Source organism: Collinsella aerofaciens (genome assembly GCF_040910265.1).
GTDB classification, from domain to species: Bacteria; Actinomycetota; Coriobacteriia; order Coriobacteriales; family Coriobacteriaceae; genus Collinsella; species Collinsella aerofaciens_BK.
Genome location: NZ_JBDGAW010000004.1, coordinates 57,672 through 115,342 on the forward strand (window position 1 = coordinate 57,672; position 57,671 = coordinate 115,342).

The window sequence follows — 57,671 nt, forward strand, 5'->3', positions numbered from 1 at the left end:
GACTCGTGGGCGCGGGATACGGCTGCACGCGCCAAGACGAACCGCAGGTGTGACATTGCAGCGTGTGCGTGCGCTCGTGATACGTAAGCGCTGTGGAGCAGTGGTTGCAGGTGGGAACGCAGCCGCACTCGCGACACATCAGGAACGGCGCAAAGCCACGGCGGTTATGCAGCAACACGGCCTTCTCGCGGCGCTCGGCCACACGTTCCAATCCCTCCATCAAGGGTTTTGAGAACATGGAGCGGCTACCGTGCGAAAACTCGCGGCGCAGGTCGGCAATGCGGACCTCGGGCAGCACGGCGTGTCCCGGGCGCTCGGGCATCTCGACGCGCGTCCAAGTGGTGCCGTTATACGTTCCATGGCGGCAGTGGTCGAGGGCCTCGGCAGAAGGCGTGGCCGACCCCAGCACGAGCGGGCAGCGATAGCGGCGCGCCATCTCGGCTGCCACCTCGCGCGCATGGTAGCGCGGACTGGAGCCCTGCTTGTAACTAGTCTCGTGCTCCTCGTCGATGATGATGAGGCCCAAGTCGCTGAGCGGGCAAAAGAGCGCCGAGCGGGCGCCGACCACCACGCGGGCCGCACCGCTGGCGACCATATCCCACTGGTCGAGACGCTCGCCAGCAGAAAGACGCGAATGGAAAACGGCCACCGTCTCGCCAAAGCGCGAGCGGAAGCGGCCGACGGTCTGGGCCGTCAGCGAGATCTCGGGCACCAGCACGCAGGCAGAGCGACCGGCTGCGAGCACGCGCTCGATGGCGGAGAGGTAAACCTCGGTTTTGCCGGAGCCGGTGACGCCGTCGACCAACACCACGTCGCCATGAGCGTCCAGACGGGCGCGCTCAATCTGCGCGAGTGCCTGTTGCTGGCCGTTGGTAAGGGAGACCGGCGCCTTGCCGCTTGCCGAGGACAGCGTGGTCTGCTCGCTGCAGCCACGCCAGGCGCGGCGCTCCTCCACCACCACGACGCCGCGCTTTTCGAGCGCTTTGATGGTCGCCGACATGCTGTTATAGAGAAGATTAAGGTCGCGAGTCGTAACCGGGCCGCACTGCAGCGCCTCGATGAGCTGGCGCTGACGGACCGCGGTCTTGGGCGGCGTATAGTCAAAGCCTTCGGGCGTAAGCATCACCCAACGATTTTGGATAGGCTTGACGGCGGGCCGTTCAACAGTCCACGCATCGTCGTCGCCCTTGACCACATGCGGGCTGCCGCCCGGGGGCAAAAACAGGCGCAGGCACTCGGAAAGCGTCGCGACATACTCGCGGCTCATCCAGCGTGCGATGCGGGCAGCCTCGGCGGTAAAGAGCGGTTTGCTGAGGATGGCCTCGATGGGTTTAATGCGCGCGGGGTCGAGGGCGTTGTTGCCCTGCAGGTCGCCCAGCTCAGGGGCAATGTCGACGACATAGCCCGCGGCGGCACGGTTACCAAAGTGAACCAGGACCGTGGATCCGATCTGGACCTCGTTGGCAAGGGACTCGGGGATGCCGTAAGCAAACGGTTCCGACAGCGCACGGGTGGGGATGTCGAGGACCACGCTCGCGTAGGCGGCAGGGGGCTCGGGCGCAGGCTTAGACTGAGCCGAGGCAGCGGCAGGCTTGGGCTTCACCGGAGCTTCCTCCGGTTCCGGCGAACCAAACAGCGACAGTTGTTGAGCCATACGCCACCTCTAACGAACGGACCTGAAAGGGGTGGGACAAAATAATCAGTAGAGTTTGTCCCATGGCCGATACGAGTGTCGAGCTCGTTGCGTCACTCGAACATGGGACAAACACTACTGATTATTTTGTCCCAGCAACCCACTCATCGGTACAGAAACAAGAGCCCCGCTCGGGGGAACGGGGCTCGGATACATGCGTTTACGCGTCTACTATAGCGCCATCGTGCGGGCGCGGTCGATGCGTGCCAGGCAGTCGTCGCGGCCGACAAGCGCCATGGTCTCGCCCAGCGGGGGGCTCACCATGTTGCCGCAGACGGCGACGCGCACGGCCTGGAACACCACGCGCTTCTTAAGGTCCATCTGCTCGGGCAGCGGCTCAAGCGCGGCGTCGATGGCCTCGGCAGTCCACTTGTCCACGCCCTCGAGCGCGGCCTTGGCGGCATCCAGAATGACGCCCATGCCTTCCTTAGCCAGGCCCTTGTTAACGGATTTCTCGTCATACTCGAGCGTCTCGGCCGTAGCGAAGATGGGAGCGGCGACGGTCACGGCGTCGGCCGGCATCTTGGTGCGCGGCTTAACGATGGCAGCGAGCGCATCGATCCAGTCCTCGCCGTACTCGACATTACCCTCGATGAGACCCGCCTCGTGCAGCTCGGGGACCATGATTTCGTCGGCAAACTGAGCATCGGACATGCCGTTGATGTACTCAGCATTGACCCAATCGAGCTTCTTGGGATCGAAGGTCGCCGGGTTCTTGGAGATGCGGTCGAGCGAGAACTTGCTGGCCAGGACATCACGCGGGATGATCGTGGTCTCGCCGTCGAGCGACCAGCCGAGCAGCGCCAGGTAATTGACGAAGGCGTCGGACAGGTAGCCGGCGTCGCGGTACTCCTCCACCGAGGTGGCGCCGTGGCGCTTGGAGAGCTTCTTACCGTCGGCGCCCAGGATCATGGAGATGTGGGCGAACGTAGGCACGGGCGCGCCGAGGGCCTCGTAGACCATGATCTGACGCGGGGTGTTGGACAGGTGGTCGTCGCCGCGGATGACATGGGTAATCTTCATCATGGCGTCGTCGACGACGGTCGCGAAGTTGTACGTGGGCGTGCCATCGGAGCGGAAGATGACAAAGTCGTCGAGCTCCTTGGCGTCGAAGGTCACCTCGCCGTGGACGGCGTCGTGGATGACGACGTCGCCGCGGTCCTCGGGCACCTTGATGCGCAGGACGTAGGACTCGCCGGCCTCGATGCGGCGGCGGGCCTCCTCGGGATCAAGATCGCGGCAACGACGCTGATAGCCCTGGAAGGGGTCCTTGCGCTCCTGCGCGGCCTTGCGGTCGGCATCGAGCTGCTCCTTGGTGCAGAAGCAGGGATAGGCCTTGCCCTCATCCCAAAGCTTCTGGGCGGCCTGCTTGTACAGGTCCAGGCGCTCGGTCTGGGCATAGGGACCATAGTCGCCGCCCACCTCGGGGCCCTCGTCCCAGTCCAAGCCCAGCCAACGCATGGCGCGCAAAATGATCTGCGTGTTCTCGTCGGTGGAACGGGTGGGATCGGTGTCGTCGATGCGCAGAATGAACGTGCCGCCGTTTGCACGGGCGAAAGCCCAGTTATAGATAGCGGTGCGGGCGCCGCCGATGTGCAGCTTACCCGTCGGTGAGGGTGCAAAGCGGACGCGAACGTCTGATGCCATGGAAATCTCCTCGATTGCAGGATGGATGTCTAACCGCATCAGTATAAAGCATCAAAGCAACCTCCGCACAAAGGGCACCGACCAGTCATTGGGGACTACTCATTGGGGACAGACTTAAATGACCAATCGTTGTAGTCATTGGGGACATTCTTGGTTTAAGACTGGTCATTTAAGTCTGTCCCCAATGAGTAAAGTGCCGCAAGGGTGCGGAAAGGGTGTGAATGTTTGATTTACGCGCTATGATGTGCCCTTGCATAGAGAGCCCAGCGGAATGGTAACGGTCGCCGGGACACGTTTTTGAAAGGACAATCATGTCAGAAGAACTTCGTTCCATCCCACCCCAACACGGGTCCTTTGTATTTACGTCGGAATCGGTGACCGAGGGCCATCCCGATAAGATCGCTGACCAGATCAGCGACGCCGTACTCGACGCAATCCTCGCCAAAGAAATAGAGCTCCAGGAGCAGGGCTATATTGCGCCCAACGGCGTGCCCGCCAACGTGGAGAACGTCCGCTGCGCCTGCGAGACCCTCGTGACCACCGGCACCGTCATCGTTGCCGGCGAGATCCGTACCCAGGCCTACGTCGATGTGCAGGAAATCGCCCGCGGCGTCATCCGCCGCATTGGCTACAACCGCGCCAAGTTCGGTTTTGACTGCGACACCTGCGGCGTCATGAGCCTCATCCACGAGCAGTCACCCGACATCGCCCAGGGCGTCGACGAGTCGTTTGAGACCCAGACCGGCGCCACCACCGACCCGATCGACTTGATCGGCGCCGGCGACCAGGGCATGATGTTCGGTTACGCCTCCAACGAGACCAAGACCTTAATGCCCATGCCGCACTACCTTGCCAGCCGCTTGGCCGAGCGCCTGGCAGCCGTGCGCCACGACGGCACCCTGGCCTATCTGCGCCCCGACGGCAAGACCCAGGTCACCGTGCGTTACGATGATGGCAAGCCCGTCGAGGTCACGACCATCGTCATCTCCACGCAGCACGCCGCCGAGATCGAGGACATGGGCAAGATCAAGGCCGACCTCATCGAGCACGTCATCACCCCGGTCATGGCCGCCGAGAACATGCCGTGGGACAACGCGGAGATCTACGTGAACCCCACCGGTCGCTTTGTCGTGGGCGGCCCCATGGGCGACACGGGCCTCACCGGCCGCAAGATCATCGTCGACACCTACGGCGGCTACGGCCGTCACGGCGGTGGCGCCTTTAGCGGCAAGGACTGCACCAAGGTCGACCGTTCCGCCGCGTATGCCGCGCGCTGGGTCGCTAAGAACGTGGTCGCCGCCGGTCTGGCCGACTGCTGTGAAGTCGAGCTCGCCTACGCCATCGGCGTTTCCAAACCCCTCTCAATCATGGTCGACACCTTCGGTACCGCGCATGTTGCCGAGGACAAGATCGTCGAGGCCGTCGAGAAGACCTTCGACCTGCGCCCGGGCGCAATCATCCGCGACCTGGACCTGCGTCGCCCCATCTACGAAAAGACGGCAGCCTACGGTCACTTCGGCCGCGAAGACGCCGACTTCACCTGGGAGAATACCGACCGAGTCGAAGAACTCAAAGCAGCCTGTGGCCTGTAAATAGGTTCGCAGAGCCCAGACAGCAAAGCATTAGAACCAAAAGAAGTACCGGCCCCAACCGGTACTTCTTTTTTTACACGGTGGTGTGAATATTTCGATGCGCAATGAACAGCACGTCCCCAGCTGATAAATTTTGACATCCAGCCACTCCAACCATGTATCCTAAGTTCTGAGGGCTTTGGTATTTGGTCGGTCGCGAGTTCCGCACGAGCCGGAGGCCACTTAATTTGGCCTCCGTGCGAGCCAGGACTGTAGAGCAGGCGACCAAATACCAAAGCCCTCGGAACGACGGGATAGAACAGGAGCGCATATGGCAGGCAAGCCGCAAACACTAGCTACGACCTCGGCATTCGAGATCTTGGGGCCCGTCATGGTCGGCCCCAGCTCATCGCACACCGCCGGCGCCCTGCGCTGCGCCCAAGTTGCCGCCAGCCTGCTGGAAGGCCGCATCACCAAAGCCACCTTTGGCCTGTGGAACTCCTTCGCCCACACCTACCACGGCCACGGCACCGATCGTGCGCTCGTCGCGGGCATCCTAGGCCTCGACACCGATGACGAGAATATCAAGCAGGCCTTCGACCTCGCTCGCGAGCAGGGCCTCGAATATCACTTTGACATCAAGGGCGACGACGCCTCCATCCACCCCAATACCGTCGACATTGACATGGTAGACGACACGGGCGCCACGGCACAGGTCCGCGGCGAGAGCCTGGGCGGCGGCAAGATGCGCATCAGCCGCATTAACGGCGTCGGCGTCGACATCTCGGGCATGTATTCCACGCTCTTCGTGGCGCACAAGGACGTCCCCGGCGTGCTCGCCGCGCTCACGAACCTGCTCGCCTACGCCCATGTAAACATCGCGTTTTGCCGTACCTACCGCACCGAGGTGGGCGGCCAGGCCTACTCCGTCTTTGAGACCGACGGCGCGCCCGACGACACCGTCGTCCCCATGCTACGCAAGCTCGACAATGTCGATTACGCAACGTTTATCGAGCTCCCCGGTTCTGCCTCGTCGCTCTCTCCCGGCGTCTCGGCCAAGGAGATCTTCGACGACGGTGAGCAGCTGCTCGATGCGTGCGAGGAACTGGGGCTCAGCATCGGCGCCGTTATGGCCGTGCGCGAGGCGCGCCTGACCGGCGAGGCGCACGCCGTCGCCGCCATGCGCCGCGTGCTCGACGTCATGCGCGAGGAGACCACGGCCCCCATCGCCAATCCGCAGCGTTCGCTCGGCGGGCTTATCGGCGGCGAGGCCAAGCTCGTCGAAGCAACCCGCCGCAACGATTTGAGCACGAGCCTGATGGGCACCGTCCAGACCGACGCCGTGGCCCGCGCGATGGCCGTGCTCGAGCGCTCCGCCACGATGGGCGTGATCGTCGCCGCCCCCACGGCAGGCTCCGCGGGTGTCGTGCCCGGCTGCGTGCTGGCGCTCGCCGATCACCTGCAGCTCGATGACGAGCAGGTCATGGACGCACTCTACTGCGCAGCCGCCATCGGCCTCAACCTCACCACGAGCGCCTGCGTCGCCGGCGCCGAGGGCGGCTGCCAAGCCGAGGTCGGAAGCGCCGCCGCCATGGCGGCCGCCGCGCTGGTGCAGATGCTCGGCGGCACGCCCGAGCAGGCGCTCGACGCCAGTTCCATCGCGCTGAGTAACCTGCTGGGCCTCGTTTGTGACCCCGTCGGTGGCCTCGTGGAGGTGCCCTGCCAAAACCGCAACGCCATCGGCGTGGCAGCGGCCTTTAGTTCGGCACAACTCGCCCTCGCAGGCATTAAAAGCTTGGTGCCGTTTGACCAGATGGCACATGTCATGCTATCGGTGGGCCACGCGTTGCCGGCCACGCTGCGCGAGACGGCAAAGGGCGGCATCGCGCAGGCTCCGGCCGCACTTTCAGCCTGTGCAAAATGCGGCGTGTGCGGATAGCGGCAAAGAACGACTCAAAGGTGGGACAAATGTCCCACCTCTTTTGAATGCCACCGTTTCCGTACCACAAACAGCAGGGCAATCGCTATAATGCAAGCCCAGTAAAAACACGATGAGCCGCAAGGCGAAAATCGAAGGATATGCATACGATGTCGCAAAACGATCGAACTCAACTGATTCCCGATCCGCAGCAGCCGAGCAGGCACACCGGCGGCGTTCAGTCGCCGCATCCTATCGCGCCGAGCCACGGTCAGCAGCGTAGTGCAGCAAACGCTTCCCAACACCCGAACCAACAGCGACAGCAGCGTCAACAACGTCAGCAGCGCCAGGCAAACGGCAATGCGCCCAAGCAGCCCCCCACGCACGCTCGAGGCGATCGCGGCCCCGCGCGCAAACCCGCCGAGAACAATAAGTCGGGCAAAAAGACGACGTTATTTGTCGTCCTGGGCCTAATCGTCATTGTCTATATCGTAGGCGTCGTAGCGTTTTCGCAGGTAGCCTACCCCAACACCACCATCGCCGGCGTCGACGTCTCGTTCTCCAACGCTTCGTCTGCCGCCACCAAGGTCAATTCGGCATGGAAGCACTATAAGCTCGCCGTGACAGGCGATGACTTTAGCTGGACCTATCAGCCCGAGTCCGATGAGCCCATCGTCGACGGCGAAGCTGCCGCAAAAGAAATCATCAGCCACAACGAAGCCTTTATATGGCCGGTCCGTCTTGTGGAATCCTTAAGCGGCAAAACCAAAACAACCGCTACCTCCAACGAAGTCGATCTTGATCAAGACGTCGACCTGTCCATGCTTTCCGACACCTTTGACCAAAAGAAGTTTGAGAAGGATCTGGGCGCCGCCATCGACGAGTTTAACGAGGGGCGTTCGGGCACGTTCGAGGCCAATAGCTCCTATGACGAGCAAGCGGGCAAGTTTACCGTCGAGAAGGCGCGCTCCAACGAAAAACTCAACCGCGAGCATGTCATCAAGTATGTCGAGCTCGAGCTTGCCTCACTGGCCGAGTCCGTAGATCTTTCCATGCTCGGCAACGATGCCTATGAGCCACTCAATGGAACGCTGACAGATGATCAGATTCAGGCCGCATGCGATGCCGCCAACAACTTCCTGGGCGTCAACGTGACCCTCAAGCTCAACGGCGAGGATGCCGGCAAGGTTGATGGCAGCTCCGTGTTGCAGTGGATCAGCTTTGCCGATCCCGCCAACCCCACGCTCGATACTTCGCAGATCAGTAGCTGGGCAGCCGAGCTCGCCAACGGCTTTAATACCGTGGGCTCCACTCGCTGGTGGACGCGCGCCGATGGCAAGCAGTGCGCCGTCGAAGGCGGCGACTTTGGTTGGTCCATCGACAGCAGCTCGCTCGCCAAGCAGGTCGAGGACGCCATTAACAACAAGCAGGCCGGCGAGATCGAGATCAAGTACTCCCAGAAGGCCGACACCTTTACCGCAAAGGGAGAGCCCGACTGGAAGGCGTATATCGACGTCGACCTGTCCGAGCAGCACGCGCGCTACTATGACGAGAGCGGAAATATCGTTTGGGAGGCCAACTTTATCTCGGGCAAGCCGGGCGAGGACGCCACGCCCGAGGGCGTCTGGCAGATCAACAGCAACGACGGCGGCAGTACCCTGATCGGAGCCAAGGACCCCGAGACCGGTAAGCCCAAATACGAAAGCCCGGTGAGCTACTGGATGCCGTTCGAGGGCAATATGATCGGCTTCCACGATGCCACCTGGCAAAACGACAAGAGCTTCGATAACGCCGAGTCGTACAAATGGTGCGGCAGCCACGGTTGCATCAACCTGCGCCTGGCAGACGCCAAGGCACTTCACGACTGCATCAAAGTCGGCCTGTGCGTGGTTGTCCACTCGTAGTGCAACGCGCGCATTCCTACAACGTGGAACCGCTGCGACCAATCTAACAGTTCCGAAAGAAACCGTCCTATGCGCCCGCCCCAACCGGTGGGCGCATATAATTATCGAGGTTCTTTCTATAAAGGAGACGCTATGCCGAATGTCCCCACCATTACCCCGGGCCCGGATGATACCGAGCACACGCCCGAAGGTGCCACCGAAACGATTCCTCTGATTACAAACGTGCATGCCGATAAGCAGAACGGACGCGCGAACGATGCGGCCGAGATTTCCGATGAAGAGGCATACGCCAAGCTCAAGGCAAAACGTGCCGAACGTCGGCGCAAAAAGCTGATTCGACGCGGTATTGCCGCCGGCGTCGTGGGTGCCATCGCGCTCATTGCCATTGTCGCAACCCTGGTTATCAATGCGCAGCCACAGGGCGCTAGCGAGCCTGTGACCGACATGGTGACCGAGGGCACGTTTACCACAACGGTCGAGGCGAAAGGCCAGCTCAAACCCATTTCGTCCTCAGTGGTCTCCCCTTCTGTCGACGGCACGGTCGATTCGATCAACGTTCAGCCGGGCCAATCCGTTAACGAGGGCGACGTGCTTATGACCATTAAAAACGACGAGCTCGATCGCAACGTTGCCGAGGCGCAGCGTGCAGTTGCAGCCGCCCAGGAAGACCTCACCAACGCGCAGAAAGCCGCCGCTGCCGCGCAGGCCACCCCAACGACGGACGATGATGGAGCTTCCGCAGCAGCTGGCATCACCGCCGCATCAGCGGACACAAACGCCGTATCGGCCGCACAGCGCAGCCTCGCATCGGCCCAGGCAAACCTCGATCAGGCGAACGCCAAGGCAGCCAGCCGTACGGTCACGGCCCCGAGCTCGGGTAGCATCGTGGAGCTCAACGCCAAGGTGGGCGCCACGGTAACAGGCGGCATGATCATGGGCGAAAGCGATACGAGCGGCGGCAAGCAGTGCATGCAAATCGCCGACCTATCCAAGATGAAGGTGACCGTGCAGGTAGGCGAAAAGGACATCGCCAAGATCGCCGTTGGGCAGAGCGCCAACGTCACGTATCCCGCGTTTCCCGATATCGTGAGCCAGGGCACCGTCACGGCTATCGCATCGGTGGCAAACTCCGACGCCGCCAACGGTGGCGGCGGCAGCGTAACCTTTAACGTCGACATTCTCATTGAGGCGCCCGACGCGCGCCTGAAGCCGGGCATGACGGCCGAGGTATCGGTGGTGACCGAGCAGCTCGACGACGTGGTGATGGTGCCGACGATGGCGCTCATGACCGAAGACGGCGAACACTATTACGTCAACGTGGCAACCGATGACGAGGGCAAGCATACCCGTCGCGTGAAGGTGACCGTCGTGACGCAAAACGACAACGAAGCCGTAGTCGGCAAGACACAGGTAAAGCGCGACGACCAGGGCAACGAGATCAACCCCAACGTGCCGGTTACCAAGCTGCGCGATGGCGACACCCTCGTCATGGACACCGGAGCGGACGCAACGGCTGACGGCGGCTACAGCACGGATTCGGGCAGCATGTCTGACGACGAGGGCATGTAATGCGTCCCGTTATCGACATCCGCAACGTGCACCGCATTTTTGAGAGCGAGGCGGGTTGCGCCCACATCCTGCACAACGTGAGCCTGGCGGTAGAACCCGGCGAGTTCGTCGCCATTACCGGCCCTTCGGGCTCGGGCAAGTCAACGCTCATGAACATCCTGGGCTGCCTGGACAAACCGACGGCGGGCGACTATTACCTGCAAGGGCTCAACGTGGCCGAGCTCGATGATGACGAGCTCACCGAAGTCCGCGCCCTGAGCATTGGCTTTGTCTTTCAGAGCTTCAACCTGCTGCCGCGCCTGTCGGTTATCGAAAACGTCATGCTGCCGCTGGCCTACACCAATGTGCCCCGTAGCCAGCGCGAAATGCGCGCCGTTCACGCGCTGCAGGCTGTCACGCTGCCCGTCGACCACTGGGACCACCGCATATCCGAGCTCTCGGGCGGCCAGATGCAGCGCGTCGCAATCGCGCGCGCCCTCGTCAATGACCCGCCCATCATCCTGGCCGATGAGCCGACGGGAAACCTGGACTCCGCTACCGGAGCGCTTGTGATGGAGACCTTCCATAAGCTCCAGAAGCGCGGCAAAACCATCGTGCTTATCACACACGACCCCGGCATCGCCGCCGAGGCCGACCGTGCCGTGACCATCCGCGACGGTCGCATTCACGATGGCGCGTATATTCCACATGCACCGCGGACCCTGCGCAGCGCCGTGGATAGCCTGCCCATGATTTCCGCCTCCGCCAACCCGCCGAAAGGAGAGATGGCATGAGCGCCCGCGATCTCATCCAGGAAGCCCTTCACTCGCTCGAGGCCAACAAGGGGCGCAGCCTGCTCACCATCCTGGGCATTGTCATCGGCATCGCCTCGGTTATCGCCATGACTTCGCTCATCGGCGGCATCCAAAACAGCCTGGTCAACAGCCTGGGCCTCAATGCGGCACGCATGGTGCAAATCTATTCGTCGCAAGAACTCACAGAGTCGGACATCGAGAAGCTTCAAAAACTGGTGCCGCAGATAGAGCAGATCGGCATTGTCGACAGCGCGTATACCGAGTACAAGACCGGCGATAAAAGCTATACCGTCATGGCACAGGGTGTCGATAGCGACATGCTCGACGCCGTGGGGGCCGGAAAGCTCGTTGCGGGGCGTACCTATTCCCAGGCCGAGTCTCAATCAGGCTCGCGCGTGGCGCTCATCAGCCGCGGCGGCGCCGATCAGCTTTACGGCAACGAACAGGATGCGCTGGGGAAAACCATCAAGGTGTCCAACGGCGAGGTGCAGATTGTCGGCGTGATTGACGGCGGCAGCGACTCCATGGGCTCGCTCACGCTGTATATGCCACGCGAAACCATCTCCGGCCTGTTTGGCGACGAGAATCCTTCATTCCCCAGCGTAACGGCGCTCGCCGCCGAGGGCACAGACATGGATGAGCTCTGCAAGACCATCGAGTCCAAGGTGCGCGCGATGAAGGGCATCGAGGAGGAGGATGAGTACAACAGTGTATCGGCGACCTCCATGAAAAGCGCCATCGATGCACTCAACTCCTTTATGGGCGCGTTTTCGCTCATCATGGGTGCTGTCGCCAGCATCTCGCTGCTTGTCGGCGGTATCGGCATTATGAATATGATGCTTACCAACGTAACGGAGCGCATTCGCGAGATCGGCATCCGCCGCGCTCTGGGCGCCAGTCGTCGTGATATCACCGCGCAGTTTTTGGCCGAGTCCTCGGCGCTGTGCGTCACCGGCGGACTGTTGGGTGTCCTGATTGGCTATCTGCTGGCATGGGGACTCACGTTCTTTGCCGCAAGCTCGGGCATCATGAGCGAGTTTGGAGCTACCGGGACGATCACGCCAAGCTTCTCCATTACGACAGTGTTGATCGCGTTTGCCGTATCGGTCGGCATCGGTGTAATCTTTGGCTTCTACCCCGCTCGCCGCGCAGCAAAGCTCGACCCGGTGGAGTGCCTACGCTACCAGTAAGCCACCACCAACAAGTTGCGGTGAATTAGGGACTGAATATGCTATTTAGCAGCAAAAACAGACACTATTTCACCGCAACTTATTGAAGGGCTACTTGCACCAGTTCCGGGCGTCGTCCTCGAACTATTGGCGGATGACGGTCTTGTACGGTTCGAGCTTGCTCGAGGCGCTCCTCCTCGCGGGCGGGAGGGAACGCAGGCGCGGCGAGCGCCTAGCGCGCGAACTCCCGTAAGAGCGCGTCTTCCACTTCCCGAAGCGAAAGGGCCCCGTCTCCCTCGGCGGGACGGGTGACCACGATGCAGCGCGCTCCCACGTCGCGCGCGGCGGCAAGCTTCTCGGCCGTGCCGCCTACGGTTCCCGAGTCCTTGGTCACAAGCCACTGGGCTCCCACCTGCCGAAGCATCGCCTCGTTGAGCTCGCGGGTGAAGGGCCCCTGCATGCCGATGACGTGCGACGGCGAAAACCCCGCGTCGATGCACTTCGTTATAGCACCGGGCAGCGGGAGCACACGCACGAAGAAGCGCTCCGAGAAATCGGCGACGCGCGTATAGGGAGCAAGCTCCTTGCTCCCCGTCGTGAGAAGCGCGCGACCCGGGTTCTCGGAGAGAAAGCGCGCCGCGCAGGCGATCGACGCGACCGACACGACGCCTTTGGGCAGCGCCTCGACCGGGCGCGTAAGGCGCAGGCATCGTGCACCCACGGCGAGCGAAGCGGCCCGGATGTTGCCGCTTGCGAGCGTAGCGAAGGGGTGCGTGGCGTCGACGACGATGCGCGCGCCGGAAAGCTCACGCTCCATGTCGGCCTCGTCGAGCCTGCCCGCATGCACCTCGATGCCCGGAAGCTCGCCCAAAAGCTCGCCTCCGTACTCGGTTGCCGCGTAAGCACGGGCGGGGATGCCCGCCCCGCTCGCCCATTCGCACAGAAGGCGGCCCTCGGTGGTGCCGGCGAAGATGCGCAGCGCCGGCGCGGATGCGGGCGCCGTCACTTCGGGCCGCCTGGGCGCGTGATCTGGTAGAGCAGCGCGTTCATAATGGCGGCCGCCACGGTCGAGCCGCCCTTGCGACCCCTCGCGACGATGGCCGGCACGCGTCGCACGAGTAGCTCCTCTTTCGCCTCGACCACGTTCACAAACCCGACCGGCACCCCAACGACGAGCGCGGGCGCGATCTTCCCCGCGTCCATGAGCTCGGCGAGACGCAGAAGTGCTGTGGGAGCGTTACCGACGGCCACGATGAGCGGACCCTCGATGCCGCAAGCTTTGTCCATGCTCGCAACGGCGCGAGTCGTGCCCGCGGCGCGCGCAGCCGCGGCGACATCAGGGTCGGCCATATAGCACACGGTCTTGCAGCCGAGCTTCGCGAGCGCGGGCTTGCTTATGCCTGCGAGCGCCATGTTCGTGTCGGTGAGCACCGTGGCCCCTGCGTGCAGTGCGTCGAGCGCACAGTGCGCGGCGTCATGGGTGAACACGAGGGAATCGGCGTACGAGAAGTCAGCAGTGGTGTGGATGACGCGCTTCACGACGGGCTCTTCGAGCGGCGGGAACGTGCGGCCGCCGAGCTCTTCGGTGATGATCTCAAAGCTGCGCCGCTCGATGTCGCCGGGCGCCATCTCCTTGGAATCCATCTAGTACTCCACTCCTTCCCTTGCACATATCCCCTGCTCGTAGGGGTGTTTCTCGCACCGCATCTCGGTTATGTAGTCGGCCTTCTCCACGATCTTGCGGGAAGGCGCGCGCCCGGTGAGCGCTACTTCGACGCCGCGCGCGGACATATCGAGCGCGCGGTCCACGAGCGCCTCGTCGACAAGCCCCTTCGAAAGCGCGTCGAGCGCCTCGTCGAGCACGAGCAGCCCCTCCTGCGCGCCCTCGAGCTCGGCGAGCGCGGAAGCGAGGTTCCCATCGTGCAGCTCGCGCGTCGCGGCAAGTTCTTCCGACGTCATGGACCAGGTAAACTTGTCCGACGCCTTCCCCGCGAACACGGGCACGCCGAAATGCTCGGCGAGCAGGCGCACCTCCCCGCTTTCGCCGTCTTTCAGGAACTGCACGACGACGACGCGGCGGCCTGCGGCGAGCATGCGAAGGGCGAGGCCCATCGCCGCCGTGGTCTTGCCTTTGCCGTCGCCATGATACACGTGGATCATACGCCCTCCTCGATAATGCGGTAGACATACTCCATGTCGAGCGCCCCGCGCACGGAGTCGGCCAGGCGGTCGAACTCGCACGCACGGTGATCGGCCGCGGACGCCGCGCCCGCAGCACCCACGACGCTCTCGGGCAGGCCACGCATGCGCGCGAGCGAGCGCGCGAGGGCGAGCGCCACCCCCGGTTCGTCGAACAGGCCGTGGAGATAGGTTCCAAACACGTTTCCGCAGGCCGCGCCTTCTGGTTTGCCGCCAATCGTGCCCGCAGGGGCGCAGGAGACGATCGTTTCGCCGTCGTGGATCTCGTACCCGCGAGCCGTCATGCCGTTCCACACCGAGAACGCGCCTTGGGCGCCTGTGATGCGCAGCTCCGACTGGGCGAGGCGCTTTTCCTCCCTGAACACCGTACTTGCAGGGATGAGCCCGAGCCCGCGCGCGGTGCCAGCGCCTTCCCTGCCGTGCGGGTCGGAAAGCTCGTCACCCAAAAGCTGGTAGCCTCCGCATATGCCGAGCACCGGCGTGCCCGCACCCGAAAGCGCGCGTACACAGGCTCCGATGCCGCTAGCCGCAAGCCAGCGCGCGTCGTCGAGCGTGGTCTTCGAGCCGGGGAGCACCACTAGGTCGGGTCGGCCCAGATCGGTCGTCGAGGAAACGTAGCGCACGCCTACGCCGGGCACGCGCGAAAGCGGGTCGAAGTCGGTGAAGTTCGACAGATGCGGAAGGCGCACGACGGCGACATCGATGACGCCGCGCGCCTCGCGGGCAGATAGGCGCGGCGCGAGCGAGTCCTCGTCGTCCAGGTCGAGCGTAAGATACGGCACGACCCCCACGACGGGGGCCCCGCACATCTTCTCAAGCGGGGCCAAACCCGGGCGCAGGATTTCTACATCGCCGCGGAACTTATTTACTACAAGCCCCCGCAAAAGCGCGCGGTCCTCGGGCGCAAGGAGCGCGACCGTGCCGTAAAGCTGGGCAAACACCCCGCCTGGGTCGATGTCGCCCGCGAGCAGCACGGGGGAGGACACGGCGCGCGCGAGCCCCATGTTGACGATGTCGTTTTCGGCAAGGTTGATTTCGGCGGGGCTGCCGGCGCCCTCGATAACGATGACGTCGTTTTCCTCCGCGAGCGAATCGAACGCCTCCAAAATCTGCGGCATGAGCGCCTTCTTTCGCGCGAAGTAGTCCCTCGCAGCGAAGGCTCCCTGCTCCTTGCCGGCCACGATGAGCTGGCTTCGGTGGCCGCTTTCGGGCTTGAGCAGAATGGGGTTCATGCGCACGTCGGGCGCGATGCTGCACGCCTCGGCCTGCATGATCTGGGCGCGCCCCATCTCGAGCCCGTCGGCCGTGACACCGCTGTTGAGCGCCATGTTCTGGCTCTTGAAGGGAGCCACGCGCAGGCCGTCCTGCGAAAGCACACGGCACAGCCCCGCCGCAAGCAGGCTCTTCCCCGCGTTCGACATGGTGCCCTGGATCATGATGGGCTTGGCCCTACCCACGGGTATCGACCTCCTTCGTCGAGCCTCGGCCATACGCGCCCGCCATAGCGCCGCTGCAAGAAGCGCAGCCCCGTTCGTCGGGTTCGCCTTCGCCCGATGCGCCTTCCGCCCGAAGCGCGCGGCTGAACGCCATCGCAAGCCGGGCATTCTCCTTGCGCGTGCGCACCGCGACGCGGCACCAGAAACGGGACAGTACCGAAAACGAGTCGCACGTGCGGACCAAAACCCCCTGTTTATACAGGCGCTCGGGGATGTCTTTCGCCGGTGTGCGGACTAAAAGGAAGTTCGCATCCGACGGCACGACGGAAAGCCCGAGCGAGGAGAGCTCGTGGGAAAGCCACGCTCGCTCGCCCGCCAATACATCGCGCGTGCGCGAGACGTATTCGACGTCTTCCAGGGCGGCGATACCCGCGGCCTCGGCGACCGAGGAGACGGGCCACGCCTGCCCCGCCCGGCGAATGCCCTCGAGGAGTTGGGCGTTTCCGCTGATCAGATATCCTAACCGCAACCCCGCCATTCCGTAGAGCTTGGTGAACGCGGAGAGCACGGCCACATGGCGCGAACACGCGGCGCGTGCGGCCACGCTCCTTTCGCGGGCGTCGGGCGCAAATCCGAGGAAGCACTCGTCCACGACGAGCAGCGCGCCCACCTGCTCGCAGCGGCAAGCCGCGGCATCGATCACGCGGGGGTCGACGAGGCGCCCCGTCGGGTTGTTCGGATTGCAGAGGTACGCCACGTCTCCCGGCCCCTCGATCGCGCGGGCGAAGGAGGCGGGCACGTCGAAGTCGTCCGCTTCGGAGAGTGGGAACTCCTGCACGCATGCGCCGTAGTACGATGCCGCCTCCGCATATTCAGAGAACGTCGGCGCACACACGACGATGCGTTTCGGGCGCACCGCCGCGGCGAGCCGCCAGATGATGTCGGACGCGCCCGCGCCGCAGACGATAGTATCTTCGGGAATGCCCTGGGCGCGCGCTAGGGCGCGAACGAGGGCGAGGCTTTCCCTATCGGGGTAGGCGTCGATTCGAGAAAGCGCCTTGCAAGCTGCGGCGACGGCGCGTGGCGAGGGGCCTGCCGGATTCACGTTCACCGAGAAGTCAATGAGGTCGGAGGCGCCCCCTTCGCAAGCGATGCCGAGTGATTGCGCGCTGCCCCCATGCGTACGGGCGCGCAGGATTCCCCCGGCAGCCCGGGGCGCGGCGTGGTCTCCCCTCATGCCATCGCCCCCACGGCGAGCACGACCGCCGCGCGCGCGGCGCCGAAGACGACGAGCGCGCATACGGACGCGGCGAGCATGAGCCTTGTCGCCCGGGCGATGTCACCCCACTCGATTTCGCGGGACGCGTCGCCTATCGTCGGTTTCTCAACGAGCTTGCCGAAATACACCGCGGGTCCTGCCAGGCGCAGCCCGAGCGCGCCCGCGCACGCTGACTCGGTCTGTGCCGCGTTCGGGCTCGCATGGCGACGCCTGTCGCGGCGCCAGATGCGCGCCGCCCCGCGCGCGTCGAGCCCGACGATCGGGCACACGGCGATCATGAGCAGGGCCGATAAGCGCGAGGGAATCCAGTTCACCGCATCGTCGAGGCGCGCCGAGGCACAGCCGAAGTCGATGTAGCGCTCGTTTTTGTAGCCCACCATGCTGTCGAGCGTGTTCACCGCCTTGTACGCCATACCCAAGGGCGCACCCCCGATCATAAGGTAGAAAAGCGGCGCGATGACGCCGTCGCTCGCGTTCTCCGCCACCGTTTCCACGGCGGCGCGCGCGACGCCCTGCTCGTCGAGAACAGACGTGTCGCGTCCCACGATGAGCCCGACGGCTTCGCGCGCCGCGACAAGGCCACCCTTCGAGAACGCGCGGGCCACGGCCAGGCTCTGGCGGCGCAGCTCGCATGCCGCGAGAATCTGATAGCTCGCCCAAGCCTCGGCCACGAAGCGCAAGCCGGGGTGAACCATGCCGCAAAGATGCAGGATTCCCCAGGTCAAAAGCCCACACGCAAGCGGAAGCGCCACAGCGAGCACAAGCCCTGCGGCGCGCGTGCCCGCGGACGTTTGCGGGAATGCGCCCCGCAGGCGGCCTTCGGCCCACGTGATCGCGCGCCCCATGGCGACGACGGGATGGGGAAGCCAGCGCGGGTCGCCGAAGGCAAGGTCGGCCGCGAACCCGGCGGCGACGGCAAGAATCGTCATCACCGGGCATCGCCCCCCGAAGCGGGGCGAACGTCGCGAAGGCAGCGCCCATCCCAGGTGGCAGCCCATGCGCCGCCCGGCTCGGTATGCACGTCGAAGTATCCCATTTTCGGGACAGCTAGCTCGGAGAGCAGCGCTTTCACGGTACCCGCGTGAACGACGAAGACGGCGCGCCCACTCCCCTGGGCGCGCTCCGATTTGCACGCCTCCCGAAACGCCGCGACGACGCGGCGGGTGAAATCGCTCTTGCCCTCGCCATGCGGGCAGCGCGTCTCGCACCAGGAGTCTACCCAGGCGCGGTAGCGCGCATCCTCTTTAAGCTCGGCGGCGCTTCGCCCCTCGAAGTCGCCGAAATCCATCTCGCGCAAACCGGGGCACGCCATAAGCTCCGCGTTCGGGAAGAGGATGCGCGCCGTCTGGTCGGTGCGGGCCATGCCGCTCGTGATAACACGGAACACGTCACGATCGCACGCGAGGTCGCGCAAAGCGCGCTCGCCCGCGCTCGACAGGGACTCGTCGGCGCCCGCCCCACTGTAGCGATGGTCTTCCGTGCCCGCCGTGGCACCATGGCGCACGAAAACGACTTCCAAAGGCGCGCCCGCGCCCTGCGTCCCTCGAGGCGCATCGGCAAGGTTTCCTTTGATAACCTGGGGGATCCCGCACGTCATGCGCACGACGACGTCGGCGCGCGCAGCGAGCGCGCATCCCAGGCGCCCCGCGCGCTCGCGCCATTGGGCGTCTTCCGCACGCATGGGGACGACCCCCGAGCCGACCAAGGGCAGAATCACTGCGTCGAAGCCGATCAGCCGCTCGAGCGCCCGGTCAGCGTCGAGCGCGCGTACGAGTTCCTCAGCACGGTACGCGACACGGCCGGCAAAAGCCGCGGGCACGCCGCCCTCCGCAAGCTGAGCCGCGTCGACGAAATTGTCCGCCGCGAACCCGAGCTTTTCGCGCACGAAAGTCCTCTTCCCCGAATGCGCGCCACCTACCACGAGCATCATAGGAGCATGCCCCCCGTCACCAGCATGGCAAGCATCGCGAGCTCGGCCCATTGCAGAAACCATCCGGCCAAATCCCCCGTCACCCCGCCGAAGCGGGACAGGGCAACATGGCGGTACCACGCGAGCGCCAAAAGCCCCGCCACCGCCATAAGGGCGCCGACGGCCTGAGCGCACGCGACCATCCCTGCAGCCGAAGCCGCAGCGAAAGCGCAAAGCGGCACAACGATCGCCGCGCGCTTCTTCGAAGGCGAGAGCCCCGCGGCCATGCCGTCCGCCCGCGCGGCAGGCCAGCATTCAACGGCGAGCCCCGAAAGCGCGCGGGAGAACACGAGCGAGCACAGAAGCGCAAGGAACGTCCCCGCCGTAAGCGGCAGCGCGGTGAACAGGGAAAACTGCAGAATAAGGTACACGACAACACCGATGACCCCGAAGGCGCCCGCCCGCGGGTCGTGCATGATCTCGAGCTTTCGCTCGCGTGGGGCCCAACTTGCAAGCGCATCGGAGGTGTCGCAGAGCCCGTCTAGGTGGATGCCTCCCGTCACCGCCACAGGCAGCGCCACGAGCACAGCCGCGACGATGGTCGCGGGCACGCCGAACAGGTTCGCCATGTACCCCCACGCCGTCATGAGGAAGCCTTCCGCAACGCCCACCAGGGGAAACGCGGCAAGCGCATGGGTTGATCCGAAATCGGTCCAGGTCGATTTCGGGACGGGGATGCGCGAGAACGTTCCGAACGCCGCGCCGATTGCCTCTGCTATCTTCACCTTGTAGGCCCTTCGCCTTTCATCCACACGGGAATCCCGCACACCACTTCGACTGCGCGGTCGGCCAGCGCCGCCACGCCCGCGTTCACGCGCGCAAGCGCGCGCCTCCATGCCTCGGTCCCCTCATCGTAGCGCATCCCATCGGCGAACACGTCGACGGAGACCACCACCGTATACGCAGCGGCCTGAGCGAGCCGTTCGATGCCTCCGAGCACCTCGCGCGCCGCAGCGTCGGGGTCACGTGGGGACAAGCCGCCTTCCGCGAAAAGCTCGTTCGCAACCAGGTTGCCCACGTCCTCCAAAAGAAGCGTGCAGCCGCGCGGAAGCCCGGACACTGCGGCGCCCACGTCACGCGTGCGCTCGAGGGTGGAAAACCCCTTGCCCTCGCGCAGCGCCCGATGGCGCGCGATGCGGCGGGCGCCCTCTTCCCCGAAGGGCTCCATCGTTGCCAGGTACACGCGGGGTCCGTCGTGCCCGAGGCACAGGGACTCGGCGTAGGCGCTCTTGCCGCTCGCGGCGGCGCCGATGACGAGCGTTACCGTCATTTCCCGGCCTCGAAATGCTCGTAAGCAGCCATGCCAGTCGCCGTGAACGTCTTCCCATCCCGGTACACGCGCAGCGCCGAATCCAGAAGGGGCAGATACGCCATGGCGCCCGCGCCCTCGCCCAAGTGCATGCCTGCGTCGAGGGGTGCCTTTATGCCGAGCTCGCGAAGGAGCTCCTGGCTTGCGGGTTCGCTTGATGTGTGGGTGCCCACGAGGTAACCCAAGGCGTTGGGGCACAGGCGCGCCGCGCACAGGGCCGCCGTGCAGGATATGACCCCGTCGAGGAGCGCCGGCGCCTTCGAGGCCGCGGCCCCCAGGTAGAAACCGCACATCGCCGCGATGTCGAAGCCGCCCACCTTCGAGAGCACGTCGATCGGGTCGGCGGGATCGGGCGAGTTCGCGTCGATAGCGCGCTCGACCACGTCGCGCTTGCGCGCGAGCGAGGCGTCCGAGAGCCCCGCGCCGCGCCCGACGAGACTCCGCGCGTCCGTCCGGAGGAGCACTGCGGCCACCGCCGCCGAGGTGGTCGTGTTGCCGATGCCCATCTCGCCCGCGGCGAGAAGGCGCACGCCGGCGCGGGCAAGCCCGCACGCGACGGCGATTCCGACCTCGATCGCGCGCACGGCCCCATCGCGAGACATAGCGGGGCCGTACGCGATGTTGCCGCTCCCCCGCCGCACGTTCGCGCGCACCATGCGCGCGTCTTCTATGCCCCAGGCCATACCCACGTCGACGGGCACGACCTCGGCACCCGCGAACGCCGCCATGCGGCAGGCGCTCGTGGCCCCCTCGCACATGTTGCGCGCGACGACTCGCGTCACGTCTTGCCCGCTTTGCGACACGCCTTCGGCAACGACCCCGTTGTCGGAGAAGAATACCGCGAGCGCACGGGGAAACTCGACTACCTCGGCGCTCCCCTGAGCTGCGGCGATACACGCGACGGCGTCTTCAAAGTCGCCCAATCCCCCCAAGGGGTGCGCGATGGAGTCCCACGCGGCGTACGCGGCGGCGCGGGCGCACTCGTCTGCGGGCGCAATCCGGGAGAGCGCGGCTTCGAGCACGGCGCCCGGCGCCGACGAGAACGCGCGCTCGACTTCCTCGCGGATGCAGGCAAGCGCGGTTTCGGTTGCTTCAGCCATGCCGTCTCCTCTCTGCGAACGACGCTGCGGCAGACGCGAACGCGCGCGCAACGTCGGGGTTCGCAGGATAGTACACATGCGGGAAGCCCGCAACCAGGGACGGGGTGGTCGTCATGCACGGCCAGCCCTTGTCGCGCCGGGGCTTCTGCGCCCAGAAGTCGCCGCCCGGGCAGGTGGACTGCCAGTAGTGGAACTCGTGCGCGCGGATGCGTGTGCCGCGCGGCCCGTAGAGCCCGTCGCGTTGAGAAGTGAGCTCCACGTACCCGAAATGGGACAGCCTTCCCCCGTTCTCGCTTACGCCCTCAAGGGCGCCCGCAACAGGCCAGCGCCGCCCCTCGCTATCGGCGATTTCGCGCTGCAGATACAGAAACCCACCGCATTCGGCGACCGTCGGCATGCCAGATTCCACCGCGCGCCGCACCGCCTCGCGCATCGGCGCGTTCTCGGAGAGCTGCCGCGCATAGAGCTCCGGGTAGCCGCCCCCCAGATAGAGGGCGCTTGTCCCCCGGGGCAACTCGCTATCACACAGGGGGCTGAAAAAGGCCAGCTCGCAACCCAGGTCCTCGAGCGCGCGCAGGTTCTCCTCGTAGTAAAACGAGAACGCCTCGTCACGCGCGACGGCGACGATGGGCCGCGCTCCCGCGATCGGCTCCAACCGATAAGGTTCCTCGCAGATATCGGGTGCCGTCGCCGCTATTTCAAGCAAGCGGTCGACGTTGACGCTCTTTTCCACCAGCTCGGCCATCTTGTCGATGCGCGCGGAGAGCTGCTTGACTTCGTCGGCGGTCACAAGCCCCAGATGCCGGCTTTCGAGCGAGAACGCCTCGTCGGCGGGAATATTACCCAAAACCGCGACGCCCGTGTGCTTCTCGATCGCAGGCGCCGCGTAGGCGCAGGCAGCGGCGCTCGTCTTGTTCAGCACGACGCCGCGCACGTTCGCACAAGGCAGGAACTCGGCGATGCCGCGGATTACGGCGGCGAGCGATAAAGACGCCCCGCGCCCGTTCACCACTAAAACGACCGGCGTTTCCGTGTCGCGCGCAACCTGGTAGCTGCTCGCGTCGGCCACGCCGGGCGCCATGCCGTCGTAGAAGCCCATGACCCCCTCGAGCACCGCGACATCCGCGCCCGCGGCGCCGCGTGCGAGCAGGGCGCGCAGCGTCGGGGCGTCGGTGAAGAAGCCGTCTAAGTTGCCCGAGCGCGCACCCACGACGCGGCGATGAAAGAGCGGGTCAATGTAGTCGGGGCCGCATTTGAAGGCCGCGCATGCAAGGCCGCGGCGCGCGAACGCGCGCAGGAGCGCGCACGTTACGACCGTCTTGCCGCTCCCACTCGAGGGCGCAGCGACCATGAAGCGCGGGATGGACGTGCTCACCGGGCGCCGCCTTCCCCACCTGCACCACGCGCGCTGACGAGGAACACGGGGTTTTGCGCCTTCATAAGATGGTGCGAGCCTACAGCCTCGGCGCGGGCGGCCGACACCTGGCACGCCTCGAACCCCTTAAAGCGCGAACCCGAGAGGAGCGCGCACGCCTCGGTGAGCGTCTCAACAGTGACGCATGGCACGCACAGGCGAACCTGCGAGTTCTTCTCGAGCGCTGCCTCCACGATGGAGGGAAGCTCGCCCGCGCTCCCGCCGACGAACACAGCGTCGGGAACGGGCAGTTTCGCGAGCGCTTCGGGGGCGACACCGGGGACCGCATGCACGTTGCCGCACCCGAATGCATCCGCGTTCTCTCGGATGAGCCGCACGCCGGCCGCGTTGCGCTCGACCGCCCATACCGACCCCGCTCGCGCGACGAGCGCCGCCTCGATCGACACGCTCCCCGTGCCGGCTCCGACGTCCCACACGGTGTCGGTAGCGGTAAGGCGCAGCTTCGCGAGCGCGACTGCGCGCACCTCCTGCTTGGTCATGGGAACGTCGCCGCGGATGAAGAGCTCGTCGGGAATGCCCGAGGAAGCGTACGGCCAGCGGGAACTCGCGGCGCGGGATGCGAACTCGATAAGCATCACGTTCAAGTCGTCGAACGTCTGACCTGCGATTTCACTTGCGGTCGCGCAGGTGATGCGCTCGTCGGGGTACGACAGGCGCTCGGCCACCGTCACGCGCGCATCCCCGAAGCCCGCCTGCACAAGCTCGCCCGAAAGCCGCGAGGGGTCTTCCCCGCCCGACGTGACGAGAAAGAGCTCACCTGCGCGCTCGGCCTCGGCCACGATGTCGCACGCCACGCCGTGAGCGCTCGCGAAGCGCCAATCCTGCCATGGACGCGCGAGGCGCGCGGCGAGATAAGACGCTGAGCTTATGCCGGGAACGACGCGCACGTCCACCTGCGCGTCGCCGGAGAGCGCCTCCACCAGGCGGCGCGCGCCGCTGAACAGCCCCACATCGCCCGTCATCACGACCACGGCGCGCCGCCACGACGCCGCATCGGTGAGCGCGGCGACGATGTCCGCCGTCTTCACGAGCTCGCATCTCACCACGTCGGGCGGCACGTCGATGCCGGCAAGCGCGCGATGAGCGCCGATGACCACGTCGGCGAAGTCGATAGCGTCGAGCGCCGCGCGCGAGAGCAAGTCGGGGTTTCCGGGCCCCGCCCCGATGATCGTTACCTTTCGCATGGAATCTCCCGATACCCGCGCGGCGTGACCATACGGCCGCCTACGAGCTTCGTGTTCGCGTTGCCGACGAACACGGTGGTGAACATGTCGGCGTCGATCTCCCCCAGCTCAGAGAGCCTACACATGCCCGACTGCTGCCCCTCGCGCCCGATGTTGCGTACCCAGCCGCAGAGCGTGTCGGGGGCCTTCCATTCGAGCATAATCTTCGCCGCGCGTGAGAGCCTGTCGGCGCGCTTTCTGCTGCGCGGGTTGTACAAACAGATGCAGAAGTCGGCGCTCGCCACGGCGGCGAGCCTGCGCTCGATGACCTCCCATGGCGTGAGCAGGTCGGAGAGCGACACGACCGCGAAGTCGTGGGCAAGCGGGGCGCCGAGCACCGCCGACCCGCTCTGAGCCGCGGTGGCCCCGGCGATAACTTCCACGTCTACATCGGGGTAGTCCTCCGCAAGCTCCAGCACGGGGCTCGCCATGCCGTACACGCCCGCGTCACCGCTGCACACGAGCGCCACGGCTTCTCCGCTCTGCGCGCGCGAAAGCGCCAGGCGGCATCGTTCGACCTCGTGCATCATCGGCGTCGCGAGATGCGCCGCGTCGGGCACGGCGGCGAGCGCGAGCTCCACGTATTTCGTGTACCCAACAACGATGTCGGCCGCCTCGAGCGCGCGCCGAGCCGCAATCGTCATGCCGTCGGGGCCGCCCGGGCCGATCCCCACCACGAAGAGCTTTCCCATCACCGCTCCTTAAACGAAAGTTCGATAGATACTTTGGAAAACGCGACGGTCACGCCGCCGTGAGCGAGCTTCGGGAAGATAAGTTTGCCCCCGCCCGCGAGCGCCGCGCGCTCGCACACATTGTCGACCCCCACCGTCGCGCGCACGAAATCAGATGGCGAAACGCTGCCTTCGACCTGCGACAACTCCTCTGCGGAATACGTCGCAAGCGGGATATTGCGCGCGCGGCAGAAGGCGAGCAGACCCTCCTCGTGCGCCTTCACGTCGATCGTCGCCGCCTCGCGCACGGCCGAAGGCGAGATACCCACCTGCCCGCACGCGAGAAGAAACGCCTCCTCGATCGCTTCGGCGCACGCACCGCGACGGCACCCTATGCCCGCAACGATGCAGGGCACGACAAGGCGAAGCGGCTCGGGCGCAGGCGCCTGCGCCCGCACGCCCGCCGGCTTCCCCGTCTCACCGGCGGGCACGACCTCGCCCGTTGTCTCCGCCGCGCGAACGGACGCACCTGCATTCGCGCCAGCGAACGGCGACACGACGATATCGGCCCGAGCGCGGTCGGACGCAATGTCAACCCCCTCAGGAGGCTGTCCCGAAATCGGCATGTCGGAATAGAGCGCCACGCGCCCGCCCGAAAGCAGCCGCGCCGACACTCGCTTGATAGCCTCGGGATTCGAAACGACGAGCCCCGCACAGCGCGCCCACGTATCCACCGCCCACACGCCGCGGACGTCGGTCGCCGTGGTGATGACGGGGATGGCCCCTGCCGCGCGTGCCACAGTTTGCGCAAGCTCGTTCGCACCGCCCAAATGCCCCGACAAAAGCGGGACGGCAAAGCGCCCAGCCTCGTCGATCACCACAACCGCGGAATCGGTTGCCTTCGAGGCGACATGCGGCGCGATCGCCCGCACGGCGATGCCCGCCGCGCCCACGAACAGAAGCGCGTCCGACGCTTCCCACGCGAGCGCCGTCCATGCGCGCAGGTCGGCCTTCCCCTCACCGAACCCGCGCGAAACGGAAACGTACCAGCCAGGGTCATCTTCACCTGTCTGCGCGTAATCGGAAAGCGCGCGTGCGGTGCGCTCCGCCAACGCATACCCCCTCTCAGTGAACGCTATGCAGGAAATCCTCATCTAGCACACCACCATCGTCGAGAAGTAGCTGCCCCGATCGGGCATATCGTCGAGCGAGCGGTACACGCGCTCGCCCGGAAGCCCACAGTCCTCTACGAGCTCGGCACCGTCGAAGGCGCCCTCCTCGCGAAGGATGCGCTTCGTGTCCTCAAGCGAGCGGCGCGCCTTCATGACCACCTTCGTCCCCGGCCAGCCGATTGCGCGGCGCACCCCGCACAGCACGCCTTTACTCATACGTCGCCCCCAATTCCCCGATAACTGCATCGGCGCCCGACGTGCGGAAAAGCTCGCGGCGCTCGGCGTCGAACACGACCGCGGCGATGTCGCATGCGCCCGCCGCGCGACGGCGCAACCTGTCCTCGATTGCCGTAGCGAGCGAGGCGCGCGCAGCGTCCCCCACGCCGGCGGCCTCGATTACCTCGAGTGCCGCCGTGGTCGTGACGGACGTCATGATCTCGCGCACGGTCTTCGCGCCCGCGCCGGCCATGGCCGCGTGCGCGGCCAGAATCTCCGCGCGGCAGTCGGCGGTACGCGAATGGGTGTCCATGATGCCGCCCGCGACCTTCACCAACTTGCCGATGTGTCCCACAAGAAGGACATTGGTAAATCCCTCGCGAATGCAGCAATCAATCGCGTCGCCCACAAAGTTGGAGATGAAGACCACCGGCGCACCGTTTAGGTGGAAATGCCCCGAGATGAACTGCCCGCCGTAGTTGCCGGGCGTGAGCACGACTCCGCGCCGCCCCATAGCCGCATGCTGCCGAATCTCGAGCTCGATGCTGTCACGCAAGGCAGCGAGGCTGCGCGGCTCGACGATGCCCGTCGTTCCCAGGATGGAGATGCCGTCCTCTATCCCCAGGTGCGGGTTGAAGGTCTTTTCGGCATGGGCCACACCCTCGGGTACCGAAATCGTCACAGCAATGTTTCCAGAAAAGCCGTGCGCGGCGCACACCTCACGCACCGCCGAAGTAATCATCGCGCGCGGCGTCGCGTTGATGGCGGCCGCCCCCACCGGCTGCTCGAGCCCGGGCAACGTCACGCGCCCCACGCCCACGCCGCCATCGACGGAAACTTCCGATTCGTGCGCGGGCACGTCCTTGCTGCCCGCAGTACCCGTGCCCGACCCCGCATGTTCCACGCGCGCGTACACGAGCACGCCGTCGGTCACATCGGCGTCGTCGCCTGCATCCTTTCGCACGGCGCACTGGGAGCACCCCTCGCCGATGTATGCATCGACCACATCCGTCTCGACGGGCAGCCCGCCGGGGGTGACGATCGACACGCGGCCGACGGGCTTTCGTGACAAGAGCATCTCGCAGGCCGCCTTCGCCGCGAGCGCGGCGCAACTCCCCGTGGTATAGCCGCAGCGCAGGCGGGTCGTCCCGGTATATATGTAGTGCTCGAAGGCCACGCTAGCTGCTCGCCTTCCGATACCCCGTGGCAAACGAAGGGTCGTAAAGCTTGCTGCGCTCGTACGACTCCGCTTGCGCGCCGTCGTGCGCAAGCCCGCCGCGAGCTCCGAGCACGCGGCCCACCACCACGAGCGCCGTGCGGTCGATGCCCTCTCGCGCGCCCGCATCGGCGAGCGTGCCCACTGTGCATCGCACCACGCGCTCCTCAGGCCAGGTCGCCTTGTACACGAGCGCCGCCGGCTCGTCGGAGCTGCGGCCCGCGGCCAAAAGCTCGGCGGAAAGCTCGGCGAGCATACCCGAGCTCAGGAAGATGACCATAGTCGAGCCGCTTTCCGCCATGGTGCGCATGCCCTCGCCCGCGGGCATGGGGGTGCGCCCGGAAAGCCGCGTGATCACGACCGACTGGCTGATTCCCGGCAGCGTGTATTCCTGGCGAAGCGCCGCCGCGGCACCGCAAAAGCTCGACACGCCGGGCACCACCTCGTAGTCCACGCCGCGCGCGTCGAGTGCGTCCATCTGCTCCTGGATGGCGCCGTATAGGCACGGGTCACCCGTGTGCAGGCGCACCACTTCCTCGCCCCGCGCATCCGCCGCACACATCACGTCGAGCACTTCCTCCAAGGTCATGTGCGCGCTGTCGTAGACGACGCAGGATTCCTTGCAATCGGCGAGCAGCTCGGGGTTCACAAGGCTCCCCGCCCAAACGACCACGTCGGCCGCGCGCAGAAGGCGCGCCCCGCGCAGCGTGATAAGGTCGGCGGCGCCCGAGCCTGCGCCAACGATATGAATCATCCGAGCCTTCCCTTCCCGTTTCTCATCGCAACCGTTTACGCCGCCCTTCGCACAGCGGGCAAAACACGGCGCCCGCAGCGGCAATCGGCGCAAATACGCAGGCAGGAGGCGCAATGCCGCCCGCCCTGGCTTTGACACGTTCACAAGTGCCCACTATCATAGTAAAAGTTTCGGCAACGAGCATATGACAATCGGATAAAAGGAAATGACCGGCGCGGCGCCCGCACAGCCCGCGCTGGCTTGCGAAGGGAACCAGGTGGGAATCCTGGGCAAGGGACATTACTGTATAGGACGCGCGGGCGAACTGCCTCGCGCCCCAAGCCAGACTGCTTCGCCTTTTCCTCACGGCATCGCCGTGGCGTTAGCTCCTTGTGAACCCCGAGGGATGCGCTTTTCTTTCGCTTGTGCCGACAAGCAACTGTCGCCGGGGGACCGGCAAACCGAGGAAAGGAAAAACCATGTCCGACCAGATGTCACGCCGCGGCTTCATGGGCGCCGCAGCAACCGGAGCCGTCGCGCTCGCCGGATTCGCGCTCGCGGGCTGCTCCAGCACCTCCGCGAGTTCCGAGAAATCGAGCGAAAAGGAGAAGGCCGTGAAGCCGGTCATCCTCGTCACGAGCTTCGGCACGAGCTACAACGACTCGCGCCACATCACCATCGGCGCCATCGAAGACGCTATCCGCGAGAAGTACTGGCAGGACTACGACATCCGCCGCGCCTTCACCGCGCAGATCATCATCGACAAGCTGAAGAAGCGCGACGGCATCACGATCGACAACATGACCGAGGCGCTCGACCGCTGCGTGGAAGACGGCGTGAAGGAAATTGTCGTGCAGCCGACGCATCTCATGGCTGGCCTGGAATACGCCGACGTGAAAGACGAGCTCGACAAGTACGCCGACAAGTTCGACAAGATCTCGCTCGGCGACCCGCTGCTCACCTCCGACGACGACTACAAGAAGGTGGCCGCAGCCATTAAGGAGAACATGGCGTCCTTCGACGACGGCAAGACGGCGCTGTGCCTCATGGGCCACGGCACCGAAGCCGATTCCAACGCCGACTATGCCAAGATGCAGGAAGTGTTCAAGAACGAGGGCTTGACGCAGTTCTTCGTCGGCACCGTCGAGGCTGAGCCGACCTGCGAGGATGTTATCGCCGCCGCGAGCGCCGCAGGGTACAAGAAGGCCGTGCTCGCGCCGTTCATGGTGGTCGCGGGCGACCACGCGAACAACGACATGGCAGACGAGACCGACCCCGACAGCTGGGCTGCAAAGTTCATGGCCGCTGGCTTCGAAGTGACGTGCCTGCTCCAGGGTCTGGGACAGAACGCCGCGGTCGACGACATCTACGTCTCGCACGTGGACGACGCCATCGCCAAGCTGTAAACTCGCCGCGCACGGGGGCGCCGGTCGCGTCCCCGTGCAACGGGCATGCGCCTTCCCCGACCGACGGCGCATGCCCGTTGCATTCGCATCCCGCCCGCCCACCGCACGGCGCGGGCGGTCGAAGCGATTGAAAGGAACCCCCTCCATGTTGAAGAAAACCCTCGCCTTCGCCCTGTCGGCGGCGCTTTTCGCGTTCTCGCTCGCCGGCTGCGGCGGAAATTCAATCGACAGCGCAAAGGCAAGCGATGCCGATTCCCAGGAAAAGACCGAACAGGCGGCCGATGCGCCCGAGGGCGCAAGCGCTGCCCCCATCACCGCCGACAAGGTGGCCGACGGCACCTATCCGATCACCGTAGATTCCAGCTCGAACATGTTCAGGATTGTGGACGCCCAGCTCATCGTGGAAAACGGCTCCATGCACTGCGTGATGACGCTTTCCGGCACGGGCTACGGCAAGCTCTTCATGGGCACGGGCGACGAGGCTGCCGCCGCGAGCGAGGCCGACTTCATCCCCTATGTGGAAAACGCGGAAGGCAAGTACACCTACGACGTGCCCGTTGATGCGCTCGACGAGGACACCGCCTGTGCCGCGTGGAGTATTAGAAAAGAGCAGTGGTACGACCGCACGCTTGTGTTCGAATCCGCCGGCGTCGATCTGCGCGCCGACGCACTGAAGTAACGCCATGCGGTCGATTCTTCCCAAGGGGGAAAACAGGAAGCGCCGCAGCATCGCGGCGCGCGCGATCGTCTGCGTTCTCGTCGCCCTGCTCGCGCTTTCCTTCGCGGGGTGCAGTGCGAGCCCGAACACGACCGGTGGCACGGCGGGCTCTCAGGAATACACTGTGAATGTCTCGCTTTCCGGCGGGTCAGGGCGCGCAAGCATCGCCTCACCCACCACAATTGTGAAGGATGGCGACACCTACACCGCGACCATCACCTGGTCGAGTTCGAACTACGACAAGATGACCGTCGACGGCGTGGACTACGCGCCCGTAAACGACGGCGGCAACTCCACGTTCGAGATACCCGTCACGCTCGACGAGGACATCGCCGTGTCGGCCGAGACCGTCGCCATGTCGACGCCGCACACCATCGACTACACGATCCACTTCGACTCATCCACCATGAAGGAGAAATCGGGCGACGAAGCAAGCGGCGGCTCCCCTGCGGGAACGGCTTCAAGCGCCGCAGCCGACTTCCACAACGCCGATTTGGGCTGTGGCTGGGAGCCAACAGGGGCGCTTCAGCTTGAATACGCCGAGCACTTCACTGTCGACGAGTTCGAAGGCGGTCTGCGGCTTATCTGCGTTTCGAATGGGGAACGTTTCCTCGTGGTGCCGCAAGATGCGAAGGTACCTGATGGGTTGAGCTCCGACATCGCGGTCATAAGGCGCCCTGCCGACAAGGTGTACCTCGTGTCGTCGGCGACGATGTGCCTGGTCGACGCGCTCGATGCGAACGACAATATCATCATGTCGGGCACGAAGGCCGACGATTGCTCGGTCGCGGGCTTCAAAAGCGCACTCGAAAGTGGGGCGATCGCCTACGGCGGCAAGTACAGCGCGCCCGACTACGAGCGAATATCGGCCTCGGGCTGCACGCTCGCCATCGAGAACACCATGATCAACCACACGCCCGATGTGAAGGAAAAGCTGCAGAAGCTCGGGCTCGTCGTGCTCACCGAACAGTCGTCGAGCGAGCCCGAAGCACTCGGGCGCGTCGAGTGGATTAAGCTTTTCGGCGTCCTGTTCGACAAGGAAGACGAGGCCGCGCACCTGTTCAACGAGCAGAAGGCCCGCGTCGAGCAAACGTCGGGGCTCGCGTCGTCAGGTAAAACCGTGGCGTATTTCTACATTAACTCGAACGGGGCCGCCGTCACGCGGCGGGCGGGCGACTACGTGGCGCAGATGATCGAACTTGCAGGCGGCAGCTACGCGCTCGATGACGCGCAGGCGTCGTCGACGTCAGGTTCGTCAGTAACGCTCGAAATGGAGCGCTTCTACGCGACGGCGAAGGATGCCGACATCATCGTCTACAACGGCACCATCGACGAGTCAGTTACCACCTTGAACGACTTCGTAGGCAAAAACGCGCTATTGTCGCAGTTCAAAGCCGTGAAGAACGGCAACGTCTGGGTCACAAGCGCCGACATGTACCAGCAGATGACTTCTACCGCCGACATTATCGACGAGCTGCACGGGGCGTTCACCGGCGATGACGCGAGCGACTTCCATTATCTGAGGAAGCTCGGTTAGCGCCATGAGAAGCCGGCTTTCCATGGCATACGACGAATCGGGGCGCGCCGCGCGGTGTCGCGTCGTTACGGTGCTGCTCGCTGTTGCCCTCATCGTGCTCGTCGGGGCCAACCTGTGCATCGGGAGCGTGCTCGTGCCCGCAGACCACATCCCCGGTATCCTTTCGGGCGGCGCGGCCAATTCCATGGAAAGCCAGGTCATCTGGGAGATTCGCCTGCCGCGCGTGCTTTCAGCCGTGCTTCTCGGCGGGGCACTTTCGCTTTCCGGGTTCCTGCTGCAGACGTTTTTCAACAACCCCATCGCCGACCCGTTCATCTTGGGCGTCTCCTCGGGCGCAAAGTTCGTCGTCGCGCTTACGATGATCGTACTTCTAGGCGCGAACCAGGCCATGTCCTCGCCGGCCATGGTGGCCGCAGCGTTTCTGGGCTCGCTTATCACCATCGGCTTCGTGCTCCTCATCGCACGGCGCATAAGTTCCATGGCCATGCTCATCGTGGCGGGCGTCATGGTGGGATACATCTGCTCGGCGGCGACGAACTTCCTCATCGCCTTCGCCGACGACCAGTCCATCGTGAACCTGCACAACTGGTCTTTGGGTAGCTTCTCGGGTTCGAGCTGGGACGACATCGCGGTCATCGCGGTCGTGGTGATCACCGTGAGCGCATGCGTATTCGCGATATCGAAGCCCCTTTCCGCCTTCCAGCTGGGAGAAGCCTACGCGAAAAGCGTCGGCGTGAACGTCGCACGCTTCCGCGTGGTGCTCGTCCTTCTAGCGAGCATGCTCTCCGCCTGCGTGACCGCGTTCGCTGGTCCGGTGTCGTTCGTAGGCATCGCGGTTCCGCATCTCGTGAAGTCGGCGCTAAAGTCGTCGAAGCCCATCCGCGTGATTCCTGCGTGCTTCTTGGGAGGCGCCATCTTCTGCGCGGGCTGCGATTTGATCGCGCGCACGCTGTTCTCTCCCGTCGAGCTTTCCATCAGCGCCGTCACCGCCATCTTCGGCGCTCCGGTGGTTATCGCGCTCATGTTGAAGAAGCGGGTGAGGTAGATGGGGGAATTCGTGCCGCGGCCCAAAACGCTCGGAGGGGACATTCCATGCTTAGACAGTCCTGAGCTCGCACGAAAGCGCCAGAAGGCACTTTCGGCTCGTGCGGAACTGCGCGCGGAACGCCTCCTCCGAGCGGAGCCGAACCTCGAAACTACGGTCGAAACGCAGGCTGACGGAGCGCCGCTTTTCCACATAAGCGACCTGTCGGCGGGCTACGACAAGAAGGTCGTAGTCGAAGGCGTCGATCTGGAGGTTCGCGCGGGCGACGTCGTGGCGCTCATCGGGCCGAACGGCTCGGGCAAGTCGACCATCTTGAAAACCATCACACGCCATCTGGCACCGCTTGCCGGCGCGGTCGAGCTCGACGGGCGGGAGATTTCCCGATGGAAGACGGCGGAGTTCGCAAGGAACCTTGCCGTTATGCTGACAGATCGCCTCCGGACCGAGTTCCTCACCTGCCGCGATATCGTAGAGGCGGGAAGGCATCCCTACACCGGACGAATGGGCACACTCTCGCCCAACGACCATAGTCGGGTCGACGAGGCCATGAAAACCGCACATGTGGAAGAGCTCGCCGAGCGCGACTTCATGCAGATAAGCGACGGGCAACGCCAGCGCGTCATACTCGCACGCGCCATCGCGCAGGATCCGCGTGTGCTCGTGCTCGACGAGCCCACGTCGTATCTCGATATCCGCTACCAGATCGACCTGCTGCGAATACTTCGCCACCTTGCGAAATCGCGGAATGTGGCTGTCATCATGTCCATCCACGAACTCGAGCTCGCGCAGAAAAGCGCCGACAAGGTGATTTGCGTGAAGGACGGCCGGGTCTTCCGCGCCGGCGTACCCGAGGACATATTCACGCGCGAGACGATTGGCGAGCTCTACGGCCTTCAACATGGCACCTTCAACGAGCGCTTCGGCAGCGTGGAAATTGGACGCCCGCACGGCGATGCGCACACGTTCGTCATCGCCGGCGCAGGTACGGGGTCGGCTGTGTTTCGCCAGCTCATCCGGCAGGGCAAGGCGTTCTACACGGGCGTTCTGCACGAAGGGGACATCGACTGCGAGCTAGCGCGCGACCTGGCGGCGGAATGCGTGGCCGAGCGCGCCTTCGAGCCGATCGGGGATAAAACCATAGCCCGCGCCAAAGAGCTCCTCGTCCACTGCGCGCGCCTTATCGTGTGCCCCGCCGCCTTCGGCACCATTAACGCCCGCAACGCAGAGCTCGTCGAGTTCGCACGCTCGCACGGTATCGAGGTCATGCGAGCGTGCGAAGGCGCATCGGAGGATTCCCAATTAGGGTGGAAAGGATAAACTGGACTTTCTTTTAAGGATCCTCAGGCTACAGCTCCTACGCCGGCGAGGTCTACAAGGCGCCGGAGAACCTCGTAAACAGGAATTTCCACGCCGACGAGCCCAACTAGACCTAATCCAAGCGAGATTCCAGACTCGACAGGCCGTTGAGAGTCAGGTCGTTGGCGACCTCAGAGACGCGCTCAATAGGAACCGAGCCGTCAGACAGCGCCCACGTGCGATAGATACCGATGATACCGGACAGCAAAAACGCCAGATAGTAGTCGAACATCTCGTCCTTGAGACCTTGGGGCAGCAGATCGCGCTCGGCAATCTCGTGCTCGAGCGGTGCACGAAGACGAGCCATAAAATCATCGAGCGGAATGTTCTCGATCAGCTGACGATTGAGCACCAAGTTGTTGCACAGCGCCTCGTTAACGGTTTTAAAGAAGGTCGCCGCCGCGCCAAGGGCGCGCTCGTTGGTGTCGCCGTCCATGGAAGCAAGCGTTTTCTCGACCGAGTCGACAATCATCTCCACCACATCGACGGCAATGGCATCGAGCAGGCCGTCAACCGTGCCAAAGTGCACGTAGAAGGTTTTGCGGTCGACATTGGCCTCGCGTGCGATGGCACTCACCGTAATGTCTGCCAGCGGCTTTTCCATGAGCAGGCGCTCGAAAGCGGAAAGGATGGCATTACGGCTGCGAACAATGCGGCGGTCAAGACGCGGTTTGCTGGTTGCCATAGGCGTGTCCCTTCGATATGCGAGCATTCATCAACAGATGAGAGATAATCTACGTAAGAGGATTATCCCCCATACAGCACAAATATGCCCCGCATCATGAAGAACGCACGACTGTCCTACTGCGACTTAGGGTGCTTCTTCTTATTGAGTGCCGACGGAGATACGCGAATACCATCGCCTGTCTGGCGCACATAGGCTTTATGAGCCGGCTTAGCGGTCCCAGAAGCCTTCTGAGCGTGCTTCTTGGGATCAACGGTAACAGCATTCGCGGGGTGCGGCTTAGTGGGCGCAGAGGGCGTCTGAGGCGTGCGGCCGAGCTTGCGCATCACGCGATCCCAGCGCGCATGGATGCTCTCGTTGTGGGCGCTCTTAAGGCCCAGCAGGGGCGCAGCCAAAATGGTCGGCGCAATGAACGTAATGAGGCGCCACAGCAGATAGCCGGCGGTCGAAGCCGACTCAAAGAAATGACCCAAGAACAATGCAAAGCCGCCCTCAGCGCCACCAGTTCCACCGGGCAAGGGAACCGCAGAGCTCAGCAGCTGGACAAAGGCGCTCGCGGCCATGACCGAGAAAAAGTCGACCTCGTGGTGGCCAAAGGCAAGCATCAGGAAATACGGAACCAGATAGAAAAACGCGAGCTGCAGCATGGTGATAAACACGGTGAGCAGCATGGAAGAAAAATGTCCGGCCGAAAGCTTGAACTTCTCGGAGAAGGAGTAGATCTCGCCGTCGACAAACGTGCGCCATCCCTCGATCTTAGTGGCCGAGACACCTATGCGCTCGAGCCAATTGATGATGCAATGGGCGACGCGCGTGACGGTCTTAGGCATGAGCGCGACGGCGAAGATGCCCAGCAAGATGCAGCAGTGCCCACCAAAGCTAAAGACGCACAGCAGCGTCATGTCGCCATAGCGCTCGGCAAAAAACGGCATGCGAGCAAGCAGTAGGATAGCGCCCCAGGCAACGAGGCCAAACTGGTACACGATAAAGCGCGTGAACTGCGTGGCGCCAGCCTCGCCGACATTTTGGCCCGCCTTGGTCAGGCGGTAGATCTGGGCGGGAGTCGAGCCCATCATCATAGGCGTGAGGTTGCCAAAGAAGATGCCACTCGCCTCGACCGAGATCAGGTCGCGAATGCCGACGGGTGAATTGGGGTCGAGCCAGACAGCGATCGCATAGGCCACAATGCCAAAGAACAGATACATGAACATGCAAAGACACGCGACAAAGAGCCATGACGCCTGCACGCTCGACATAGCGGCCCAGAACTGCCCCATCTGCCCGGTTACCACCAGATAGACGATATAACCCACCAGCACGACGCCGATAAAGATGGCGCCGCGGCGTGCGCTCTTATTGTCATCTCCGCCCGAGGCCTCAACCTCGACCTGGGGCTTAGACGTATGCTGAGAGGACTCCGTCATGAGACTCCTTCTAACAGTCAAAATATCTTGGATATTGTACCCGCAAGGACCATAAGCAGAACGCAAAGCTCTGGTTCAAACGGGAATTGCAGACGGTTGTTTGAAAATAAAAAACCCGGCCTTCCATGGGAAGTCCGGGTATCAGATGCGTGGTAGCCCGTACCAGATTCGAACTGGTGATCTCCGCCTTGAGAGGGCGGCGTCCTAAACCGCTAGACGAACGGGCCACATGACATCTGCACTGCCGTGCTGCGAGGAAATATATTACGGGACAAAAAACATCAGCGCAAGAAGAAATTCCAAATTGCCGAAAAATTGTCGGCAGGTTATGGAACACACAGGTAAACTGGGTAGCTAATTCAAGTTGAGATGAACCAAAAGAGCTTCGCGCTCGTTGGGGATGTTGTCCTCGATAACGGCATCGAGGGCAGCGTTGAGTAGTTGGCCTAGCTCAGGCCCCGGCTTCACACCGGCGCGAATCAAGTCGCCGCCATTGATGGCGAGCATCCTGAGTGTATAGGGCTCCCCCGCCTTCAGCAGCTCGTGCGCCAGCGCGCGCATCTCCTCAATCGTCTCAACGTAATAGAAGCACGACGGGGCCTTGCCGAGCGTGTCGGCACGCTTAAGATCCATGAGCTCGTCCATCAAACGCGGCGTGTCGACGCCCTCGCCCGAAAGCGCGCGCATCATATTGAGCAGGCAGGAGCGCTCGGGGCGCAGCGGCTTGTCGTGATATTTGATGAGCAGGCACACGTCGCGCACCAGGTCGTGCGAGAGCGCCAGGCGATCCATAATGACGCGCGCTTTCTTGGCGCCGAGCTCGGGATGACCGTAGAAGTGTCCGCTGCCGGCGTGATCGACCGTGAAACACTCGGGCTTGGACACATCGTGCAAAAACGCCGCCCACATAAGGCTCGACGAGGGCGCGACGCCGTCGCACAGCGCAAGCTCCCCTGCCACCGTCAGCACACGGGCGATATGCTCGTAAACGTTAAATGCATGATAGACACTTCGCTGATCAAAGCCGCGACCCGCTGCCAGCTCAGGCACAGAGGCACAGATGAGCTCGGGGTAGCGCAGCATCGCGTCTCCCCCATGACCGGTCGAAAGAATGCCCTCGAGCTCAATACCCACACGCTCGCGCGCCACGGCGTCGAGCAGCGGCGCGCACTCGGCAAGCGCGCGCTTAGTCTCGGGCTCAATCATAAAGTCCAGGCGGCAGGCAAAGCGCACCGCACGCAACATGCGCAGGGCGTCCTCGTTAAAGCGACGCTTGGGATCGCCGACAGCGCGAATCAGCTTGCGCTCCAAGTCACCCTGGCCGTCGTAGCGGTCGACAAGCCCGCGCTCGGGATGCCAGGCCATAGCGTTGACGGTAAAGTCGCGCCGCGCCAGATCGTCCTCGAGCGAGGCGGCACGCTCCACACTCTGGGGATGGCGACCATCGGTGTAAAAGCCATCCAGACGGTACGTGGTGACCTCGATACGCTCGCCATCGGAAATAGCCGTGATTCCGCCAAATTTAATGCCCGACTCCACAACCGCGATGCCGGCGGCCTCGAGCGCCGCTTTGGACTCCTGCCACAGGCCGCTACAGCACATATCAACATCGTGGCTGGGGCACCCCATCAGGGCGTCGCGCACCCAACCGCCCACGTACCAAGCCTCAAGACCAGCCGCCTCAAGCGCGCGCAGGACGCACAGGGACGCATCGGACGGTTGAGTACCGTTGAGCGAAACATTGCACATGCCTATGGCCTCCTGCACTTGTGAGCGTTAATCGATGGTTCTCAAGAAGTCTAACAAGAAACAAGAAAGCGCGCACACGCAATCGCGTCGTCGATTAGATAAAACAAGACAGCAGACGCCACATACGTTCAGCGCGCAAAAAAACACCCGCCTTGGTAATCCAAAGCGGGTGTTCGGCAACGACGTATCGATGCTGCTAGCAGACCTGGCGAACCTCGATGTGCTTCTTATATTCGTCCACCTTGGCAAAATCGCCCAGACCGGGGCACTCGACCACGTTGGCGCCGGTAGCCATCGACAGACGGAGGGCGTCCTCGACTCGCTCGGGAGCGTCGTGCCATACGGACAGGAAGGCAGCGAGCGAGGAATCGCCGGCGCACACCGTCGACAGCAGCTTGACGTCGAAGGTGCGATTGGCAAACCAGATGTGCTCGCCGTTGGAGAAGTACGCACCGGCGCCACCGAGGGTCAGCAGCACGTTCTTGGCGCCCTTGGCGTGCAGCTCGGCCATAGCGCCCTTGACGGACTCATCGTCGCCACCGCTCACCTTAATGCCAAAGATGTCGAGCAGCTCATCGTCATTGGGCTTGATCAGCAGCGGCTCTATGGCAATGAGGTCTGCCAGCTGATGGCTCGAGATGTCGAGGACGAACTCGGCCCCCTTGGCCTTGACGCGGCGCAGGACCTCGGCCAAGAAGCCCTCGGAAGTGTTGGGAGGCAGCGAGCCGCTGATGACCAGGCAGGTCATGTCATCGAGCGAATCGATGAGCTCAAACATCTCCTGCTCGTTGGCCTCGTTGATGGCGGCACCGGCGTTGACCATGTTGTACTCGGTGTCGGGGCCGGCGTTGAGGAACACATTGACGCGCGTGATGCCGTCGGTCCACACGGGCTTGACGGGCACGCCCAGGGCCTCGGCGCCCTTAACGATAAACTCGCCCGAGAAACCGGCGAAAAAGCCCAGGATCGTGGTGTCGACGCCGTAGTGGTCAAGCGTAAACGAGACGTTGAGGCCCTTGCCGTTGGGCGTGTAGACGGCGTTGCGGGTACGCGTGACGGTGTTGGCAGCAAGACCGTCGCAGGCGATGTTGTAGTCAATGGCGGGATTTGCAGTGAGCGTGTAAATCATGAATGTTCCTTTCACGAAGCAACGTGTTAATGAAAGTATATTCCACGCATCGGTAAAAGGCTAGGACAACTCGGTGAACGGTGTGGAAGCGATGAAGTACGGCGGAACACCTCTCCCCCGTGGCGGAACAAAAAGGCGCCCCAGCCGAAAAACCGGGGCGCCACATGCGCACGAATATGTCGCGTTTCGATTACTGACGATCGAGCTTGCGGACAGCAACGCGCTTGCTGTACTCGTCGACGTGACCGAAGTCGCCGATGCCGACGGACTCAGCAACGTTGGCGCCGGTGGCCATAGCGAGCTTCATGGCCTCCTCGACGTTGTCGCGATCCCTGTACCACTTGTGCAGGAACGCAGCGAGGGTGCAGTCGCCGGCGCAGACGGAAGAAACCAGCTTGATGTTGAACTCACGCTTGGCGTACCAGATGTCCTCGCCGTTGGAGAAGTAAGCGTCGCCGCGGCTACCACGGGTGAGCAGCACGTTCTGAACGCCAGCGTCGTGAGCCATCTTCATGGCAACGCGGACCTCGTCGTCGGTGTCGACCGGCACGCCGAAGATGGCCTTCATCTCGTGATGGTTCGGCTTGATGAGCAGCGGCTTCTTGTGAGCGAGCTCCTTGAGCTTGTCGGAGGACAGGTCCAGGACGACGTCGGCGCCACGAGCCTGAGCGTGCTCCATGACCTGAGCCAGGAAGTCGGGCGTAGCTTTGGGAGGCACGGAGCCGGAAACGATCAGGCACTCGAGATCGCCCGCAGTGTCCAGGATGTTGTAGAGCTCCTCCTGGTGCTGCGGCGTGATCGGAGCACCCGGGTTCAGGATGCCGTACTCGTGCTGGCCATCGTTGACGTAGGTGTTAATGCGCGTGATACCGTCGGTCCAGACCGGGCGGCAGAGGCAACCCAGGTTCATGACCTCCTCAACGATGAACTTGCCCGTGAAGCCAGCAAAGAAGCCGAGTGCGACGGTGTCAACGCCCATCTTCTTAAAGGCGAAGGACACGTCAAGGCCCTTGCCGTTAGCCGTGTAGCTGGCCGAGCCGGTGCGGACGTTCTCATCGGGCTCGAGCGGAGAGCTCGAAACCGTCATGTCGACAGCCGGGTTAGCGGTTAGCGTGTAGAACATTTACAGTACCCCCTGTATATGTGAGGGCCGCGTGGCCGGCCCATTCCAACCACGCGGTTACCTCTGATACCAAATTAGCGAGCTGCGGACTCGAGCAGTGCCTTGACCTCGGCTGCGGTGTTGCAGGCGAGCGCCTTCTCGGCGAGCTCGTCGCACTCGGCCTTGGTCCACTGGCTGATGGTCTTGCGGGCGCGCAGGATAGAAGGAGCGCTCATCGAGAACTCCTCCAGGCCCCAGCTGATCAGCAGCGGCTCGAGCAGCGGATCGGCAGCGGCTTCGCCGCACATACCGACCATGATGCCGGCCTTCACGCCGCTCTCGATGATGTTCTTGAGCGAGCGGAGCACGGCGGGATAGTAAACCTGGTACAGGTTGGAGATGGTGTCGTTACCACGGTCGGCGCACATGGTGTAGCCGATCAGGTCGTTGGTGCCGATGGAGAAGAAGTCGGCGACCTCGGCAAGACGGTCTGCGAGCAGCGAAGCGGCGGGCGTCTCGACCATGATGCCGACCTCGATGTTCTCGTTGAACTTGCGACCCTCTTCGGTCAGCTCGGCCTTGCACTGCTCGACGAGCTCCTTGACAGCCAAGACCTCCTCGACGCAGGTGACGAGCGGGATCATGATCTTGACGTCACCGAAGGCGCTAGCGCGCAGCAGAGCGCGGAGCTGGACCTTGTACTGGTCGGGATTGGCCAGGCAGTAACGCACGGCGCGGAAGCCCATGAAGGGGTTATCTTCCTTGACCATGTGCAGATACGGAATCTCCTTGTCGCCGCCAACATCGAGCGTGCGGATGATGACCGGAGCACCCTTGAGCGCGCTGGCGACCTTACGGTAGGCGTTGAACTGCTCCTCCTCGGAAGGAAGCTCAGCAGCGTCCATGAACAGGAACTCGGAGCGGAACAGACCGATGGCCTCGGCGTCGTGATCGAGCGCGTTGGGCACGTCATCGGGGTTACCGATGTTGCAGGCGATGATCTTCTTGATGCCATCGGCAGTCACGGACGGCTTGCCGCGGAAGGCCTCGAGGGCTGCCTTCTCGGCAGCGAAGGCCTCGGCCTTGGCGGTGTATGCGGCGAGCGTCTCCTCGTCGGGATCGGCCTCAACGATACCCTTGCCACCGTCGACGACAACGGTCATACCGTTGCGCAGCGCGGTGCAGCTATTGGAAACCGAAAGGACAGCCGGGATCTCGAGGGCGCGCGCAATAATCGCGGAGTGCGACGTGCGGCCACCGGTCTCGGTGACGATACCGGCAACGTGGGCCTTATCGATCGTGGCGGTCATGGACGGCGTGAGGTCGTGAACGACAACGACAGTATTCTCGGGCAGGACGGAGAGGTCGACGACCTCCTTGCCCAGCAGCTCGGCCAGAATACCGGTGCGGATGTCGGCGATGTCGGCCGCGCGCAGACGAAACATCTCGTCGTCCATGGACAGGAACATGTTCTCGAACATGGTCGAGGTGTCCATGAGCGCCTGCTCGGCGCAGGTACCGCCGTCAATGGCGGCGTTGATGGCGTCGGTCATGCCCGGGTCCTGAGCCAGGACAATGTGTCCGCTCATGATCTCGGCCTCGGCCTCGCCCACCGTCTCCTTCATGTGGTCGGCCTGAGCCTGGGTCTTCTCGCAGAAGACCGAAAGAGCGGACTGATAGCGCTCCTTCTCTGCTGCCGAATCAGCAACCTCGTGCGGCTCAAACGTCAAGTCGGGATCGACGGCGACCATGACGGTGCCGATACCGATGCCCTCGGAAGCGTTGACTCCCTGATACATTCCCATTCCTCTCTCCGTGTCATGTGATAAAGCGTTTTGCCATATCCATGACAAAAGAGCGCAGCTACCTTACAACAGGTCACTGCGCCCCCAAATATGAACTTAGTTGTTCAACATGCGACCCGTTTGAGTTCTACTCGCCAAGACCGCTCTTGATGAGCTCGATGGCAGCAGCCAGAGCCTCGGCCTCGTCGGCGCCGTCGCACTTGACCTCGACCTCGGTACCGCAGGGGATACCAGCAGCCATGAGGGCCATCGGGGACTTGCCGTTGACCTCCTTCTCGGGAGTGACGACCGTCACGTCACAGGCGTACTTGCCCATGGTGGAGGCGAACAGACCAGCCGGACGCATGTGCAGACCCTGAGGATTAACGAGGGTAGCCTTCTCAGAAACCATAATTGACTCCTTTTTGTGTTTAACCCCTGTCATGCATGTGGCAGGAGTCAGATTCACGACGTTGTTTATATTAACTCACATCAAACGGTTTTTCATTGTGTTTCACACGAATTGTTGGACAGATGTCGTATCCCTGCGCTCGCCCGCCGGGCGGGGCGGTTAAGTTTGTTGCTCTACAGTCCTGCGCAAGACGGAAAGCACATTAAGTGCTTTCCTTTGCGTGCGGAACTCGCGACAAACTTAACCCGCGCCAGCCGGCCCCGGAGACCCTCCCTGCCGTCACTTTGTTCAACCTGTTTTGCGGGCGTGCGCCGCTGCGCGGCTCGCCCGCGTGCTCCTCGGCGGGGTTGGTCTGAGGATTGTTGTTGAAGCTCCACCTTTGGCTGAAATGGAAACGGGGGACGCATCTGCATCCCCCGTTTTTGTTGCGGTTAGTCTAGGTCAATAAATTTGGTGCTTAGGATCTTGCCGTCTTTTACGAGCATTCTGGCCATGGTGGGGCCTCGGGTGCCTCTGGGGTAGCTGGCGCTGCCCGGGTTGAGGACTAAGCAGCGGCCCACTTGGGCTTCTTTGGTTACGTGGGTGTGACCGTTGATGGCTACGTCTACGGATCCCACCGGAAGGTCTTCGCGGTAGTGGGCTACGGCGAATTTGAGGCCTTCGTAGGTAAAGAGCGCAAGACGGTCTACATCGGGGCCGTAGTCGCGGTAGTAATCGTTGTTGCCCAGGACCGCTCGCACGGGGGCGATAGTGCATAGGTGCTCGTAGTCCATCTCGGACGTAAGGTCACCGGCGTGGATAATCAGATCCGCGCCCTTAAGCTCGTCCAGGAGCGCAGGCGATAGATAGCCGTGGGTGTCCGAGATGATGTCGATGCGTTTGGCGCTTGCGCTGTTCATGGGATCCCTTCCGCAAAAACGATTCGGCAGGTGCATACAAAAAGCCCCACGGCTCCGCAGACGATAGGTCTACAGGGCTGCGGGGCCAATATGCTTAGAGGCTCAAGGCCTTCTTGAGCGGGACGACGCGGCGGCGTGAGACCGGCACGCGTTCGTCGACGCCCGTAATGCCCAGCTGGATGGCACCCGAGGGCACCGTCTCGACGTCCGTAACGCACGCCAAGTTGACGATATAGCGGCGGTGAACACGGAAGAAGCCAAAGTCGCAGAGCTTGGCCTCAAACTGCGCCAGCGAGGTCGTCGACAGAAAGCGATCATCGACGGTATAGATGCAGGAGTAATCGTCCTTGGCCATGATAAAGCGAATGTCGTCCACGGGAATGAGCACCTTGCGGCCGCCCTTTTCCACCGGGATACGCTCGATGGTCACCTTGCTGTCCGTAACCGGCTTGGCGCGTTGCATGACCTTCTCGATCGCGCGATCCAAGCGAGCTTCCTCGACCGGCTTCATCAGATAATCGACGGCATCCACGTCGAATGCCTCGACCGCATGGTCACTATACGCAGTCACAAAAACGATCGCCGGCGGGTTCTTGAGCTTATGCAGTGCCTCGGCAAGCTGCAAGCCCGAAGCACCGGGCATCGAGATGTCGAGAAAGACGACATCGACGCGACTTTCCATAAGCATCTCGATAGCGGAGCGAACGCTCGACGCCTCCGTGATCGTGCCGATCTTGCCCGTCTGCTCGAGCAAGAAGCGAAGCTCCGAACGAGCCGGCGCCTCATCATCCACAATCATTGCACGCAGCATAGGGATAAAACCTTTCGTCAACATACTTCGCTGGGCATCCGCCAACCAACGTTAAACCCGTAACCAATTATTTTACTCTTGAATGTCAAAGATACTCTCTGACAAATCAAGATGCAGGAGCACTTTGGTGCCCTTGCCCGGCGCCGATTCAACGCGCGTATAGGAGTGCGGACCATAGAAGCGATGGATGCGCTCCGAAATATTGTGCATGGCCACGCCGGCGCCGCCGCCCTGGGGAGAGCTGGCATCGGGACGGGCAGAGCGCTCGTCAAACAGCCTGGCAGCGGTACCCTGGTCCATGCCCACACCGTTATCGGCCACCGAAATCAGAATCGCATCCTCGCCGTCCTGGTGCACCGACACATCGATCACCAGCGCATCGGCGTCTCCCATACCGTGGCGCACGGCGTTCTCGACAATCGGCTGAATCACAAATGCCGGCACCAGCGTGTCCTCGACGTCCTCGGAGACATCGAAGGTCGCCAGCACGCGGTCCTCGCCAAAGCGCGCCTTCTCAAACGTCAGGTAGCGCTTGGTCTGTGCAACCTCGCGCGAAACCGGAATGAGCGATCCCGAGTTGTCGAGCGTGGCGCGGTAAAACGACGAGAACTCGCGCAGCAGCTCGCGGGCGCGCAGCGGATCGGTGCGCGTAAACGATGCGATGGTGTTGAGCGTGTTGAACAGGAAGTGCGGATTGATCTGCGCCTGCAGCGCACGCACCTCGGCGCGGGCTGTAAGCTCCTTTTGCACCTCGAGCTCATGAATGGCGAGCTGCGTGGACAGGATCTCGGCAAAGCCCGAGGCAAGCGCGTACTGGGTACGGTCGACGGCGCGCGGGGTCTTGTAGTAGAACTTGAGCGTGCCGACGGTACGGTCGCCCACCTTGATGGGCGCGATGATACCCGCCGGGACCTGGTTGTGCGAACCATCCGAGCCCACGACATCCACGACGCGATTAAACGACTGCACGATACCGTGCTCGATGACGTAGCGCGTGGCAAGCGTGTGAATGGGTGAATCGGGCAGCAGCTTTTCCTCAAACTCGCCTGCGCAGGCAAGCACGTTGTCCTCGTCGGTAATGGCGACGGTCATGGCGCGCGTCTCGGGCAGGATGCGCTGGCACACCAAACGCGCTGACTCCTGGGTCAGGCCGCCCTTAATATCCTCGAGCATGGCAGAGGCCACCGAGAGCGTCTCCTCGGTATATTGCGAGCGCACCGAATCGGGGTTGAGCGTCAAAAAGATAAAGATGCACAGAAAGATGCACAGCAGCGCGCATGCGACAACCGTCGCGATGGGCTCGATTCCGGTCGCCAGGGCAAAGACAAAGTACACCAGCACGCAGATGGCGCAGGCGACGGCGATGATGCGAAAAATTGATATTGAACTATCGCGCTGGGCGCGGCGGTCGATCATTCGGCCCCCTCCAGGATACTGATCAGTTGTGCGTCTCGCCAAAGCCCATCCATAATCTTGGGCCAAAAGCTCTGGAAACGCAGGTAGCTTGCGGCGTTTTGTCGCGCATACGCCTTGGCCTCGTCGATACCGTGGCGCCAGATGCGCAGGTAGCCCTCGTGCTCGCGGGTAAACACGCTGCGGACCATGGCGGTCTTGCGCACACGGTCGTCGAGCTCGCGCGAGATCCACGGGCCTGGGTAGGGCATGAGCGATGCCGCCATAACGGGAATGAGCTCCTTCTGGTGCGCGGCGAACGTCAGCTTGGCCCGCTCGTAGTACCAACGGTACACGTCCTGCATAAAGCGCGGCGAGCGCTTTTCGGACTCCGGGGGCAGGTGACGCACAGTCCACTCGTTATCGAACCAGACGTCGTAGCCAAACATGCGCATGTTAAACAGGTAGTCGAGGTCCTCGCCACGGGTGATAAACGGGTCGAAGGCCACACGGGTAAAGGCGCGGGCATGCAGGGCCATCAGGCCACCGCACACGTAGTTGGAACGCGAGATGCGGGTACCCGAAAGCGCCTTTTTCATCCAGCGATTGAACTCGATGCGCTTGGTCCACCAGCGATGACAGATGCCCGCCTTGTCCGTAGGGGCCAGCGGCGATCCATCGCGATCGTAGAAGTAGCCGCTTTTGACCAAGATCGGCAAGCCCTGGCGCGTCTGCTGCCCCAGTGCATACGTCGCACGCTTCATAAAGTCGGCGTCGATGACGGTCTCATCGTCATCCAAAAAGACAACCGCATCGTGCCCCAGCACCGCCGCGCAGGCAAGGCCCATGTTACGGATGGCACCGTAGCCTCGCAGGCTCACGCACTCGCCCGAACCCTTGGGTGCAATCTGCGCCACACGATCGGCAATACGCGATGCCTGAGTATTAGTGACAACGGTGACCTTGAGCGTAGGATGTGCGTTGACGATGTCGTGCACGCGCAACGACACGTCGGCTGTGGCAGAAACCGGGCAAACCACCAGCAAGATAATACGTGGAATGTCGCGCACCTGCTCGAGCGAGGTCAGGCAACGGTCGAGTTCGGGATTGGCGGCGTTGAGTCGCGTCGAATGATCGTAGGTGCCAGGGGCGTTTGCGCGAGCGTCATCGCCCGCCCAATACGTTGGAATCACGACCGTGGCGTTCATGCCTTACCCTCCCTGCAACACAAAAACGGGGCGCCGCCAAACACAGGCGACGCCCCGCGACCTAGCTGACTCCATCATACCCACTTGGGCTAATCATTGTTCGGAAGTCGGAATGTTTATTGCGGATACTTCCAAAAGAGTACCGCGGATAGGCACAATAGCCGCCCGGCACTCGTTTTTCCTCGCTATGCCGGCTGGGCCATGCGAGACAGGCGAACCAGCAGGATAAAGCCCACCACCAGCAGCACGCCGATGGACAGGACGCCCAGCGAGGGGTTGCCGGTCAGCGAGGTGACAACCGACACCAGGAAGGTGCCCATAACGCTTGCATAGCGGCCAAAGATATCAAAGAAGCCGTAGTACTCGTTGGACTTTTCCTTGGGGATGATACGGCCAAAGTAGCTGCGGCTGAGCGCCTGCACACCGCCCTGGAACAGGCCGACGAGGATGGCAAGTACCCAGAACTCGAAGGCGGTCTTTAAGAAGAACGCGGCGAAGAGCACGATACCCATATAGGCGGCGACGGCCACCATGATCATGTTAAGCGTGCCCACGCGGCCGGCGAGCTTGCCGTAGATAATGGCGGACGGGAAAGCCACGAACTGCGTGACGAGCAGCGCCAGCACCAGCTGGGTCGAATCGATGCCCAAGGCCGAACCGTAGCTGGTGGCCATGGAGATGACCGTGTGGACACCGTCGATATAGAAGAAGAAGGCGATCATATAGACCAGCACGGTCTTGTTGTGGGCAATCTCACGCATGGTGTGTCCCACCTCGGAAAACACGCCGCCCACGATGTGACCGATAGTGTCCTCGGGACCGCGCTCGCGACCGTACTTTTGCTTATAGGTGCGAATGAGCGGCAGGGTAAAGATGATCCACCAGGCACCGGTGATGATAAACGACAGGCGCGTGGCGAGCATGGTGGGAATGCCCAAGGCCGGACCGCCCATGATGAGTGCCAGGCAAATGATGAACGGCACGGTGGAGCCGATATAGCCCCAGGCATAGCCCGAGCTGGACACGGCATCCATGCGCTCGTCGGTGGTGATATCGGGCAGCATGGCGTCGTAGAACGTCATGGACGAGTTAAGGCCGATGGTACACAGCACATAGACGGTCAAAAATGCCATGGCCGACATGGGGATGGCCTGTGCCAGGCAAAGCACAAGGCCCGTCAGGAAAAAGCCCATGAAGAACTTGATCTTGTTACCGGCGTAGTCGGCAAGCGCGCCCAGAATGGGCATGAGCATGGCAATGACCAGCGAGGCGATCGTCTGCGCGTTACCCCAGGCGACGACCAGGTCGGCCGAAGAAGCACCGGTGTTGATGGCGTTAAAGTAGATGGGCACCACCGAGGTGTTGAGCAGCACGAGGGCCGAGTTGCCCACATCGTACATAACCCAGTTACGCTCGAGCTTGGTGTATTTCATGGACAGGGCCCCTTCGTATTCGCCCGATATGCAGTTAGTTCATCGTACCCCAATTGTCCAGAAACGCCGGTAAGGATTCGGCAAAGGGGCGCGCGCGAGCCCTACTCCTCGCGGTCGAACTCTTCATCGGTGCCGAGCACACGACCGCTGTAATTGACGTGGTTGGTCACGGCTTCCATATCGCCGGTCTCGATAAAGCGGGCAACCGTGCACTCGTAATCGAGCAGCGCACGGTCAAAGACCTCGGGGAAGCTCTCAGTCGAGACTTCGTCGGTAAAGGGATTCTTCCATGCCAGATGGCCCAGGTTGCCGGTACGCTCGGGCAGCTCGGTCGTCACGCGGTGCGCAAGGCCGTCGAGCAGCGAATAATCGTGCACCAAGCCTTCGACCAGGGCAATTGCACGCGTCTTGGCCGAGCCCGCCGGCTCAATCGTGCGGTAGAGCAGCTGCATGTCCGAGACGGCGGCGCCGTACTCCCCCGCCGGGATATCGATGCCGTACACGCGTCCAGCAACATAGCTCATCAGTACGCCGGCAACGCGATTGATTCGATCGGTGGTGACGATCTCGCCCGCCGGCGGATAGTCATCGACCGTGGCGCCATCGCGCTTGAGCTGCAGCATCAGCACATCCAGGTCGCTTTCGAGTACGGCATGGACCTGGCTGCCCGAGTCCTCCAGATCGAGATCGGACTCCACGATGCCAAACTGCTGCTCGTAGACAAAAGGATGCGCATTGCGGTCGAGCACGTAGTGCGACAGCAGACCCAGCGCAAAGGCGCGACCCAGGTTGGCATCGCGCGGAAGCAGATGAGACACGCCGTCGCGCAGACACGAGAACTGGCGCGACATTCGCGAGCGGTGCATAACCTGCGCCAGCAGCGTACAGTCGGAAACGCGGGGCGTCAGGATGTGGAAGAAAAACGGGTCGGGACCCTGGTTGCCCAGGATAAAGGCGATGCGCTCCTCGTCGGACGTGATGACGCCCTGCGGAAGACGGTCAATGCTTTCCTCGCCAAACAAATGATGGGTGATAAGCGCGGGCATAATGATCCTTTCGATTTCATTCGATGCAATCCATTATGCCCACCGCGCAGTCATGCCAAACCCGCAACGGCAAACGATGGCGCACCGACCCTTACGCAAGCCCCAAATGCGACTTGACCTCGGCGGCGCGACGACGAGACACGGGTACCGTCGAGCTCACGCGGTCGAGCCGAAGCTCCATCAGACCCGTGGAGCCGATCTCGACATTGTGCACGTCTTCCAAATTGACCAGATAGCTGCGATGGACGCGGATAAATCCCTCGGAGCCCAAGCGACGCTCGAGCGAGGAAATCGACTCATTGATCAGGTACGTCCCCTTGGCGCAGACCGCATTGCAAAAGTCGGCGCGCGCCTCAAAGTAGCAGACGTCCGAGACGGGGATGAACACCTTTTTACCCCCGCGGTCCACCGTCAGACGAAAGGGCTGTCGCGGGGCATGGACGACACGACGGACACCCAAAGCGGTCTCGATCTTGTCGAGCGCCTTTGACAGGCGTGCGTCCTCGACCGGCTTGACGACATAGTCGACGGCATCGAGGTTGTAGGCATCGGCGGCATACTCGGCAAACGCCGTCACAAACACCACCACCGGCGGGGTCTTTAGGTTTTGCAGCGTCTCGGCAAGCTCAATTCCCGAGCGCCCGGGCATCGTGATGTCCAAAAACAGCACGTCGGGCTTGTTCGACAGGATCGACTCCACGGCCTCGGTGACATTGCCCGCCTCGGCAATGTTGCCCACACGCGCATCCTTTTCCAACAGATAGCGTAGTTCGGCCCTAATAGGAGGCTCGTCATCAACCACCAGGATGTTCCAGCCCTCGGACATATGCGCTTCCTCTCTTCTCAATACATTTGCGCTACACCGTCAGCGGTGCCGGCTCATGCGGCTCGCCGTTTAGCTCGACGATGACCTGCGTCCCCACGCCCTCTTGGGACTTCACGCGCATGCCGGAATCTTCTCCGTAAAAGAAATGGATGCGCTGAAGCACGTTAAAAAGCGCCAGGCCGCACCCTCGCTTGATGGAGCCGTCGGCGGTAATGCTCTCGGGCTCCTCTCGACGATGCTGCTCAAACAGGTGTGCACAGACTTCTTCGCTCATACCAATGCCGTCGTCTTCGACGATGATCTCCAAACCGTCATCGGTCTCGAAAGCCCTTACATGAATAGAAAGCGGCTCGGTCTCGCGCTGCGCATGCTTGATACAGTTTTCGAGCAGCGGCTGCAAGATAAACGGCGGCACCATGCTGTCACGCACCTCAAAGTCGATATCGACCGAAACGCGCAGACGGCCGTCGCCGTACCGGGCCTGCATAAGATTGATATAACGAATGCCTTGTTCCACCTCGTGCTCGAGCGTGGTGAGCGTATCGGAGTCAGAAAGCGTCTGACGGTAATAATTGGAAAAGTCGATGAGCAGCGACCTGGCCTTGTCGGGCTCGGTTCGCACGAGCGACACAATGGTGCTGATGGTATTGAATAGGAAGTGCGGATCGACCTGCGACTGCAGGGCGCGCAGCTCAACGCGGGCCGTGAGCTCGTCCTGGCGTTCGAGCTCAAAGCTCGCGAGCTGCGTGGAGATGAGATCGGCAAAGCCCGAGGCAAGGGCCGTCTGGCGCATATCGATGCTGCTCAGGCGGGGATAGTACAGCTCGAGCGTGCCCACGCAATGCCCGCGCACGGTAAGCGGTGCGACAATACCGGCGCGCAGGCGGGGAAAGTAGCCGCCCGTCTCGGACGAGGTATCGCGCGAAAACACACTCTGCTCGCCGGACTCGATCACGTTGAGCGTGGTCTGCAGCACGACCGGGGTGCCGGCAGGGCACTTTGCCGAATCCTCGCCCCAGCTCGCCAGCACTTGCTTGCCGTCAGTAAAGCAGATGGCCGAAGCGATGGTCTCGGACAGGATGATCTTAGAGGCGCCCAGGGCAGCTTCGGGCGTAAGGCCGCGCGACGTGTAGGCGAATATTTTTGAAGCGATGGCGAGCGTGCGGTCGGTTGCGCTCGATGTGAGGTCATCGGGAACGACAAAGACGTACGAGAAGAAGAAGCACAGCATGACCAAGCCGGCAATGACGACAACGGCCGGAACGGGATTGGGATTATCAGTTAGATCCCAGATGAGCAGCAGGATAAGCAGCGGAACGACAATACCGAGCAAGATGGCTTGAACCACATGCTGAGCGGTACGAAAGACCTTGGTAGAGTTGTAGCTCTTGCCCAGAATCAGCCTATTGAGATCCACCGTCATCCCCTTCTTACTGACGCACCCATAGCAATAAAGAGGGCCGCAAGCGACCCTCTCCATTGCATTATGCAATCAAATACTGTGTTTTACATCCAGTCGTCGATGAACGGTAGTTTAGGCGCTGTATTTGTTGGCCTCGCCAAAGGTGCCCGCCTCGACGATCCAGCCGTCCTTCATGATGACGTCCATGTTGTCGGTGTTGAGCACGTGGATGTCGGCGGCGACGTCACCGTTGACGACCAGCAGGTCGGCGCACTTTCCGGCCTCGATAGAACCGGTCTCGTCCTCGATGTGGCACATCTTGGCACCGTTGAGGGTGGCGCAGGTGATGGTCTCGACCGGGGTGAAGCCGATCTTGTCGACGAACTCGTACATCTCCTCGATGGAGCAGGTGCCGTACGGGGTGACGAAGGAGAAGGAGTCGGAGCCGATCGTCATGACGACGCCGCGCTTCTTGGCCTCGCGCAGGCAGTCGTAGTTGCGCTGCAGCTCCTTCTCGACCAGGGTGCCCTCGTACTTGTCGTGCAGCTCGGGGACGTAGACGGGCGGATAGGTGGCGTACCAGGTGGGCAGGAAGGCGATCGTCGGGGTGAAGAAGGTGCCCTGCTCGGCCATGAGGTCCATGGTGCGCTCATCGATATCGAAGCCGTGAATCAGCTGCTCGCAGCCAAAGCGAACGGAATCGTAGGCAGCGGCGTGGTTGTTGTAGCAGTGGCTCCACACGGGGATGCCGACCATCTTTGCCTCTTCGACCACAGCCTGGATCTCCTCGGAGCAGTAGTGCTGGTCGCGACCGGAGTCCCAGCGCCAGATGCCGCCACCGGTAGCCCAGATCTTGATGGCATCGGGGTTCTCGCGCAGGCGACGACGGACGGCCTTGCGCAGATCCCAAGGACCGTCGACCTGGTCGCCCCAGGGATGGGATTCCTTGTTGAGCTCCTGGGTGCAGTGGTGGGAGTCACCGTGACCGGCAACGCGGCAGAAACCGAGGCCGGTGGCCAGAACGCGCGGGCCCTTAAAGACGCCCTTGTCGATGCAGTCACGGATCTGGATACCAAAGCGACCGATCTCGCAGACGGTGGTGAGGCCGTGGGTGAGGCAGTCGTAGGCCTGCTTGACAGCGACGGCCTGCTTCTCGAGGAGCGGCTGCATGACCCAATCGGTGTCATCGTCGGTCAGGTTGCCCGAGAAGTGCAGGTGGGTGTCGATCAGGCCGGGAAGGACGGTCTTGCCGGCGGCGTCGATGACCTCAACGCCCTCGGGAAGGTCCTGCATAGCGCCGGCGTACTCGATCTTGCCGTTGTCGTCAACGAGAACGAGGGAGTTCTCGACCGGCTCGGCACCGGTACCGTCGATAAGCTTGCCGCCAACGATTGCATACTTAGTGGACATGGTTCCTCCTTATGGATCCATATATGTGGGCGAGGCCGTGTTGGGTCGCGGCCTCACAAAGCTACCCAAGTGGTGCCGGGTTCGGTGCGCGGGAGAGAGGGCCCCGCGCACCCGATCCGCCCCGGCTAGGCGTTACTTTTTGCGGGAATTGGTGAAAGCCATGAGGGCCAGGCCAATAGCCAACCAGCCGATCACGATGCTCCACTCCACCATGTTGAGGGAGGCGGGAGAGAACGGAATCACGAGCAGGCCGATGATGATGGCGCAGGCAGCGATGGCGAGGCCGATGCCAAACTTGCCGCCGGGCACCTCGTAGGGACGAGGCAGGTCGGGCTCGGTGAAGCGCATGCGCAGGCAGGCGAGGGCGACCATACCGCAGGAGAAGATGAAGGCGAGAGCCGACACGTTGGTCAGGGGGATGAGCATGTTCTTGCCCAGGAACGGACCGATGACGGTGATGACGCCCAGAACGACGCAGGCGAGCTTGGGAGCGCCGGACTTGGGGTCGACCTCGGCGAACTTCTCGGGCAGTTGGCCCTTGCGGCCCATGGCGAGCATGATGCGGCTCGTGGCGCCGTAGAAGGAGTTCATCGGGCCCATGGGTCCAAGCGTGGCGATGACGAGCATGGCCAGGTACAGAAGCATGTTGATGCCCTTGAGGCAGGCAAGCGCGGGAACCGGGCTCTTAACAAACTCATGCCAGTCGAGGATGGTGCCGAACGAGTAGATGCAGACCATGTAGAAGCCGCCGGCGGCCAGCAGGGCCAGGGAGATAATCTTGCCGAACTTGTTCCAGTTGAGGCCCTCGGCCGCTTCCTCAGCCTGCTGGGGAATGGTGTCGAAACCGGCGTAGAAGAACGGAGTCAGAACCAGGACCGATACGATGCCGGCGAACAGGCTGGTGCCCTCGGTAGCGGACTTGCCGCCGCCAGCGCCGGCGACCTGGGAGAACACGGGCATGGCGTTGTCCGGCGAGCCGGTGAACAGCGAGACGCCCATGGCGAGCAGCATGCCGCAGAGCAGGGCCTTGGTCAGGAAGGCCTGGAGCTTGGCGGCCGAGCTGGCACCGCGGAAGTTGAGGAAGATGACGTAGGCTGCAAAGCCGAGCGCGATCAGCGTCGGGAACAGGTAAACGTCGGCGCCCAGGATGGTGTAGAGCTTGACGGCGCGCAGCCACTCAAGACCGGGCAGGCTGCCGAACATCTCGGACACGAGGGTCGAAATGGCGATGGCCTCCCACGGGCACAGGATACCGTTGCCCAGGGCAAGGAGCCATCCGGTGATGTAGCTCAGCGTACGGCCAAAGCTACGATCGACATACTCGACGATGCCGCCCGAGATGGGGATAGCAGCCGTGAGCTCACCGAAAACAGCTCCGACGGGCACGAGGAAGATTGCACCCAAGAGGAATGCGATCATAGCGGGAACGGGACCGCCGCCCACGACCATCCAGTCGCCGACCTGCAGAACCCAGCCAGTTCCGATGATGGCACCGAAACCGATGGTAAAGAAGTTCCAGAGCGAAAGCGTTTTCTTCATACCGCCGTCACCCTCGACTGCAACTTCTGCGTTCTTGTCCGCCATTGTTCCCCTCCTTTCCTTTTTGACGCCCCTTGGCGTCACCCCTTGCGCGGTCTGTTTTGCCGCGCTCTTTTATTTCGTGGCTTTAAGATACGGCCTTGGCGCAGCAGCTCCGCTTGTAGCTCGACCGAAGGCAGAACTGCAAAACGAGCGGCGTCGTTTTTGGGACGAACGGCACGGTTTGCCGCTCATTGTTGCCGCCCGTCCGACGGGCGTACGCTCATCGGACGCATATAGAGATGTTTTTGAGGCCGTGTGTTTTGCGCCTTTCGTACCGTTTACCGAGCTTTTGACGCGCAGGCCCATTTGTTGCACATCTTTTTTGTAGGATGGACAGGTTATACATGAGACAAGGCGGTACGAATGGCATACGGATACAACGACGGTGATCAACGGCGACAAAGCGTTCGCCTTGCTGGCCGTACCACGCCGACGCCCAGAAATGCCACGAGCAGCAATCCGCAACGTCCTCAAGAGCAACCCAGGCCTTCGTCTCGGCAGCAGTCAAGCAGAACACGGCAGAGCGGCCGTCTGAGCACGGGCACAAGCGCGCAGCAAGATAGCCGCTTGGGCGCGCGCACTCGACAGCGTCAGGCCGAGGTTCCACAACTGCGCCGCAACGGCGCACGTCAGCCCGGCATCCATATCAACCGCTTCTTTTCGCATCCCCAAGGCGGACGCGACGGCAAGCCCTACCGCTCGACATCGCAAGCGAACGCCCCCGCCCTGCCGGCCCGTCGACTTCGCCTCGCACTGTGCTCTATCCTTACCTGTCTAGTCTTTGTGCTTATGAGCTCCTGTATGTCCCACGGCTCGGCCGGTCTCGAGCCCACCGCCGAGGACAAGCTGCTCAAGGCCCCCGTCGCGCCCGGTTATTCTTTCGCCTTTTCGACCCCACGCTCGCAATGGCAAGCCGGCACGATGCCCCATATCTATCAGATCGACCCTGCGTGGTCGGAGCTGTCTTACGCCGGCGGCACCATCCGCCAAAATGCCTGCGGGCCTACGTGCCTCACCATGGTCTATATCTTTAAGACGGGACGCACCGATATGACCCCCGTCGATATGTGCGCGCTTTCCGAGGCGGGCAATTACGCCCCCACCGGTGCAACCGAATGGTCGTTTATGACGAGCGGCGCGTGGCAGTTGGGACTTAACGGAACGGAGCTCCATAACGATCGCGAATCGATGACTCAGGCGCTGCGTTCGGGAGCGCCCGTCATCGCCGCCGTTCGGCCGGGCACCTTTACCAACGTGGGCCACTACATTGTGCTTTACGGTATTGACGACGCCGACCAGATTGGAGTCTTCGATCCCAACTCGGCCAGCCGCAGCGCCCGCCGCTGGGGCGCCGTAGAGGTCCTTAACGAAGTCGAAGCCATGTGGGCCTACTACTAGTCATTGGGGACAGACTTAAATGAGTGGTCTCTGGCTACCCGGAACTGCTGGCACGGAAAATGCATCCCGCTTTGAAGTTCGATAGCGGGATGCACTTTCCGCGCACGGCCTGTTTGGGAAACTACGTTCCACTTTCCGGCAACATTCCGGGATGCATTTTCCGGTTGAGGCCCTCAAGGGAAACCATGTCCCATGTTGGACGCTCATTCTGGGATGCGCTTTCCGCAGTTGATTGATGCGGGCTTTAAGGACTGTTCCAAGCTGCCGGCAGAAAAGGAACGTCCCCAAGTGCCGGGTTTCCGCAGTCATTGGGGACAGACTTAAATGACTAGTCGTTTAAGAACGTCCCCAATGACTACCCACAGAATGAGGGTCTCATCGGGGACTAGGTAAATAGCAAAAGCCCCCGCGGCCGAAACGGGCCGCGGGGGCAGCAGGCTTGCAAGGGTTAACTCAAGTCCTCGCCATTTGATGCAATGACCTTTTGATACCAGCAGAAGCTGTCCTTTCGGTAGCGATCGAACGTGCCTTTGCCCGTATCATCGGCATCGACATAAACAAAGCCATAGCGCTTCTTCATCTGCCCCGTCGAGGCCGATACCAGATCGATACAGCCCCACGGCGTGTATCCCATCAGGTCAACACCGTCCTCGACAATTGCATCGCGTAGCGCAAGAATATGCCTGCGCAGGTAATCAATATGATACGCATCGTGGACTTTGCCGTCTTCCAGCGCATCGAGTCCGCCCACACCGTTCTCAGCGATAAAGAGCGGAAGATGGTAACGATCGTGGTAGCCGGCAAGCGTCACGCGCAAACCCAGCGCATCGATCTGCCATTTCCAGGCAGTCTCTTTATCCTTGAGGTACGGATTGCGCAGCGTCGGGAACACGTTGCCCTCCGCCTTCTCAGCGATCACCTGGTCATCGGCGCACACCAAGCGCGAGCAATAGTACGAGAACGAGATGAAGTCGACGGTATGCTCGGCCAGACACTCCGTATCGCCCGGCTCAAAGGGCACGTAAACACCCTCTTTCTCGAGCGCACGCAGCTTCCAAGTAGGATAGGCGCCCGCAGCCATCACGTCAGTGTAGAAGTAGCGGCCGCGGTCCTCCTCATACGCAAGCCATACGTCCTCGGGCGCACAACGGTACGGATAGGTCGCACCGGCAGCGATCATGCAACCCACCTTGTTTGCGGGATCGATCTTGTGCAGGATCTCGACGGCGCGAGCGCTCGCCATAAACATATGGTGCGAGAACGCCGCGGTCACGGCTGCACGGTCACGCTCATCCTCGAGCGTGACGCCCGCGTTGAGATAGGACAGCGCCACGCTGTTGATCTCGTTGAAGGTGAGCCAATAACGCACGAGGCCCTGGTACGCACGTCCGACGGTCTCGACGTAGTGCGCATACCGCTCGATCATCTCTCGGCTTTGCCATCCACCATAGTGCTCGACCAGAGCCAACGGATAGTCGTAGTGCGACAGCGTCACGAGCGGCTCGATTCCGTGCTCGCGCAGCGCCTCGAATACCTGACGGTAAAACTCCAAGCCCTCGCCGTTGGGCTCGGCCTCCATCCCTGTGGGAAAAATACGGCTCCAGCAAATTGAAAGACGCAGGCACTTAAAGCCCATCTCGGCAAAGAGTTCGACATCCTCGTGCCAATGATGGAAGAAGTCGTTGCCCCAGCGGC

The 57,671-nt window shown here is 62.8% G+C and carries 49 protein-coding genes and 1 tRNA gene (2 of these 50 cut by a window edge); 12 read left to right on the plus strand and 38 right to left on the minus strand.

All coding sequences use genetic code 11. The annotated features are described in order from the left end of the window. Both priA and gltX read right to left on the minus strand, forming a co-directional pair. Window positions 1-1,654, minus strand: partial view of a replication restart helicase PriA gene (gene priA, locus AB5Z14_RS03160; protein ID WP_368130238.1) — the 5' portion only. It extends 800 nt beyond the left edge of the window; the window shows 1,654 of its 2,454 coding nt (coding positions 1-1,654); its start codon is at window positions 1,652-1,654; the stop codon falls past the left edge of the window. Window positions 1,655-1,864: 210 nt separating this feature from the next. Continuing rightward, entirely contained in the window at window positions 1,865-3,340 is a 1,476-nt protein-coding gene (gene gltX, locus AB5Z14_RS03165) for a glutamate--tRNA ligase (RefSeq protein ID WP_368130239.1), read from the minus strand. Between the two features lie 311 nt (window positions 3,341-3,651). Between gltX and metK the strand changes: the two genes are divergently transcribed. The 6 genes from metK (at window position 3,652) to AB5Z14_RS03195 (ending at window position 12,286) form a co-directional block, all read left to right on the plus strand. Next, on the plus strand, window positions 3,652-4,932 hold the full coding sequence (metK, locus tag AB5Z14_RS03170; RefSeq protein WP_368130240.1) for a methionine adenosyltransferase: 1,281 nt from the start codon (window positions 3,652-3,654) through the stop codon (window positions 4,930-4,932). 310 nt (window positions 4,933-5,242) lie between these two features. Further along, window positions 5,243-6,850 carry an L-serine ammonia-lyase, iron-sulfur-dependent, subunit alpha gene (gene sdaAA, locus AB5Z14_RS03175; protein ID WP_271738709.1) on the plus strand — a complete coding sequence of 536 codons (1,608 nt, stop codon included), beginning with the start codon at window positions 5,243-5,245 and terminating at the stop codon, window positions 6,848-6,850. A 149-nt stretch (window positions 6,851-6,999) separates the two neighbouring features. Continuing rightward, window positions 7,000-8,733 carry a L,D-transpeptidase gene (locus AB5Z14_RS03180; RefSeq protein ID WP_368130241.1) on the plus strand — a complete coding sequence of 578 codons (1,734 nt, stop codon included), beginning with the start codon at window positions 7,000-7,002 and terminating at the stop codon, window positions 8,731-8,733. A gap of 132 nt (window positions 8,734-8,865) precedes the next feature. Beyond that, window positions 8,866-10,302 (plus strand): efflux RND transporter periplasmic adaptor subunit, encoded by a 1,437-nt coding sequence (locus AB5Z14_RS03185; protein ID WP_368130242.1) that lies wholly within the window; start codon window positions 8,866-8,868, stop codon window positions 10,300-10,302. Further along, the gene (locus AB5Z14_RS03190) at window positions 10,302-11,075 is read left to right on the plus strand and encodes an ABC transporter ATP-binding protein (RefSeq protein ID WP_138340805.1); all 774 of its coding nucleotides are present in this window, start codon (window positions 10,302-10,304) and stop codon (window positions 11,073-11,075) included. The genes AB5Z14_RS03185 and AB5Z14_RS03190 overlap by 1 nt, the downstream gene beginning before the upstream one ends. Then, window positions 11,072-12,286: an ABC transporter permease gene (locus AB5Z14_RS03195; protein WP_368130243.1), complete on the plus strand. Its 1,215-nt coding sequence runs from the start codon at window positions 11,072-11,074 to the stop codon at window positions 12,284-12,286. Before AB5Z14_RS03190 ends, AB5Z14_RS03195 begins: the two co-directional genes overlap by 4 nt. A 211-nt stretch (window positions 12,287-12,497) precedes the next feature. Here AB5Z14_RS03195 and cobK read toward each other — a convergent pair whose 3' ends face one another. The 17 genes from cobK to cobM are packed head-to-tail and all read right to left on the minus strand — an operon-like array spanning window position 12,498 to window position 28,244. Then, window positions 12,498-13,271: a precorrin-6A reductase gene (gene cobK / locus AB5Z14_RS03200; RefSeq protein ID WP_368130244.1), complete on the minus strand. Its 774-nt coding sequence runs from the start codon at window positions 13,269-13,271 to the stop codon at window positions 12,498-12,500. Continuing rightward, a complete protein-coding gene (locus tag AB5Z14_RS03205) occupies window positions 13,268-13,909 on the minus strand; it encodes a precorrin-8X methylmutase (protein WP_368130245.1) in 642 nt (213 codons plus the stop codon). Before AB5Z14_RS03205 ends, cobK begins: the two co-directional genes overlap by 4 nt. Beyond that, window positions 13,910-14,425: a cob(I)yrinic acid a,c-diamide adenosyltransferase gene (locus AB5Z14_RS03210; RefSeq protein ID WP_117839768.1), complete on the minus strand. Its 516-nt coding sequence runs from the start codon at window positions 14,423-14,425 to the stop codon at window positions 13,910-13,912. It lies immediately after the preceding gene. Further along, window positions 14,422-15,921, minus strand: coding sequence for a cobyric acid synthase (locus tag AB5Z14_RS03215; protein ID WP_368130246.1), 1,500 nt, complete (start codon window positions 15,919-15,921; stop codon window positions 14,422-14,424). Before AB5Z14_RS03215 ends, AB5Z14_RS03210 begins: the two co-directional genes overlap by 4 nt. Then, window positions 15,914-17,137, minus strand: coding sequence for a pyridoxal phosphate-dependent aminotransferase (locus tag AB5Z14_RS03220; RefSeq protein ID WP_368130247.1), 1,224 nt, complete (start codon window positions 17,135-17,137; stop codon window positions 15,914-15,916). Before AB5Z14_RS03220 ends, AB5Z14_RS03215 begins: the two co-directional genes overlap by 8 nt. Further along, window positions 17,134-18,108 carry an adenosylcobinamide-phosphate synthase CbiB gene (cbiB, locus tag AB5Z14_RS03225; protein ID WP_368130248.1) on the minus strand — a complete coding sequence of 325 codons (975 nt, stop codon included), beginning with the start codon at window positions 18,106-18,108 and terminating at the stop codon, window positions 17,134-17,136. The genes AB5Z14_RS03220 and cbiB overlap by 4 nt, the downstream gene beginning before the upstream one ends. Then, window positions 18,108-19,064, minus strand: coding sequence for a histidine phosphatase family protein (locus AB5Z14_RS03230; RefSeq protein ID WP_368130249.1), 957 nt, complete (start codon window positions 19,062-19,064; stop codon window positions 18,108-18,110). Before AB5Z14_RS03230 ends, cbiB begins: the two co-directional genes overlap by 1 nt. Window positions 19,065-19,105: 41 nt before the next feature. Further along, entirely contained in the window at window positions 19,106-19,873 is a 768-nt protein-coding gene (locus AB5Z14_RS03235) for an adenosylcobinamide-GDP ribazoletransferase (protein ID WP_368130250.1), read from the minus strand. Beyond that, window positions 19,870-20,418 carry a bifunctional adenosylcobinamide kinase/adenosylcobinamide-phosphate guanylyltransferase gene (locus tag AB5Z14_RS03240; RefSeq protein WP_271758327.1) on the minus strand — a complete coding sequence of 183 codons (549 nt, stop codon included), beginning with the start codon at window positions 20,416-20,418 and terminating at the stop codon, window positions 19,870-19,872. The genes AB5Z14_RS03235 and AB5Z14_RS03240 overlap by 4 nt, the downstream gene beginning before the upstream one ends. Continuing rightward, window positions 20,415-21,557, minus strand: a complete 1,143-nt coding sequence (gene cobT, locus AB5Z14_RS03245; RefSeq protein ID WP_195621299.1) for a nicotinate-nucleotide--dimethylbenzimidazole phosphoribosyltransferase — start codon at window positions 21,555-21,557, stop codon at window positions 20,415-20,417. Before cobT ends, AB5Z14_RS03240 begins: the two co-directional genes overlap by 4 nt. Continuing rightward, the gene (locus AB5Z14_RS03250; RefSeq protein WP_368130251.1) at window positions 21,550-22,932 is read right to left on the minus strand and encodes a cobyrinic acid a,c-diamide synthase CobB; all 1,383 of its coding nucleotides are present in this window, start codon (window positions 22,930-22,932) and stop codon (window positions 21,550-21,552) included. The genes cobT and AB5Z14_RS03250 overlap by 8 nt, the downstream gene beginning before the upstream one ends. Further along, a complete protein-coding gene (gene cbiE / locus AB5Z14_RS03255; RefSeq protein WP_349074228.1) occupies window positions 22,929-24,176 on the minus strand; it encodes a precorrin-6y C5,15-methyltransferase (decarboxylating) subunit CbiE in 1,248 nt (415 codons plus the stop codon). The genes AB5Z14_RS03250 and cbiE overlap by 4 nt, the downstream gene beginning before the upstream one ends. Continuing rightward, window positions 24,164-24,907, minus strand: a complete 744-nt coding sequence (gene cobJ, locus AB5Z14_RS03260; protein ID WP_035138228.1) for a precorrin-3B C(17)-methyltransferase — start codon at window positions 24,905-24,907, stop codon at window positions 24,164-24,166. The genes cbiE and cobJ overlap by 13 nt, the downstream gene beginning before the upstream one ends. Continuing rightward, complete coding sequence (locus tag AB5Z14_RS03265; RefSeq protein ID WP_368130253.1) at window positions 24,907-25,998, minus strand: cobalt-precorrin 5A hydrolase; 1,092 nt, start codon at window positions 25,996-25,998, stop codon at window positions 24,907-24,909. The genes cobJ and AB5Z14_RS03265 overlap by 1 nt, the downstream gene beginning before the upstream one ends. Before the next feature lie 42 nt (window positions 25,999-26,040). Continuing rightward, window positions 26,041-26,274 (minus strand): SAM-dependent methyltransferase, encoded by a 234-nt coding sequence (locus AB5Z14_RS03270; protein ID WP_368130254.1) that lies wholly within the window; start codon window positions 26,272-26,274, stop codon window positions 26,041-26,043. Continuing rightward, window positions 26,267-27,451, minus strand: coding sequence for a cobalt-precorrin-5B (C(1))-methyltransferase CbiD (gene cbiD, locus AB5Z14_RS03275; RefSeq protein ID WP_368130256.1), 1,185 nt, complete (start codon window positions 27,449-27,451; stop codon window positions 26,267-26,269). Before cbiD ends, AB5Z14_RS03270 begins: the two co-directional genes overlap by 8 nt. A 1-nt stretch (window position 27,452) precedes the next feature. Next, window positions 27,453-28,244 carry a precorrin-4 C(11)-methyltransferase gene (gene cobM, locus AB5Z14_RS03280; protein ID WP_161115658.1) on the minus strand — a complete coding sequence of 264 codons (792 nt, stop codon included), beginning with the start codon at window positions 28,242-28,244 and terminating at the stop codon, window positions 27,453-27,455. A 458-nt stretch (window positions 28,245-28,702) separates the two neighbouring features. On the opposite strand from cobM, the gene AB5Z14_RS03285 reads away from it, so the two are divergent. The 5 genes from AB5Z14_RS03285 to AB5Z14_RS03305 all read left to right on the plus strand — a co-directional run bounded on the left by AB5Z14_RS03285 (window position 28,703) and on the right by AB5Z14_RS03305 (window position 34,246). Beyond that, window positions 28,703-29,629, plus strand: a complete 927-nt coding sequence (locus tag AB5Z14_RS03285; protein ID WP_368130258.1) for a sirohydrochlorin cobaltochelatase — start codon at window positions 28,703-28,705, stop codon at window positions 29,627-29,629. Between the two features lie 145 nt (window positions 29,630-29,774). Beyond that, complete coding sequence (locus tag AB5Z14_RS03290; protein ID WP_368130259.1) at window positions 29,775-30,308, plus strand: hypothetical protein; 534 nt, start codon at window positions 29,775-29,777, stop codon at window positions 30,306-30,308. A gap of 4 nt (window positions 30,309-30,312) precedes the next feature. Further along, window positions 30,313-31,884, plus strand: a complete 1,572-nt coding sequence (locus AB5Z14_RS03295) for an ABC transporter substrate-binding protein (RefSeq protein ID WP_148331359.1) — start codon at window positions 30,313-30,315, stop codon at window positions 31,882-31,884. A 22-nt stretch (window positions 31,885-31,906) separates the two neighbouring features. Next, complete coding sequence (locus tag AB5Z14_RS03300) at window positions 31,907-32,929, plus strand: FecCD family ABC transporter permease (protein WP_368130261.1); 1,023 nt, start codon at window positions 31,907-31,909, stop codon at window positions 32,927-32,929. After that, the gene (locus AB5Z14_RS03305) at window positions 32,930-34,246 is read left to right on the plus strand and encodes an ABC transporter ATP-binding protein (protein ID WP_368130262.1); all 1,317 of its coding nucleotides are present in this window, start codon (window positions 32,930-32,932) and stop codon (window positions 34,244-34,246) included. 112 nt (window positions 34,247-34,358) lie between these two features. On the opposite strand, the gene AB5Z14_RS03310 is transcribed toward AB5Z14_RS03305, so the two are convergent. From AB5Z14_RS03310 to AB5Z14_RS03395, 18 genes are all read right to left on the minus strand, one after another. After that, window positions 34,359-34,970 (minus strand): TetR/AcrR family transcriptional regulator, encoded by a 612-nt coding sequence (locus AB5Z14_RS03310; RefSeq protein WP_157757975.1) that lies wholly within the window; start codon window positions 34,968-34,970, stop codon window positions 34,359-34,361. A 116-nt stretch (window positions 34,971-35,086) separates the two neighbouring features. Further along, the gene (locus AB5Z14_RS03315; RefSeq protein WP_368130263.1) at window positions 35,087-36,394 is read right to left on the minus strand and encodes a lysylphosphatidylglycerol synthase transmembrane domain-containing protein; all 1,308 of its coding nucleotides are present in this window, start codon (window positions 36,392-36,394) and stop codon (window positions 35,087-35,089) included. A gap of 150 nt (window positions 36,395-36,544) precedes the next feature. Continuing rightward, window positions 36,545-36,621, minus strand: a tRNA-Glu gene (locus AB5Z14_RS03320). A gap of 127 nt (window positions 36,622-36,748) precedes the next feature. Beyond that, window positions 36,749-38,143, minus strand: coding sequence for a CCA tRNA nucleotidyltransferase (locus AB5Z14_RS03325; RefSeq protein ID WP_368130264.1), 1,395 nt, complete (start codon window positions 38,141-38,143; stop codon window positions 36,749-36,751). 196 nt (window positions 38,144-38,339) lie between these two features. Continuing rightward, complete coding sequence (locus AB5Z14_RS03330; RefSeq protein WP_368130265.1) at window positions 38,340-39,272, minus strand: 1-phosphofructokinase family hexose kinase; 933 nt, start codon at window positions 39,270-39,272, stop codon at window positions 38,340-38,342. Window positions 39,273-39,462: 190 nt separating this feature from the next. Then, the gene (locus tag AB5Z14_RS03335; RefSeq protein WP_006233969.1) at window positions 39,463-40,395 is read right to left on the minus strand and encodes a 1-phosphofructokinase family hexose kinase; all 933 of its coding nucleotides are present in this window, start codon (window positions 40,393-40,395) and stop codon (window positions 39,463-39,465) included. Window positions 40,396-40,469: 74 nt separating this feature from the next. Then, window positions 40,470-42,173, minus strand: a complete 1,704-nt coding sequence (gene ptsP / locus AB5Z14_RS03340; protein WP_368130267.1) for a phosphoenolpyruvate--protein phosphotransferase — start codon at window positions 42,171-42,173, stop codon at window positions 40,470-40,472. A gap of 133 nt (window positions 42,174-42,306) precedes the next feature. Further along, window positions 42,307-42,570: an HPr family phosphocarrier protein gene (locus tag AB5Z14_RS03345; RefSeq protein WP_022094575.1), complete on the minus strand. Its 264-nt coding sequence runs from the start codon at window positions 42,568-42,570 to the stop codon at window positions 42,307-42,309. Window positions 42,571-43,001: 431 nt separating this feature from the next. Continuing rightward, window positions 43,002-43,469, minus strand: coding sequence for a YfcE family phosphodiesterase (locus tag AB5Z14_RS03350; RefSeq protein ID WP_117848799.1), 468 nt, complete (start codon window positions 43,467-43,469; stop codon window positions 43,002-43,004). Between the two features lie 94 nt (window positions 43,470-43,563). Beyond that, complete coding sequence (locus AB5Z14_RS03355) at window positions 43,564-44,280, minus strand: LytR/AlgR family response regulator transcription factor (protein WP_006235156.1); 717 nt, start codon at window positions 44,278-44,280, stop codon at window positions 43,564-43,566. Between the two features lie 72 nt (window positions 44,281-44,352). Continuing rightward, on the minus strand, window positions 44,353-45,696 hold the full coding sequence (locus AB5Z14_RS03360; RefSeq protein WP_368130269.1) for a histidine kinase: 1,344 nt from the start codon (window positions 45,694-45,696) through the stop codon (window positions 44,353-44,355). Next, window positions 45,693-46,880: a glycosyltransferase gene (locus AB5Z14_RS03365; RefSeq protein ID WP_368130270.1), complete on the minus strand. Its 1,188-nt coding sequence runs from the start codon at window positions 46,878-46,880 to the stop codon at window positions 45,693-45,695. Before AB5Z14_RS03365 ends, AB5Z14_RS03360 begins: the two co-directional genes overlap by 4 nt. Before the next feature lie 185 nt (window positions 46,881-47,065). After that, window positions 47,066-48,313, minus strand: coding sequence for an MFS transporter (locus tag AB5Z14_RS03370; RefSeq protein WP_368130271.1), 1,248 nt, complete (start codon window positions 48,311-48,313; stop codon window positions 47,066-47,068). Window positions 48,314-48,414: 101 nt separating this feature from the next. Further along, window positions 48,415-49,359 (minus strand): zinc dependent phospholipase C family protein, encoded by a 945-nt coding sequence (locus AB5Z14_RS03375; protein WP_368130272.1) that lies wholly within the window; start codon window positions 49,357-49,359, stop codon window positions 48,415-48,417. Window positions 49,360-49,450: 91 nt separating this feature from the next. Further along, window positions 49,451-50,185 (minus strand): LytR/AlgR family response regulator transcription factor, encoded by a 735-nt coding sequence (locus AB5Z14_RS03380; RefSeq protein WP_368130274.1) that lies wholly within the window; start codon window positions 50,183-50,185, stop codon window positions 49,451-49,453. Between the two features lie 31 nt (window positions 50,186-50,216). Continuing rightward, entirely contained in the window at window positions 50,217-51,602 is a 1,386-nt protein-coding gene (locus tag AB5Z14_RS03385) for a histidine kinase (RefSeq protein ID WP_368130275.1), read from the minus strand. Window positions 51,603-51,719: 117 nt separating this feature from the next. Continuing rightward, entirely contained in the window at window positions 51,720-52,997 is a 1,278-nt protein-coding gene (locus AB5Z14_RS03390; RefSeq protein WP_117655955.1) for a metal-dependent hydrolase family protein, read from the minus strand. Window positions 52,998-53,129: 132 nt separating this feature from the next. Continuing rightward, window positions 53,130-54,581, minus strand: a complete 1,452-nt coding sequence (locus AB5Z14_RS03395; protein ID WP_368130276.1) for an APC family permease — start codon at window positions 54,579-54,581, stop codon at window positions 53,130-53,132. Between the two features lie 564 nt (window positions 54,582-55,145). On the opposite strand from AB5Z14_RS03395, the gene AB5Z14_RS03400 reads away from it, so the two are divergent. Next, the gene (locus AB5Z14_RS03400; RefSeq protein ID WP_368130277.1) at window positions 55,146-55,976 is read left to right on the plus strand and encodes a C39 family peptidase; all 831 of its coding nucleotides are present in this window, start codon (window positions 55,146-55,148) and stop codon (window positions 55,974-55,976) included. Window positions 55,977-56,424: 448 nt separating this feature from the next. Here AB5Z14_RS03400 and AB5Z14_RS03405 read toward each other — a convergent pair whose 3' ends face one another. Further along, window positions 56,425-57,671, minus strand: the 3' portion of a protein-coding gene (locus AB5Z14_RS03405) for a family 1 glycosylhydrolase (RefSeq protein WP_368130279.1). The gene runs 208 nt beyond the window's last position; the window shows 1,247 of its 1,455 coding nt (coding positions 209-1,455); the start codon falls outside the window, past its right edge; its stop codon occupies window positions 56,425-56,427.

Bases quoted from the DNA above. Each gene is read 5' to 3' on its own strand.
- gltX (WP_368130239.1), bottom strand. From the start codon at position 3,340: ATGGCATCAGACGTTCGCGTCCGCTTTGCACCCTCACCGACGGGTAAG.
- metK (WP_368130240.1), top strand. From the start codon at position 3,652: ATGTCAGAAGAACTTCGTTCCATCCCACCCCAACACGGGTCCTTTGTA.
- sdaAA (WP_271738709.1), top strand. From the start codon at position 5,243: ATGGCAGGCAAGCCGCAAACACTAGCTACGACCTCGGCATTCGAGATC.
- AB5Z14_RS03180 (WP_368130241.1), top strand. From the start codon at position 7,000: ATGTCGCAAAACGATCGAACTCAACTGATTCCCGATCCGCAGCAGCCG.
- AB5Z14_RS03185 (WP_368130242.1), top strand. From the start codon at position 8,866: ATGCCGAATGTCCCCACCATTACCCCGGGCCCGGATGATACCGAGCAC.
- AB5Z14_RS03190 (WP_138340805.1), top strand. From the start codon at position 10,302: ATGCGTCCCGTTATCGACATCCGCAACGTGCACCGCATTTTTGAGAGC.
- AB5Z14_RS03195 (WP_368130243.1), top strand. From the start codon at position 11,072: ATGAGCGCCCGCGATCTCATCCAGGAAGCCCTTCACTCGCTCGAGGCC.
- AB5Z14_RS03205 (WP_368130245.1), bottom strand. From the start codon at position 13,909: ATGGATTCCAAGGAGATGGCGCCCGGCGACATCGAGCGGCGCAGCTTT.
- AB5Z14_RS03210 (WP_117839768.1), bottom strand. From the start codon at position 14,425: ATGATCCACGTGTATCATGGCGACGGCAAAGGCAAGACCACGGCGGCG.
- AB5Z14_RS03220 (WP_368130247.1), bottom strand. From the start codon at position 17,137: ATGAGGGGAGACCACGCCGCGCCCCGGGCTGCCGGGGGAATCCTGCGC.
- cbiB (WP_368130248.1), bottom strand. From the start codon at position 18,108: ATGACGATTCTTGCCGTCGCCGCCGGGTTCGCGGCCGACCTTGCCTTC.
- AB5Z14_RS03240 (WP_271758327.1), bottom strand. From the start codon at position 20,418: ATGACGGTAACGCTCGTCATCGGCGCCGCCGCGAGCGGCAAGAGCGCC.
- cobT (WP_195621299.1), bottom strand. From the start codon at position 21,557: ATGGCTGAAGCAACCGAAACCGCGCTTGCCTGCATCCGCGAGGAAGTC.
- cbiE (WP_349074228.1), bottom strand. From the start codon at position 24,176: ATGCGAAAGGTAACGATCATCGGGGCGGGGCCCGGAAACCCCGACTTG.
- cobJ (WP_035138228.1), bottom strand. From the start codon at position 24,907: ATGGGAAAGCTCTTCGTGGTGGGGATCGGCCCGGGCGGCCCCGACGGC.
- AB5Z14_RS03270 (WP_368130254.1), bottom strand. From the start codon at position 26,274: ATGAGTAAAGGCGTGCTGTGCGGGGTGCGCCGCGCAATCGGCTGGCCG.
- cobM (WP_161115658.1), bottom strand. From the start codon at position 28,244: ATGATTCATATCGTTGGCGCAGGCTCGGGCGCCGCCGACCTTATCACG.
- AB5Z14_RS03285 (WP_368130258.1), top strand. From the start codon at position 28,703: ATGTCCGACCAGATGTCACGCCGCGGCTTCATGGGCGCCGCAGCAACC.
- AB5Z14_RS03290 (WP_368130259.1), top strand. From the start codon at position 29,775: ATGTTGAAGAAAACCCTCGCCTTCGCCCTGTCGGCGGCGCTTTTCGCG.
- AB5Z14_RS03295 (WP_148331359.1), top strand. From the start codon at position 30,313: ATGCGGTCGATTCTTCCCAAGGGGGAAAACAGGAAGCGCCGCAGCATC.
- AB5Z14_RS03300 (WP_368130261.1), top strand. From the start codon at position 31,907: ATGGCATACGACGAATCGGGGCGCGCCGCGCGGTGTCGCGTCGTTACG.
- AB5Z14_RS03305 (WP_368130262.1), top strand. From the start codon at position 32,930: ATGGGGGAATTCGTGCCGCGGCCCAAAACGCTCGGAGGGGACATTCCA.
- AB5Z14_RS03310 (WP_157757975.1), bottom strand. From the start codon at position 34,970: ATGGCAACCAGCAAACCGCGTCTTGACCGCCGCATTGTTCGCAGCCGT.
- AB5Z14_RS03315 (WP_368130263.1), bottom strand. From the start codon at position 36,394: ATGACGGAGTCCTCTCAGCATACGTCTAAGCCCCAGGTCGAGGTTGAG.
- AB5Z14_RS03325 (WP_368130264.1), bottom strand. From the start codon at position 38,143: ATGTGCAATGTTTCGCTCAACGGTACTCAACCGTCCGATGCGTCCCTG.
- AB5Z14_RS03330 (WP_368130265.1), bottom strand. From the start codon at position 39,272: ATGATTTACACGCTCACTGCAAATCCCGCCATTGACTACAACATCGCC.
- AB5Z14_RS03335 (WP_006233969.1), bottom strand. From the start codon at position 40,395: ATGTTCTACACGCTAACCGCTAACCCGGCTGTCGACATGACGGTTTCG.
- ptsP (WP_368130267.1), bottom strand. From the start codon at position 42,173: ATGTATCAGGGAGTCAACGCTTCCGAGGGCATCGGTATCGGCACCGTC.
- AB5Z14_RS03345 (WP_022094575.1), bottom strand. From the start codon at position 42,570: ATGGTTTCTGAGAAGGCTACCCTCGTTAATCCTCAGGGTCTGCACATG.
- AB5Z14_RS03350 (WP_117848799.1), bottom strand. From the start codon at position 43,469: ATGAACAGCGCAAGCGCCAAACGCATCGACATCATCTCGGACACCCAC.
- AB5Z14_RS03355 (WP_006235156.1), bottom strand. From the start codon at position 44,280: ATGCTGCGTGCAATGATTGTGGATGATGAGGCGCCGGCTCGTTCGGAG.
- AB5Z14_RS03360 (WP_368130269.1), bottom strand. From the start codon at position 45,696: ATGATCGACCGCCGCGCCCAGCGCGATAGTTCAATATCAATTTTTCGC.
- AB5Z14_RS03365 (WP_368130270.1), bottom strand. From the start codon at position 46,880: ATGAACGCCACGGTCGTGATTCCAACGTATTGGGCGGGCGATGACGCT.
- AB5Z14_RS03370 (WP_368130271.1), bottom strand. From the start codon at position 48,313: ATGAAATACACCAAGCTCGAGCGTAACTGGGTTATGTACGATGTGGGC.
- AB5Z14_RS03375 (WP_368130272.1), bottom strand. From the start codon at position 49,359: ATGCCCGCGCTTATCACCCATCATTTGTTTGGCGAGGAAAGCATTGAC.
- AB5Z14_RS03380 (WP_368130274.1), bottom strand. From the start codon at position 50,185: ATGTCCGAGGGCTGGAACATCCTGGTGGTTGATGACGAGCCTCCTATT.
- AB5Z14_RS03390 (WP_117655955.1), bottom strand. From the start codon at position 52,997: ATGTCCACTAAGTATGCAATCGTTGGCGGCAAGCTTATCGACGGTACC.
- AB5Z14_RS03395 (WP_368130276.1), bottom strand. From the start codon at position 54,581: ATGGCGGACAAGAACGCAGAAGTTGCAGTCGAGGGTGACGGCGGTATG.